Genomic DNA, 40,546 nt, shown 5'->3' with positions numbered 1-40,546 from the left:
AGCAATGCCGCCGGCTGCGCAGCAGACCCTGAGCGATCTCGGGCTCGGCGGCTTCATCGCGGCGATCGGGCTTGGCAACGGCGCCGCCGCCTGGGCTGCGATCCAGGCCCACGGGCTGCTTCTTGTCGGCATGGGCCTTGTCATCACCATCGTACCTCTGATCGTCGCGACGCTGTTTGCACGTCACGTGCTGCGCATGAACCCTGTCATCACCTGCGGCGCGCTGGCCGGCGCCATGACCGTCGATGCCGCCGTGACCGGTGCCTGCGACGTCGCTGAGAGCCAGACGCCGGTGCTCGGCGTCGCCGTCCCGTACGCGGTCGGAAACGTGGTGCTGACCGTACTCGGTCCGATCATCGTGGCCGCCACCTACACCGGATGAGGAGACCCGCAATGCGGCAACCAGTCAGCCCGGCGCTCGGGTGGTTCGCGGCCATGTTGCTGGTGCTGGCCGCTTTCACGACGACCGCACGCGCGGAGAAAGATGTCCCCATCCAGGAGGAGATCTGGGCGCTGCCACTACCGCTACCAATGTTCGCCTACCTGGTACGTCCGGTCGGCGACGGTCCATTCCCGCTCGTCATCATGAACCACGGAGTCTCACTCAATCCGACTGACCGCAGCTTCTTTCCGTTGGTGGAATTCCGCGACGCCGCCAAATGGTTCGCAAAACGAGGCCACCTGGTGGTGGCGCCCGTGGGGACGGGGTATGGCGCCTCGGCCATCGACATCCCCGAGCGCGGCATTTACGGCCCGTTCTTTTCCAAGGTCGGCAAGTGCACCAACCCTAATTTCCGCGACGCCGGCCTGGCGGTGGCGCAGGTCGATCTCTGGATTATCGACTATCTGGCGGCCGAGAAGCGCATTGTGCCCAAGGATGTCATTGTCGTTGGGCAATCCGCCGGCGGCTGGGCTTCCATTGCGTTGTCCAGCGTCAACCCGCCTCAGGTGAAGGCGATCATCACCTTCGCGGCCGGCCGCGGAGGCCGTGTCGACGGCAAGCCGAACAACAATTGCGCGCCGGACAAGCTCGTCGAGGCGACCGCGAATTTCGGCCGCACTTCGCGCGTGCCGATGCTGTGGATCTATATCGAGAACGACACGTTTTTCGGCCCCGATCTGTCCAAGCGCATGCACGACGCCTTCACTGCCGCGGGCGGCAGGGCCGAGTACCATCTGATGCCGCCGTTCGGCAATGAAGGACACTTCTTCATTGGCTCCCCGGACGCCATTCCGATCTGGTCGCCGCTGGTGACGAAATTTCTCGACGCGCCGCACTAGGCGCAAGGAGGTGTGGCCATGGCTTATGCACGTCACTGTTTGTCGGGCTTGCTGGTCGTCGTCACTGCCGGCGTAGCGTTCTCGGCGGTTGCCGCGACACGGCAAAATTCACAAGCAGCGAAGCCCGCCGAGGTGACGACCCGGGGCCAACGCGAGGCAAAGGACATCACTTATGGAGACTGGCGCAAACTCTGCTTTAGGGCGGGTGGCGCCAAGATGCTGTGCCGGACCTCAATCACGGGCACCTTCCCGACCGGTCAAACCGCCGTGCGCGTGGACCTGATCGAGCGCGAGGGCGAGCCCGCTGCCAGACTGCAATTGTTTGTTCCGGTCGGCATGTATCTGCAGCACCCCATCAAGCTGACGGTAGATCAAGGAAGCCCTTACCGCCTACCCTATAGCTGGTGCGTCACCAACGCCTGCATTGCAGCCGATGTCGCCGATCCCAAAATCGTCAAGGAGCTGGAATCAGGAAAAGTGCTGGTCCTGGAGGTCGTCGATTCCAACCTTCTGTCGCTGACGACGTCACTGCCGCTGGCGCAATTTTCTGTCGTGCACAAGGGAGCACCGGCGCAAACGTTCGAGCAGTATGTCGATGAATAAGCGTCTCGGCCGCGCTAGATGATCCCGCCGCAGGCCTGCTCAATTGGCGCGATAAGTGAGTGCGCCGCAAATGGCTTGGTCAGATAAGCGATGCACCCTGAGTCGATCGCCGCCGCGCGGTTCGCCGCGCTGTCATTGCCGGTAATGTAGACGACAGGGGCCATCACGCCTTCGTTCGTAAGCCGCTTGCGCACCGCAATCCCGGATTGATCGCTCAAATTGATGTCGATGATGATGCAGATGACGTTTCCGAAATCACCGTGGTCGAATAGCGCCTTCGCCGAGGCGAACAGCAGCACGCCAAAACCGTGTTCTCGCAGCAGTCGCTTGATGCTCATGCGCATCGATGGATCATCATCCAGGACGAAGACGGATTCTCGGATCGACACGATTGTCGGCCTCTTCGGTACAACAAATATGCTGGGCGATCGTCACACCAACGGCTTGTCCGCGAGCTAGGTTCTGCTTCGACAGCCGACGATCTCCAGCATCATTGCGCGCCTTCAGCGGCATCCTGTCAACAATCTATGTCATTGTACCAACGTGCAGGTTCACCTTACGCAGACTGACAAGCGACATGATTTTCTGCTACTTGCCCGCATCGCCGTTTGGATCGAGCATTCCCAGTCGCTCTGCGACCGAAACAAGTTCCGCGAACGAATGCACCTGCATTTTTTCCATCACCTGATGACGGTGAGCTTTCACGGTGCGCTCGGTCGTTCCGAGCTGGTAGGCAATCTGCTTGTTGATCTTGCCACGCACCATGAGGTCGAACACCTGACGTTCTCGCGGTGTCAGCGACGCGACCAGTGCACGAAGCGCAACGAGCTTGCCGTGCTGCGCGCGCGCCATCTCATGGCGCGACATGGCCCGCTCGACCACGTTGATCAACTCCTCTGACGACACCGGCTTGGTCAGAAAATCTTCCGCACCGGCCTTGATGGCCCGCACGGTTGTCTGCGTATCGGCGTGCCCGGTGAGGAAGACGATCGGCAGCGTCGAACCGAGTTCGAGCAGACGCGCTTGCAGCTCCGGCCCACTCAGCCCCGGTATCTGCACGTCAAGCAGGATGCATGCCGGCTTATCTTCGGCTGGCAAGAGATCGAGCAGATCCTGCGCAGACGCATAGGTGACGACGTCATAGCCGGCAAGCTTGAGACGGCGTTCCATCGCCGTTCGGAACGAAACGTCGTCGTCTACGACGTGAATGAGGCCGGGCAATTTTACCTCTTAGCCGCAATGACTCCCGGATTGGCCTCTGTGGAGCCAATTCAGCGGGAAAAGACGCAAGTGCAGTCAACTCTAGGAACGATATCAGGCATCGCGAAAATGTGCGAATTGGACAGAGGACCTTAAGAAGATCCTGCCCTCTCAGTGCGGACGAATTCTCATTGCGTGCACGCCTTCGCCCCCACTGTCCTTTGGTACAATGCCCTTAGAGACAATGGTTTGAAATGCCTCCTTCGTCTTAAACCAACCCCGGCGGGAGTGGAACGGCGCGCATTCCTTGCGATGAAATATTCGGTTGAGACCAATTCAGCGATCAACGTTGAGGAGTCAGCCTATGCTGGTGCGCACAAAGACCGCCCCCCTGCCCCGCCCCAATTCACTCTACGACTTCGGAATGACCAGTGATTCGAATCCGATCATCTGTTTAAACGAATTTACATACAAAAAAGGAACGGAGGTCTACGGGGAGAAGGAACCTGCCGACTATGTCTATCAGGTCAAGTCTGGTGCCGTACGAAGCTACAAGCTGCTGTCAGACGGTCGCCGCCAGATCGGCGCATTCCATCTTGCCGGCGACATTTTTGGCCTGGAGAACGGCAGCGAGCATCGGTTTACAGCCGAGGCGATCGTGGACACCACGGTGCAGCTCGTCAAAAGGCAAAGCCTTGAATTGGTGGCCGAAAGCGACGCGATGGTGGCCCGCAACCTGCTTAGCATGACGACAATCAATCTGCAGCACGCGGAAGACCACATGCTCCTGCTCGGTCGCAAGACGTCGCTGGAGCGGGTGGCGGCCTTCCTGCTCGAAATGGACAAGCGCCTGACCGCATCCGAAGTCATGGCACTGCCGATGTCCCGGCGCGACATCGCCGATTATCTCGGCCTGACACTGGAGACCGTCTCGCGTGCGATATCGCATCTGCATGATCTCGGCGTCCTCGGCTTTATCGGCAATACCCAGCGCCAAATCGTGCTGCTGGACCGGCAGGAGCTCGCCAGTCTCGATCTGCAGCATTGAGCGGCAGTCTTTTCCCGGGGTGAGTCCGCCCTTGCCGGTTCACATCGTCAACGTCAAATCACCGAGCACCCGGCAGCTTGGTCATTCCGAGATCGTCGAGCGTCTTGCGCAAGACCTCGAACAGAACGGCGGTTGACCAGCCGAACATCAGGATCCCGTTCATCGCGGTCATCGGTCCCGTCAGCCGCCATTCTTGCACGGGAGTGATATCGCCATATCCCAGCGTGGTGTAGTTGACGAAAGCGAAATAAAGCAGGTCGCTGCCGGCAGGGGCCGCGCCGATCATGGCGTAAGTCAACGCCCAGACCAGAACCTCGATTGTGTGCGCCACCATCAGCGCCGCCGCTGTTGCAACCATCACGGCCATCAGTGGCAGCCTTGGCCGCGCAAGATACCGAAGCCCGACGGCTCGGGCGATGCCGATGGCCGCAACGGTCACCAGAGCGTGGATCACGATGTTGATCACGCTGACGATTGAGCCGACCAAGAATTGAACCACCATTTAGCAGTCCCCGGCCTCAGTCGCATTTTCGCCGGTTCCGCAACACGGCCTGGAACAACTCTCGCACGCTTTGCATGTCGTGCTCCCCTTCCAAATGCGACGATCAAATTGGCCAGACATGGCGTTGGTCTCCATTGAGCACCGTCAAAATGGAGCGAATTCGATGCGCGGCTCGGACGGCGGCAATCTTCTAGCCGCGCGTCCGTGATTTATGATCGAGACGCGATCTCTGCGTTCTCATGCGCTTGATTTCCTCGTTAAGTTTCTCGGTCCTTTCATCGCGCCGCTGATCTTTTGATTTTGCCTGATCGCTGCTTCGCAATTTCTCAAGCGCCTTCTCTACCGAGAGCTTTGTCGTATCCGCCATTTGTGACCTCGTATCAATCGCGAGTGCCCGCGAGCCAATAGCCTTGTCCCTGCCCCACGGCAGTCTCAGTTCTTCTGTCCGAACATGCCGGTTGCCGCCTTCATGGCGGTCTCGCCGGCGCTCCTCGCCTGGTCGGTCAAGGCCTGCATCTGGCCCTGAAAGAACTCGGACTGAAGCTTGAGCGCGTCCTGAGCGTCCTTGGCTTGAACAAGCTTATCGCCAAGATCGAACGTCGCGTTGACATTGCGCTGCATGAAACTGCAAAACTGCTTGGCCTGGTCGGCTATCGGCAGCGGCGAGGAACTGAGCCCCCTTTCCAGCAGATCAAAATACTCCGTATGGGCCTTTCTCAACCGGCCAAGGGCTTCGGTGAGCATCCCGCGGATATTCTCGGCGGATGGATTGATCTCTGCCATGACGTTGCTCCTCGTGATTATGCCGCAAGCCCCCCGAACCAGGCGCCGAAGTAGCCGGCGTAGAGAGCCGGCCGCTCGAGGTTCATCGAATGCCCGACGCCGGGCACGATCACGAGCCGGCAGTCCGGCATCGCCTCCGCCATGGCGTGAAGATCCGCGGGCAAAATCCAGCCGTCCCACTCGCCCCATAGCACCAGGTGCGAATGCCCGATATCGGGCATACGCTGTTCGAGTTCGCGGCTCTCCCTCTCGCGGGTGAGGTTGACAGGCGTTCCGATCCAGATTCCCTCGGAGACGCTGAAGGTCTGCTCGATGATCCGGTCGAACAGAGCCTGAATTTCGCCGAGCCCTTCCCGGAAACGGGGAATCGCATTCGGGGTCATGCTATCCGGCAGGAACAACGAGGTCGCGGCCGTCGCCATCACGGTCCTTGTCAGTTCCTTGCTCGCCATCATTGCCCGGAAAAGGCCGATCTGGTCGGCATTGAAGGACATGCCCAGCGGCGTGACCGGATCGAGTGCGAACACACGACCAAAGCGCCGAGGCTGCATCAGCAGCATGCGGGCTGCGATGATGCCACCGGTCGAATGGGTGGCGAGGTGGCAGTATCCGATATCGAGCCTATCAAGGGCCGCCAGCATATCCTGCGCATGCTGCTGCATCGAATAGTTGGCATAGTCTGCAGCGGGCTTTGGTCGGTCGCTTTCGCCGCAGCCGCGCCAGTCGATCGCGACCACCCGCAGCCCGTTCGGAAACATCGGCGCGGCGAGCTCGATCCAGTCCTTGCTGGCGAGATTGCCGTGGATGAAGACGACGGTAACGTCGCCTCGTCCCCACTCCCGCCAGCCCAACTCGATTTCGCCCGCCTGCACCTTCGGCATGGACCGGCCTTATTTGTTGAGGCCAGCCGTCGGCGCCGCACCGGGCGGCGTCGGCGCGACTGGCAGGGCTGAGACCACCGCGCCCTTGATCATGCGGTCGGTGCCCAGCGGGGAGGAGGTGTCGACGGTCCCCTTGGTGACGAAATCAACCACGTCGGCGGAGAATTCCACCGGGTTGTCCGTGTGGATGAAGTGACCGGTTTCCGGATAGATCTTGAGCATCGGCCGGTTGCCGGCATTCGTCATCCGCGTCATGAAGGGCGTGATGACGTCGCGCCCGAGCTCGGTCAGACCGTTGAACGCGGGGGTCGGAATGAACGGTTCCTTGTCACCGAATGACAGGAAGATCGGCGCCTTGATCTGGGGCAGCCGCTCGTAGAGGCTCTTCGGGTCATCCTGCTGCAGCTCCGCTCCGATCGTGTAGATGTCGTAGATGAAGACGTTGCACCACTGCTCCAGCTCCTTTGGATTGCCCTTAGTCAGCCCGACGCGCTGCTCGGTGTGCAGGCGGGCATATTCGCTGTCGCTGAAGAAGTAACCGCTCTTGGCCGCCGAGACCGTGCCCGTGTCCGGATCGCGCTTCTTGAAGTAGAAGAAGTCCCGGATGTTCTGTTCATCACGGGCCTTCTCAGCGGCCAGGATGCCGGTTTGGTCCCATGTCTGCCTCCACTTGTCGAAATCACGCCCGAAAGCCTCGTCGAACAGGCGCGCCTTCTTGCCCTTGGCAATGGTGATCTCGCGCGGATATTCCTCGAGACCCGACGGCGCTTCGAGCGCAAGGCCTTGCACCGCGTCCGGCCAGGCCAGGGCGTAGCCCATCACAAACTGGCCACCCAGCGAGTGGCCGAGATAGGTAGCCTTCTTGACGCCGAGCTGGTTGACGACGAGGTCATAGATCACCTCGCGCATATCCTGCATCGTACGGGCCGGGCTCTTGTCGAGATTGCCGGGACCGGACATTCCATAGTGCGGTAGGTCTGGCACGATCACGCGCAGGCCGCTGCGCAACGCGTATTGCATGATATTGCCGTAGTGCCCGCCGAACGCCCCCTTGCCGTGGATGATGACGAGCACTTTCGGATCCCTGTCGGTCCCGGCGTACTCGTCCATGTATCCGATTTCCCAGGAGTTGCCGCTCTTGTCCTTGGCGCTGCCGAATTTGACCGGATAGGGATAGGTCACATTGGCCTTCCAGAACGACTTCTTCGGGTCGATTTCTTCTGCGACACCCGGTACCCGATAGTTCTTGTCGACGAATTTCTGCGCGCGATCGAGGGCCGCCACGTCATCCATGAAGGCGACGAACTTTGGATCGTTCTTGCGCTGGTTGATGATCGGAAACACGCCGTAATGAGCGACCGGGCTCTCCTGCGCGATCAGATCCGCGCCCGGCACGCGATCGACGGCCTTCTGAGCCAGCTTGAAATTCAGCCACAGGTCATTGGTGATGTGCATCACCAGCGTCCGTGCCTGGATGCGGCCGAGATAGGGATTTACGTTGTGAGTCTCGCCCACCCGGTTGCGCCAGACGAGATCGACGGCGTCATAGAGCTTGGCACGATTGATAACATTCAGCGCCGCCTTCTCGTTCGGTGGCGTCCAGTAGAAGATTTCAGGCTGGACTGCGCTCCAGTTCTGGGTCGTGCGGAAGCCGAAATCATAGCCCGTCATTCCCAGGATCGACCAGCCGAACGCAACGCCCGGCATGGGATGCTTCTCCTTGGGCTGCTTGTAGTAGTCGCCATTGGTCGCCTGCCAGACCGGATCGGACTCGATGGCGGCCGTCATCATCTGGAACGTCCAGTTGCCGACGGGATCCTCGCCGTCCGACTGCGTGGTCCCGCCGATGGGCATGAGCGCGCCAATGTACTCCGGATGCATCACGCCCCAGACATAGGTCTGCGTCCCGCCCATGGAGACGCCGGTCACCAGCGCGACGCGGGCAACTTTCAGCTCGTCCCGCAGCAGCCGGTAATTGGCCTGCACCATATCGTAGTAGCTGTACTGCGGAAATTTGATGCCGAGGCCATCGGACGGCTTGCTGGCGCCCCAGGTGCCGAGCGGATCGACCATGATGACGTAGTAGCGATCGGTGTCGATCGGCCGGCCCGGACCAATGATCGGCACGCCGCCCGACAGCGCCGCGCCCTTGACCCACTGTTCATACATGTCCGTGGAATCGCCGGAATAGTAGGAATTGATCACGATGGCGTTGGTGATCTCGCCGGCTGCATTGCGCCGCGCGTTGCCGATCGCGATGTAGCCGGTGCGGAGCTTGCCGCCGCCGAGGGATTCGAGCGTGACGCCGCCCTCCCCTCCGTTCTCCCATTTGGCGGGCGTGGACAAATCGTACTTGCCACCCAAGCGGAAATTGGTGATCTCATAGGTCTTCTTCAGGCCATCGTGCTGCACCTGCGACGAGCGACGCGTCAAAGGTTGCGCCAGTGCGAGATCAGTACCGATCAGCAACACGATCAGACTGACGAAGCAACGCTTCATGGCGTCTCTCCCGGTCATCATGGCACGTCCTCCTGGCGGTGTTTTGCCTAAACGCTAGGGAGGGCGACCTGAGGAGCTTTGATCTAACGCAAGGGAATCCTTCAACAGCGCCTCAAGATTGCAGCATCAGAACACCTGCCGGTTTTCCGCATGCCCTGCCTCAGTCTCGGCTCATACCGGATCCGCTATGAGCTCGATGGGCCGGCGAACGCGCCCGCCTATGTGCTGGTGAACGGACTCACGCAATACTCCGAGCTCTGGTCAGCCTATCGCGAGGCTCTGCTCGCGCGAGGATTCCGCGTCGCAACCTTCGATTTGCTCGGCCAGGGCGAGTCCGACAAACCGGCACTCTTCATCAGCCAGGACGACCAGGTGACCGCGCTCCACCTGTTGATCGGTGAACTCGGTGATGGCCCTATATTCCTGAGCGGCATCAGTTTCGGTGGGCTGATTGCGCTGCGATACGCCATCGAGCACGGCGAGCGCATCTCCGGCCTCGTGCCAATGAGCTGCTTCGCCGAGCTCTCACCGCAGCTGCTTTTGCTCGGCAACGCACTGCGGACCGGTCTGATCCTTGGGGGCACAAGCTATCTCCAGGACCTTCTGCTGCCGATGAACCTCTCCGACCAGTGGCTGAAGCCCCTGCTCGACAAGCTCGACAGCGTCAAGCGGCAGGGCTGGCTCGTCAACGATCTCTATGCGCTCCAGAACCTGATGGAATCGTTTCTCGATTTCGAGCCATTGACGCCGCGCCTATCCACGATCGCCGTTCCGACAATGATCCTGAACGGCGAGTTCGACTTCCTGACGCCGCGAGCCCTGCACGAGACCCTGCGCGTCGAGATCCCCGACAGCTCGCTCGTGATCATTCCGAAGGCCTATCACGCCTTCACGCTCGAGAAGAGCGCGCTCACGGCAGACCTGCTCGCCCGCTTTGCCGATGACGTGCTCGCCGGGCGCTGGCATGGCAACAGGGCAGTCTGGATCGCGCCGGAGGAGCCTGGTGGCGAGCTTGCGCCATTTCCGGCCGGCTATGATCATTTGCGTGCCGTTCCCATCCGGGCAGCGCCGCCATGAGCAGATTTCTTGGACCGCTGGATTCGGAAGGCCGGATACCATCACTCCAGCAGACACGCATCGCCGCGTTTCTGATCTCGGCTCACGGCGCCTTGGCGCGACAATACGCAATCGCCCTGCCGATGCGGATCGAGGCCGCTTGGCAGACCGAATTGAATGCCCAATTCTATCGCGAGTCCGAGATTGTCTCGCTGTTGCAGCGCTCGACCTCCTGGGTGCCCGACATGGCCTTGGCCTACATGGCGGCCTCGTGGGAGACCGCCTGGCTCCCGGAGCCGGTCGAGGGGATCATTAATCAGCCTCTCGCCCTTCCGATTGATCTCGCGACACGAGCACATGCCATTCATGCCGGCATCCGACCGGCGGCCCTGCTGCCGGTCGACGCGAACGTCAATGATCCCTTCGTATTGGCCCTGCGCCGCATCGAATTCGAAAGCGGCCGGCTGTTGCAGGCACAAATTCTCTTGCTGAAGAGTGACAGTCTCGTGCCGTTTCGGGACGCTGTCAGCACGGCGCTGGAACGGCGTCACGCCGAGGTTCGCAAACTATGGGCGGCCGCGCTTGAGAGCATCGGCATCACCGTCAGGCAGGAACGATGAGAATCCTTGACGCAGATCAATAGAGCCGGCCGACCGTCCGCCAATTTCGTCTCTCAATCGCCTTCCTTTGATCGCCTGTTGACTGGAGCTCCAATCATGAAGGCCGTTTCTGTCGAAGAAGCAGTCGCGATGATCCCGGCCGGCGCGAGCGTCATGGTCGGCGGCTTCATGGGTGTCGGAACACCGGAGCGCCTGATTGACGAAGTGACCCGGCAGCGCAAGTCCGATCTGTCGTTGATCTGCAACGATGCTGCCATTCCGGGGAAAGGCGTCGGAAAATTATTCGACGCTGCCCTGGTCTCGCGTCTGACCGCGACGCATATCGGGCTCAATCCGAAAGCGCAGCAGCAAATGCTGGCCAATCAAATCAACGTCGACCTCGTGCCTCAAGGGACCTTCGTCGAGCGCATTCGTGCGGGGGGATGTGGACTGGGCGGCGTTCTGACGCCGACCGGCGTCGGCACACTGGTTGCAGAAGGCAAGCGCCAGATCGAAGTCGACGGCAGGCCCTTCCTGCTCGAGACGGCATTGCGCGCGCAATTCGCGCTTGTTCACGCCTTCCTCGCCGACTACCTCGGCAATCTCAGCTATGCACTCACCTCGCGCAATTTCAATCCGATCATGGCGATGGCCGCCGATACCGTGATCGTCACCGCGGAGCACATCGTGCCCGTTGGCGTCATCGCGCCCGACCATGTTATCACGCCGGCGCCACTCGTCGATTACCTCATTACGAACGGGTGATCTCCATGGACGCACAGACCATCATTGCTCGACGCGTCGCCAAGGAGCTCAGGAGCGGCGACCTCGTCAACCTCGGTATCGGGATTCCGACGCTGGTCGCGAACTACGTTCCTCCCGATCTCAAGGTGTTCTTTCAGTCGGAAAACGGTTTGATCGGCACGGGGCCGATTCCGGAGCAAGGCATGGCTCATCCGACGCTAACGGACGCCGGCGGCCGCCCGATCAGCGCCCTGCCCGGCGCCAGCACTTTCGACAGCGCCATGTCGTTCGGACTGATCCGCGGCGGTCATGTCGATGTGACCGTCCTCGGCGGACTTCAGGTCGACGCGGAGGGACATCTCGCCAACTGGATGATCCCCGGCAAGATGGTGCCGGGAATGGGCGGCGCAATGGATCTCGTCAGCGGAGCCAAGCGGGTGATCGTCGCCATGCAGCACGCGGCGAAGGGGAAATCAAAGATCGTTCCCAGATGTTGGCTGCCGCTGACTTCTGTACGGCCTGTGAACCTGGTGGTGACCGAAATGGCGGTCATTGGCTTCCCGGACGGCAGGGCCACTCTGCTCGAAACCGCACCCGGCGTCGGCATCGGCGAGGTGATGGCGGTGACCGACGCTGAGCTGGCCGTTCCCGACAAAGTCCCTGAAATGAAGATCTGAGCAGGTCGGCACCATGCGCACATTCAGCGACTTCGATGAGATCAAATCCGCTGTCGGCACCGAGATCGGCGTCAGCGACTGGATCGAGGTGACGCAGGATCGCATCAATCGGTTTGCGGAAGCGACCTGCGACGAGCAATGGATCCATGTCGACCAGGAGCGGGCAAAGAAGGAGCTGCCGGGCGGAACCACGATCGCTCACGGCCTGCTGTCGCTCGCGCTGGCGCCGATGTTTATCCGTTCGGTCATCGGGCTGAAGGGACTGCGCAACACTCTGAACTACGGCGCCGACAGGATACGCTATCTGGCGCCGGTGCCCGCGGGTTCGAGGTTGCGCGGCCGCATCACGGTTGCCGAGGCGGAGGACGTGCCACCGGACGGCCTCCGCGTCAACTACCATCTCGTGATCGAGGTCGAAGGCGGCAAGAAGCCCGCATGCGTCGCCGAGCTGATCGCCCTGCACTATCGCTGAACGCGCTCAGTCGATGATATGATAGCCGCCATCGATGTAGAGGACGCCGCCGGTGATCAGCTTGGCGCCGTCGAGGGCCAGGAACGCTGTCGCATTGCCGACATCGTCGATGCTGACCAGGCTGCGCGCCGGCGCCTTCGACTGCGCCTTGTCCATGAGTTCGTCGAACTCGGGGATCCCTGATGCTGCGCGCGTCGCCAGAGGTCCGGGTGAGATCGCGTGTACACGGATGCCTTTCGGCCCTAGTTCGGCGGCAGCGTAGCGAACGGCGGCTTCAAGCGCCGCTTTCGCCACGCCCATGATGTTGTAATTCTCCACCACCATCTGGCTGCCGTAATAGGTCATCGTAAACAGCGTGCCGCCATTCTTCATCAGCGGCTCGGCGAGATGCGCCATCCGTAGGAACGACCAGCAGGAGACATCCATCGTCTTGAGGAAGCCGTCGCGGCCGACGTCCACAACGCGACCATGCAGCGCCTCCTTCGGCGAGAAGGCGATCGAATGCAGCACGAAATCGAGCTGCCCCCATTCCTTCGCGATCCGCTCGAAAACCTGTTCGGTCTGCCCCTCTACCATCACGTCCAGTGGCATGAAGATCGGCGCATCCAGCGCCAGGGCCAGCGGCTCGACATGCTTTTTAGCGCGCTCATTGAGATAGGTGACGGCAAGATCGGCTCCAAGCGCGCGAAACGCCCTGGCGCAACCCCAGGCGATCGACTGATCGTTGGCGATACCCACGACAAGGCCCTTCTTTCCCTTCAGGGCAACCTTGGTATCCGGGAACACGGGAATCATGACACCCTCTCTTGTCTCGGGTTGGTCGACGGCTTGGTCATCAGCAGCGACAGCGTGTGCTTTGCGATCATCAGTTCCTCGTCGGTCGGCACGACGTAGACGGGAATGCGGCTATCGGAGCGCGATATCAGCTTCGAATTTCGGGCGTTCTCAGCCGGATCAAGCGTAACCCCGAGCCATCCGAGCTGCTCCACCACGCGCGCGCGAAGGGTTGCGGAGTTCTCGCCGATGCCGGCCGTGAAGACGAAGGCGTCGAGGCCTTGCAGGGCGGCGGCGAGCATCCCGGCATTGAGACCGATCCGGTAGGCAAAATACTCGATCGCCAGCTTCGCATTGGCGTCCGAGCTGCCTTCCAACTCGCGCATGTCGTTGCTGACGCCCGAAAGCCCCTTCAATCCGCAGTCGCGATACAGGAAGTCCTGCACATTCGAGGCAGACATCCCCTTCTCGGAGATCAGATATAGCACGACTCCGGGGTCGAGCTGACCGGGCCGCGTTCCCATCGGAAGGCCATCAAGCGCGGTAAAGCCCATCGTGCTCTCGACGCTCTGCCCCTGGCTCATCGCACACATCGAAGCGCCACTGCCGAGATGGGCAACGATCACACGACCCTTGGCGATATCCGGCGCGATTTGCGGCAAGGCATTTGCGATATACTCGTAGGACAAGCCGTGAAAACCGTATCGCCGCACGCCTTCGGCATGGAGCCGATGCGGGATTGCGTAATGGTCGGCGAGCGGGCCATGCGTACGATGAAACGCGGTGTCGAAGCAGGCCACCTGCGGAAGCGCTGGGAAACCGGCAAGAATCGAACGAATGGGTGCCAAATTGTGCGGCTGATGCAGTGGGGCCAGCATCACGAAGCGTTCGAGACGAGCAACCACGCCGTGGTCGATCAACACGGGCCGATCGTATTCCGGACCGCCATGCACGACGCGATGCCCGACAGCGATCGGATGGATGCGAAGTTCGTCCCGCAACCATTCGCCGGCCGTGCCCATCGCGGCGGGAACGTCAGGCACCGCCTCGATCGGGTAAGCGCGATCGGCGATCGGATTGCCATTCGCGCCACTCGCCCGCAACCGTGGACGACTGCCGATGCCGTCGACCTGGCCCTTGATCTGGCGCCGGAGCTTGCCTTCTCCTTCAACAGAATAGACCTGGAACTTGACGCTGGAGGAGCCGGCATTGACGACGAGGATCGTATCCATGGCGGTCACGCGGCGACTGTTGGCGAACGTTGGCGCCTGGCGTTGGCATAGAGCGAGGCCACTGCGCACGATGCCATCCGCGCACGCGGCGAGTCCGCGCGCGAGGTCAGGACGACCGGAACGCGGGCGCCGAGCACGAGGCCCGCACCATCGGCCTTGGCGAAATAGGCCAGATTCTTCGCCAGCATGTTCCCGGCCTCGAGGTCCGGCACGACAAGGATCTGCGCCCGGCCAGCCACTTCCGATTTGATCCCCTTGATGCGCGCGGCCTCGATATCGATCGCGTTGTCGAAGGCCAGCGGTCCGTCGAGCACGCCGCCGGTAATCTGGCCGCGATCAGCCATCTTGCAGAGCGCCGCGGCTTCAAGAGTCGATGGAATTTTGGACGTCACGGTCTCGACCGCCGAAAGGATCGCCACCCGCGGCGATACGCCGAAGCCGGCCTGAACGTAGAGATCGATCGCGTTCTGGATGATGTCTCGCTTGGCATCGAGATCGGGAAAGATGTTGATGGCCGCATCCGTCACAAACAGGGTTTCGGCATAGGCCGGCACGTCCATCACGAATACATGGCTGATGCGGCGGTCGGTGCGCAGGCCGCCCACTTTCGCGGTCACGGCCCGCATCAGCTCGTCGGTATGCAGGCTGCCCTTCATCAGCATTTCGCCCTTGGCCGCGTGAATGAGCTCGACGCTTCTGGCGGCCGCTTCGTCGCTGTGAGCGGCGTTGACCATCTCGAAGCCGGCGATATCGAGGCCGTGCTTTCCCGCGATATCCCTGATCCTGTTTTCAGGCCCGACCAGGATCGGGCGGATGATGCCTGCCTGCGCGCTGTCGACAGCGCCGCGCAGCGAGGTTTCGTCGCAGGGATGCACCACGATTGTCGGAAGCGGCGGAACGGCCTTTGCTGCGACGATTAGTCGATCGTACTTGCTGGGAGACTGTGTTTGCCTCGTTTCGGCTGACATGATCTGGCTCCCGGTCCTTTCAGACAGCCTTACGACGCCTTCGCCTTTGGATCGAAAGGGGCGACGTTCGACACGCCCTCCCCGGCATCGACGCCAAACAAGGCGGCGACACGCTGCAACCTTCTTGCGCGCTCGCCCGTGATGTCGCCGCTAGCGGAGAGCACCTCGCTGATCGCCGTGAAGGCGGCACGCCGCTGGGTCATATCCTCGGGCAACAGCTTCCGGATGGCATCAACGGCGCCTTCCCGGTCGATCAGCAGCATGAAGAATTGCTCTCGAACCAGCATCTTGAACTCAGGCAACGTCATTCGCGGTCCACTGTAGTCCCGGCGGATCTGGCGCAAGGCCTCAATGCTGCGCTCATCGACCATTCCGCGCGCTGAGCCGATATAGAGCAGGCTGCGGATGGCTGCCTCGCGCAGGCCGCCTTCGCCGATCGTCGATTTCAGCTGCGCAATCCGCGTCTCCAGCATCGCGCGATGCTCGGGCGTCATCTCGCGCCGCCGGGATGGTTCGGACGTCGGATCGATTCCGACGGCCGCCTGCAAGGCTGGCGAGCCATAGACGTTGAGGAAGATCGTTTCGCTCAGCGCTTCCTGTGCATCGCGCCAGCTATCCAGCGCGTGCACAATCTGCTTGGACATCTGCTCCTGGAAGGCGACGAAAGGATTATCCGCGGAAGCCGGCTTGCGATTGTCCTCGATCTCCTCGGCGGCCGATTTCACCGCCGTCATCCATGGATTTTGACTGCTCGCGGCCTCATATTGCAGCCGAAGTGGATGCAAGTTGCGCATCATGTCCGCCATCTGCGGCGTCACCATGTTCTTGATCCAGGGCCGCGCGAACTTCTGGTAGGCGGCAAGGTTGAGCTCGGAGACGCGCTTGGCGGCGGCGAAGCGCCGCTCGTCCTCAGGGGAGTTGCCACCCATGGCGCGGATATCGTCGAGCGTCCGCGCCTCGCAGCGCATCACCCACTGACCAACGACGAGATCGGAGTTCGTGGTTTCCTCGCCCTTGGCCTCGAACGTCGCTTCGTAGAGCCCCGGCGGCAGCACGTCGATCAGGTCGATATTGCTGGAGAACTCGGCGTGCTCCTTCTTGGCAACCCCGCCAGAGACGAAGATGCCGAGATGGCCGATGCTCTTGTGAACGGTGTAGACGATGGTCTGCCCATAGGCCCGGATCTCGTCGACATCGGCATAGCAATCGAGGATCCAGTCCAGCGCCTGCTGCGGCGGGGTGACATTGTCGCCTTCGGAGCAGAACACGAGAATGGGCGATCGGATATTGCGCAAGTCGACCTTCTGGCCGTCGGACATCTCGATCTTGCCCGCGGCGAGATTATTACCGATGAAAAGCTCATCGACGATGAACTGTATTTCCTCGGCGTTGAGGTTGACGTGCCCACCCCACCAGCGTTCGAATTCGAGATAGCGGTCAGCCTCGGTGTCGACCTTGGAATAGACGTTGTATTGCTTGGTCCAGAGCGTATTCGACGGATTTTGGCTCTCGAAATTCTGCACCAGCCAGGCGCCGTCGAACTTCCCGGCGCCAAGATCGGAGGTCATCGCCGTCAGCCAGCTTCCGCCCAGCAGACCACCGGAATAGCGCATCGGATACTTGCCGTGCACGCCCGCCCAATAGGCGAGCGGCGCCCCGGCAATAATGAGCGGTCCGAACAATTCCGGCCGCAGCGACGCCAGGATCATGACCGCCCAGCCAGCCTGGCAGTTTCCGATCACGCATGGCTTGCCGTCAGCCTTGGGATGGAGGCTGATGACCTTCTCGACGAACAACGCTTCGGCCCGTGCGATGCGCTCGATGGTTTGTCCCGGCATCGGTTCCGGCAGGAAGCCGACGAAGTAGCAGGGATGCCCGGCCTTCATCGCAACGCCGATCTCGCTGTCGGCCTTGAAACCGCCGATGCCCGGCCCGTGGCCGGCGCGCGGATCGACAACGACGAACGGCCGCCGCTCGGGATCAATTTCGACGCCTTTCGGCGGAATGATACGAACCAGCGCATAGTTGACGGGCTCGTCCAGCTTGCGGCCGTCGATGATCAATTCGGCGGCATATTGCAGGACGTGCGGCGCGGTCTGCGCGACGTGCTCCCTGTACTGGTCGCCGCGCCGGCGCATGATGTCGAGGAACAGGACGCTCCGCTGGCTGGCATCGACCATGTATTCGACGGCCGAGGCGACAAGCCCCGACAACGGGCCGCTTGGCACTGTAGGTTTCTCCATCGACATGTTCCGTACCTCATCGTCGCGCGGTTTCATCCAAGGCACTCAGAGTTGGCCGATGTTGATTTAGGTCAACGGTCGACGATGCTTGCGGCTGCGGAACGGCGCGGTCGGTCCTGATCCAGGCCACCATGAGCTCCCACGCCACCGACAGGATGATCGGCCCGATGAAGAGACCGACGATTCCGTGCCCCAGCGTGCCCCCGATCACGCCGATGAGGATCACGAGCGTCGGCGTCGTCAGGCCGCGCCCCATCACGAGAGGTTTCAATATGTTGTCGAGAATGCTGACGATTCCGAGAAAAAGCGTCAGCAGCAACGCCGTGCCGAGGTCTTTGTCGGTCCAGATCCAGATGATCACCGGCAGCATGATGATGGCTGCGCCGATCTGCACGACGGAGAGCATCAGCACGACGAAGGCAAGCAGCCCAGCAATCGGGATGCCGGCCAGCTTGAATCCGATGCCGGCCAGCAGCGCCTGGACGACTGCGATGCCGATCACGCCCTGGGATACCGCGCGAATAGTTGCGCCCGCCAGGTCCAGGAAGTGCTCGCTTTGTTCGGGCACGATCCGTGACAGGAACTCCCTGCCCGCCGTCACGAGCTGCGGTCCATAGGGAAAGAGGACGCCGGCGACCGCCACCGATAGCAGGAACTTGATCGTGCCCACGCCGGCATCGCCCGCGACGCCAAGCAGCGTGCCCGCAAAGGGCTTCAGATAAGGCACAATCCGCTGCAGGACCGAACGGAGATTGGTCGAGGCCTGATCCCAGAAATCGTAGAGCTGCGTTCCGATCAGCGGCCAGGTCTTGATCGTCGCGGGCGGCGACGGAATGGCCAGATCGCCCGCCGCCAGCTCGCCGGCGAAAGCTCTGATCCCGTCGACCGCGCCGAGTCCGAGCCAGGCCGCGGGCCCGATGACGATCGCGAGATTGATGGCCGTAAGAATGACCGCGGCGAGCTTCGCCCGGCCGCCCAGGATCTTTGCGAGCAAAACAAAGACGGGATTGAACGCGACCGCGAGCACGAGAGCCCAGACCAGGATCGTGACGAAGGGACGGACCAGATAGAACGTCCAAACGATCAGCAGAGCGAGCAATCCGAGCCGGATCACGAGCTGGATCACGTCCTCTCCGGTGAGAAGCTGGCGAAGTGTCTTCAAGGCGGCGTCCAGGTCAGACTATCAGCAAGCGTAGCTCGCAGCTTGGCGATACAATCTTGATCTGGATCAAACACTCCACGGGCCGCGGGGACCTGATCAGCCGACGCCGGGCCCTATCGGAGCCGGTTTGCCTTACCGGGAGCCGCGATGTCGGACGCCGCCAGCTACAGTGCACGCGAGCACTTACCAGATGGAAGTCAGGTCGAAATCCGGGCGCTTCGCCCTGAGGATGAGTCCGGCATGCTCGCCGCAGTGGAACAGACCGGCGCCCGATCATTGCAGCGCCGGTTCTTCGCGACGAAGCACCACTTCTCCGATCGCGAACGCGCCTTCTTCATGAACGTCGATTTCAGGAACCACGTCGCGCTGGTGGTCCTTGCGACGGAAGCCGGCCAAAATGCCATCGTCGGAGGCGGCCGCTACATCGTCTTCGAACCCGGACGTGCCGAGATGGCCTTCATGGTGGTGGACGCCTGGCAGGGACGCGGAATCGGTTCGATGCTGGCCCGTACCCTCGTTGCACTCGCTCGCAGCGCCGACCTGGCCGAGCTGACGGCGGAGGTTCTTCCGGAAAACGCCCGGATGCGCAGCGTGTTCGACAAGTTGGGCTTCGCTTCAGCAAAGCTTGATCCGCACACGATTCACCTGGTGTTGAAGCTCAGCTGATGTGGAGCCGTAGAGCTATCCTTTCGCTCACTATACAAATCGTCCCTCTGCGGTCTAGCGGCGTTGGCGAGCCCAATCCGCGCAATGAGCCTGGCGACGTCGATCGAAATCCTCACGCCGGATTTCCTGCGCAAGCGCGGTGCACTCGAAACGAGTCGTTGCGGAGAAACCAGACGCATTCAATCACAATCTGGAAACAGTGCCGTCAAAATATCTGGCGGTGCGCATGGATTTCGTTGCGCCCTCCTGACATTTTTCTTGATCTCCGGTGCACACGTCGCGCACACGCAACTCGCAAACCATCTTCTAAGACTGAACTCTCGCTCCAATCCATCATGGGCGCCACGGAAAACAAATACCCCCAAGATTCGCTGGCTTCGCCCCACGTATCCGATGGAGTGAGCATGAAAAGCCGCCTCTCTCTGCTGTCCGGCTAAAGACAGACATCCATCGCCTAAGCGAACGGTCCGTTCAACCAGAATAAGTCTGATCGCTGGTCAGGAAGCGCAAGGCGGCCCTCACGAGCGGTAAAGAGAAGCAGAATAGGCTCGTCTTCGGAGGATTGATCCGAGCCTCAACAGACTGTGAAACGCCGGCTCAAATTGGACACGCTCGACCCATGGACGCGGGCGGCAGCCTGCTCAACATCGGGCCCTCGCGGTCGCGCTCCTGCTCGTCTTTAGTCAACGATGGAACACTTCAAATCAGCACGTCATGAGGCGCGGGTAAAATGGCGTGATGCGGAAGGTTATGAACGGGGGCAACCGCGTGTTCGTCCAGTGCATTAGGGATCAATTTGCCGATGATGTGGAGATCCTTTTCCTGACCGAGCGAAACGTGCGGATCGAGTGGGTTATTAACCTCAACTACCGCGACGAATGTGGGAGGAGTTGCATAGCTATCGAAGCGAAACGCCAGTTCTGCGCCGCCAATTTCGGAGGCAACTTTAGCCGGCTGTACGGGTCCCAAGGCAGTTGCAGCAGATTGCGCAGCCTGCGGCCAGTTTCCGGCGTTACTGCCATTTGCGACGCTTGGTTCGACCATCTCGGCTGCTTCCGGTGCGTCTTCAGAGCGGCGTGAATCGTGCCCGGAGTTGCCGTGCTCCACGACGGTCGGCTCTTCCCCGGCTGACGCTCCCGCAACATCCAAAACCGGAGCGTGATGCTCGGCGCCATTTCCCGGTGCGAAGCCAGCTTCAGTCAACTCTGTGGCCGCGTGTGGAGGACCTGGCTCTGAAGCGTGCTGTGAGCCACCGCCGCCCGTGATGCCAGCCGTTGCAATGCTCGGCTCACCGAGCTCAGCTGCTTCCGGTGCGTTTGCAGACGCTGAGTGCCCCGAATTGCCGTGTTTCTCGCTGTCTGGTTCCGCCGTCTTCGCTGACCCTCGCGAAGCGTCCGAAGCAGGGGGATGATGCTCGTTGTCATGGCCGACGCCATTCCCACGTATGATGCCAGCTTCAGTCAACTCCGCTGCTGCCTTCGCAGACCCTGGCTCCGAAGCGTGCTGTGAGTTATCGCTGCCCGCGCCACCGGCCTTTGCGACGCTTGGCTCACCGAGATCAGCTGCGTCCGGCGCGTCTGCAGAGGTTGAGTGCCCTGAATTGCCGTGCTCCACGCCATCTGCTTCTGCTGTCTTCGCTGACCCTCGCGAAGCGTCCGAAGCGGGGGGATGATGCTCGTTGTCATGACCGACGCCATTCCCCCGTATGAAGCCCGCTTCAGTCGACTCCGCTGCCGCCTTCGCAGACGCTGGCTCCGAAGCGTGCTGTGAGTTATCGCCGCCCGCGCCACCGGCCTTTGCGACGCCTAGCCCACCAGGCTTGGCTGCTTCCGGTGCGTCTGCAGAGGTTGAGTGCCCCGAATTGCCGTGCTCCACGCCATCTGCTTCTGCTGTCTTCACTGACCCTCGCGAAGCGTCCGAAGCGGGGGGGTGATGCTCGTTGTCATGGCCGACGCCATTCCCCCGTATGATGCCCGCTTCAGTCAACTCCGCTGCCGCCTTTGCAGACCCTGGCTCCGAAGCGTGCTGTGAGTTACCGCGGCCCGGGTTACTGAGGCCTGGCTCACCAGGGTCGGCTGCTTCCGGTGCGCTTGCAGACGTTGAGTGTCCCGAATTGCCATGCTCCACGCCATCTGCTTCTGCTGTCTTCACTGACCCTCGCGAAGCGTCCGAAGCGGGGGAATGATGCTCGTTGTCATGACCGACGCCATTCCCCCGTATGAAGCCCGCTTCAGTCAACTCCGCTGCCGCCTTTGCAGACCCTGGCTCCGAAGCGTGCTGTGAGTTACCGCGGCCCGGGTTACCGAGGCCTGGCTCACCAGGGTCGGCTGCTTCCGGCGCGCTTGCAGACGTTGAGTGTCCCGAATTGCCGTGCTCCACGCCATCTGCTTCTGCTGTCTTCGCTGACCCTCGCGAAGCGTCCGAAGCGGGGGAATGATGCTCGTTGTCATGGCCGACGCCATTCCCACGGATGATGCTCGCTTCAGTCAACTCCGCTGCCGCCTTTGCAGACCCTGGCTCCGAAGCGTGCTGTGAGTTGCCGCGGCCCGGGCTACCGAGGCCTGGCTCACCAGGGTCGACTGCTTCCGGTGGTTTTGGCGAGGCTGGGTGTCCCGAATTGCCGCGTTCCACGCCATCTGCTTCTGCCGTCTTCGCTGACCCTCGCGAAGCGTCCGAAGCGGGGGAATGATGCTCGTTGTCATTGCCGACGCCATTCCCCCGTATGACGACAGCTTCAGTCAATTCCGCTGCAGACCCTGGCTCCGGAGCGTGCTGTGAGTTACCGCCCGCTGAGAGGCCAGAGCCAGCCCCCTCATTAATGGGCTCATTCTTCGATGTGAGATTTTCAACTGCCGCGCTATGAACAAGCACGATCGGTGAAACATGAGGCGACCCGCCGGACCCGTCAGCGCTCTCATCCCTTGTACCCGCCGAATCGCTGCTGAAGGTTCTGAACCTGGCCGCGCCCCCTAAGCCGGTCCGAGCCTGCCCGAATTCGAACCCCAAGCCGTCGTCGGCCAGAATGCTCCAAACTCCAGCGGTCCCGAGCGTGCTCCCGCTCGTCTCGATTACTGTATGGGCACTGTCCGTACTCAGAACAGTCTCATCGCTTGCGGTCGCCGAAATCAGCGCTTCTTCGAACTGCTCCAAGGTGATCGCGACAGCCGCGCCTTCCGGCTGGCCGACGAAATCCGACTCCGCAATGGAGACAATCCCTTGCAGATGGATTTCGAGCAGGGCCCTGTCCCCGACATCAAGACTTCGATCGGTCGGGTTCACGTAGACGATCGTTTCGTTGGTTGCGGGATCGTAGATCCAAGCGAGGGTATGCGGCGGTATAGACTTGCTTGCTGCCGTCAAATGGAGCCAGGCAAGCGCTCCGAAAGCAGCAAGATTGATTCGGCTCGATCCAGATGCGAAATCGAAGCCAGAGTGGGAAGAGCTCGAATTAGAATCGATCGCGGAGCGATAAACAACATTTTCGCCAACGTTGCCGCCCATCAGTTGATCGTGGCCATCTCCGCCAATACCGGCCTCGTGACCAGTGTCCAGTGAGCCAAAAGGTCCTTGCAGGTTGTCATCCGCAGCGCCATGACTCATTTGGCTCGAAACGCCTTCTCCAGCAACGCGTTCGTTGCCGGTGGTCACAAGCGCGGCAGGCAGGCGCAAATCGTGCAAAGGGAAAGCCGGGGGCGAGCCGTCTACCTCATTGGTATCAGCATCGGTGATCGCGGCCAGTTTTGTGGTCGCATTTTCGGCGGTGACCACCACGAAGCTGTCGATCGGCGCTTTGCCCGGGTCATGCGATTGCACCGCAAGATGGGGATCATTCAATGCGTAAATCAACGCACCGGTCAAAGTGGCGAAGGTGCCATACCCTCCGTGAATCAACGTCGAAGTGGAATTAAGCCGCGGGAATTGATGTTCCGCGGTCGGGTCACCACCGATCTGTGGGTCGCTGGCTCCCCGCAGTAATGGCGTAGGAAGATTGAGCGTGCTCGATCCAACTGGCCCGTAGTCTTTCCACGCTTTCGAGCCTACGGATTGCTCAGCCGGCCGCAGCGCTTCTACTGGCGCCGCCGGGTTCGTGACTAGGCTCGCCTTGGCAAGGAAGTCCCTCTGGGTGAGCGCGGGCGTCTCGCCGGATTCCTCGACCATGAGGGTTCGGAGAATAGCTCTTTTCCAGGGCTCATATTCGGCATGCTCTCCCGCGCGACCGACGCTGTCGTCATCCGGATCCACGTCGTGCGCTTCCGACGCCTTGAGTTCGTCCGCAATTGCGAACGCCAGGAACACCAGCGCAAGATGGCCGAAGCCGGACGGGCGCTGCAACAACGCGAGGGTAGCGAGCACGGTTCTGTTGGTAATTTCGAGCTTCTGAAATATGTTGTAGAGGTGTACTTTGACTGTCCCTGGGGAAACGTTTAGCTGGCGCGCGATCTCCTTGTTCGACATTCCTTCTGAGACTAGTCGTACAATTTGACGCTCCCGGTGCGTCAACAGCTCCAGCATCGTTTCAACTTTGCCGCCGCCGTCAGCTCCCTCGTCGGCTGGCAAGAGATCGGATTGCTCGGGCGACACGCTGCGCTTTGTCATCAGGCGCAGCAATCGCAGCATAGTGTCGGAGGAAGCATGCTTCGAGATTACGCTGGAGGCGCCAGCAGCAATAGCTGCGGTTAGATCGTGATCTGCTTCGGACTCGGTAAACAACACCAAGCGCGTGGAGAGATTCTCAGCTTTCGCAATCGCGAGGATCTCGGGTACCGTCAGATCTGGCAGGTTGTCAGCAACAAGCGTGACGTCGGGTGCCAAATTCCGAATTGCTTCGAGGCAGCTTGTTCCATCGCTGCATGATGCGACAACGTCGAAGTCCTGCTCTGCCCCGAGCACCGACTTCAGCCCCTGTAGAACGATCGGTTGTCGATCTACGATCAGAAGCCGGATCCGTCTCTGCTTCACAGACACGTCTAACATGGACTCTGCCTCGGCCCGACCATCTATGTACTTCGGCATATGGCCGAGGCCAAGCCGAATTATTAAAATACAATTAATCGCGCAGGAAAAACAATTAATCGCGCAGGAAAAAGAGGCTTAGCGGGCCAAAAACGACCTAAAATCACAAGCTTACACGGCATGTAGGCGAGAAATATGCCATTTGACCCAATGGCCATTGCCATTGACTGGCTGGATGCTTACCGCGCGGGCGACATCGAGGCGATCTTAGAAATGTATGCCGAAGATGCCGTGGTGCACTGCGGCTGCGGGGGCGTCAAAACCATTACCGGCCACGAGGCACTTCGTGCCTATTGGATTGATCGCCTCCGAGAATATCCGGCGGGCACGTTGAGCGATCTCAATCCGTCGCACGAGGGGACCATTATCTCGTACGTCACCAATAGTGGTGCCATGAGTGCGCTTTTCTCGTTTGACGTTACCGGGAGGATCAAGAAGTTAGACTGCAGTCCCTCACACTAGACCTGCGGCGCGATCGTTAGCGAAAGCATGTCGAAGGGCGATACGCCTCCAGCAGAGCGCGAATGCCAACTTGAGGCCTCCCAGCGACTGCACGGCCCATGCGGCGCGAGCGTGTGAAGGCGCCCAAGCCTCGGCTTCAACTTGAAGCGATGCCGCTCGAACTCGTCTTCAACGAGGATATCAGCGGGCCAGATGACGAGAGCACCTATCGCCATTGCGTGTCGACGGCACGGGCGGTCGCCACGTTCGGCTTCCTTGCACACACCAAATTGTCGTTCGTCATGCGATCAATTGTGATGTCCGCGGTAGTCCTGCCTGGCACCAGCTGGAGCCAGAGGCACAGTATCTCCGCCGCGGCATGCGATCGTCGGGCCACGCAGGCTCGCCATTGGCTATGGGAACCATATCTTTGGTGGTCGGTTGGCTTGCTGTTGAGCTGGCACTCTGCAGAGCAGCACGACATATCGGCATGAGTTCTAGTGCCGAACATCCGTCGGGAGCCAATCCCATGATGGACCACGCGACCAGAGTTGGTAATCGTTTGTTAGCAGGGTTGCCACCAGCGGATTTTGCTTTGCTTGCGCCCCATCTGCGGAAAGTCGTGATCGAACGCGATTCCGTGCTCGTCCGATCGGGCGAACAGATTGAACATCTTCTCTTCCCCCTCAGCGGTGCGATCGCGGCGATCACGGGGCTGCCGAACGGGCAGACAGTTGCTACGGCGATAATCGGGCACGAGGGCGCTGTGGGTTTGACGTCAGCGTTTGGCGCATCCGCCGCGCCCGCGACGGCGGTCGTCCGCATATCCGGGGCCGCGCTGCAGATCTCGCCTGCGCAATTCCTGACAGCACAACATCGCAGCCCCGCAATCGCATCCATGGTGCAGGTCTTCACGATGTCGTTGTTGACGCAACTCCAGTACACGGCGGCCTGCAATGCACTGCATTCCGTCGAAGCCCGCCTGGCGCGCTGGCTTCTTCACATCCACGATCGTGCGAATGGAGTTGATCTGCTCCCGCTGACGCAAGAAACATTGTCGGAGTTGCTGGGCGTCCGCCGCACCACTGTCACGCATGTCGTGTGCACAATGCGCGCGTCAAGGGCGTTGAAATCCAATCGGCGCGGCCAGCTCGAGATTGATCGGCCGCGGCTCGAAGCCGTGGCATGCGAGTGCTACAAGGTCATGAGCCGCAGAATCGATCGGATAGTCTCGCGCGGCGCGGTCGGGCTCGGCCATGGGAATCTAGCGCGGCCCTCTTCCCGCTCGCCCGGTAGCCGAATAGCCGGGACAGGCTCGTAGAACCGAAGCGCTTCGCGAACCACTCGCACATGCACCCTCGCGGTTCAGCAAAGGTGCACGAGACTCGGTCGTTACAAATTGCCGCATCCTGAGCGAGCTCAAGAACGTTGCAGCGATGGCTGGCTCCCGGCCGAAGCTAACCAGACATCAAGGTTCGGGTCATCCATTCGCCTTGGGACGCTCGTCACAACGACGCGACCGTTACGGCGGTGAATCAAGGCGGCTCGGCTGGCCAGATGTGCTTTCGGCCTCGCGTTTGGCCTGTCGGAGCGCAAGGCCCAACCTGGCTTTGGCCGCACAGCAGCCCATAGGGCTCCCTCATGGGCCGAAAAGATCTTACCGGCTGGATTCGGTTGCGCTGGAAATCCGCGTATTAGCTCCGGGGCAATCGGCCTTGCGCCTTTCCTCGTTCTCATCGTCTGCGCAATCGACCCCACCATTTGCACTTGGAATTCCAGAGCTGCCGCCGGTTGCGAAGGGCCCTTTGGCACTGCCTCCGCCAGCACCGGACTCGCCGCTACCGCCGGATCCACCGCCGGATGTCCCGCCGGCACGAGAAGATCCAGCAGGGCGACCGCCAGGTGCTCCCCCGCCCCCTGATGATCCGCCACCGGAACTCCCCGGCCCTGCCGCGGATGACCGATTATTGTCGAAGAACGACTGGCCGCTGTCGCTTTGCCTCGCCCCGTGCAAGCCGCCCGAACGTGCAATGGCTTTTGAACTCAAGGAGGTGGACAGAAGCAGCGTCATGACAGGGGGCGTCACGGCTGCAAATCTTCCGCAGGTTTTCAAAAATGCCCGCCGGTCGTCGTCTTCGTTGCCGTCTCGGGTCACGACGCGCCTCCTCGATTTAAAATATTATTTACAGTATTATATATTAAATGAATTCTCAACCACTAATTTTCTTGGCCTTGTGAGAGTTTGCTGAACGTGCGTGCCCCGGACAGAACGCCGGCAATTTCCGGCGTCTTCCCCCGGTTTTCCGGGGCACCCTGCCAACGCGCAAATTTGAGTTGCGTTACGGCATTTAATTTGGTTAATTTTAATTTAACCGACCGGGCGCGGGCTCGGCTACAATGGACCCTTGCGATGCCACTGCAATTCTATCGGTCCGTCCGGGACATGGAGATCTGGAGTGCGAACAGTCACGGCTTCTCGTTCGTGATCAGTTTCGGAAGCCCGGGAGGTCCGGGCTTCCACGGACGCTCGGGCTACCTGGCGAGTTGGCGTCCGCTCCACAACAACCAAGCCGCAATCAAGATTGGCGGCTCGCCCTTTCGAACGTTGGCCGAGGCCGAAGGGGCCTGCCGCAACATGATTGAGCATCTCGCAGCGCCATAGACCGCCTTTCGGCAGACTCCTGAAAACGCCAGACACGGTCAATCAGCGCTGGCCGGATCCTGACGCAAAAGATCAGGGGAATCCAACTCACCTGGTGCTGAATGCAGCTCGTTTCGCGAAATCGCCAATGCCGCAAGAACCGTACGATTGCTGATATCCAGCTTCTGAAAGATATGATGAAGATGGACCTTGATCGTACCGTCGGCAAGATTCAACCGACGCCCGATCTCCTTGTTCGATAGCCCCTCCGATACCAGCCGCATGATCTGCCGCTCCCGGTCAGTGAGCTGTGTCAGGGACTTCTCACCGGCGTGGGGCTCCTCGCTGACGTGATCGGTGCTTGGGGCCGCTGCTTGGCGCCGGGCAGCTTTCCGCAAAGTTGCGACCAGCATCTCCACACCCGAATCCTTCGAGAGGACGATGCAGGCGCCGTCCGAGGCCAGCCTTTGTAACTCATGGTCGCCCGCCATACCGGTGAAAAAGATTATCGGAGCACGGCGGCCGACGGCCTTTGTAGGAGCGAGGATCCGCTGTCGACTGAAGTCGGGCAGTGCAGCATCGACAAGCGCGACGTCCGGCGCAAGAAATCGAATTGCCTCGATACAGCTAGCGCCATCGCTGCAAGAAGCAACGACCGCAAAATCACGCTGCGCCGCAAGAACGCTCCTAATCCCTTGCAAGACGATCGGATGTCGATCAGCGATGACAATTCTGGTACGGCGCATGCTTCCCCTGCCTATTGCTAACAACCCCCCTTGCGGCCGTTTAATCCCCCCTTTTGAGACGCGCGAGTCTATAACCAGTCAGCCCCGTCAATAGCGTCGCGTCTTAGGTCTGAGACAGCACCTAGCGGCAACGCTCGATGGCCACGCTACCGTAGCTCGCCCAGAGAATGCTTGCAGCACCGTAAGAATGCGGTGCTCAACGGCAAATAAGAAACCGCAAATTCCACGGGGATATTGAACGTTTCATCTACAATTTTTGATAGCATCGATCTGAAAATTCACTCCAAGAATGTCGTCGGCGTACCGATCGGGAGGGTTATTATTATGATCGACATCCAACTACCTTAGTTAGAGCCGGATATTACGAACGATATATAGGGACATTCACGATTCAAATCTAACATTCGACGAAGTTTCACTGAGGCGAGGCTGTTCGTGAAGCCCTCGCATCGGGAAGAGAGGTGTGAAAAAGTATTACTATTCATCAAAGCAACGGCAGGTAATCAAGGACAGACAAAGGCTGCGGTTTATCGTAGCCCCTGGAGTAACCGATGAAGTCTCGGTACCGCGCTTGAAGCTGATTCGCCAATTCAGCAACTTCAATGATCGGCACGGGTCGTCGTTGGCAATGAGTAGGTGATCACATGTATTCTTCGGCGATTTTGCATCAAACACATAAGGCCCTCATCGTTCAATTCACCGAATTGCAGAACTTACGTAGTCGCGTGTTGAAAGCAGAGAAGCGATTGCTCGAGCCCAAGCGACGTCCCCCCGGACGGAGGGCGCTTGGGAAACGACCGCGCGGTCGGGGACACGGTCTCAACCGCTAGCACCAAGTACTGCGCTGCACACAAGCGCCGCCGCGCGCTCGGATCACGCTTGCCCAACCCTGGTATGACCTGATAATGCCCCTCCTGTTTCGGTTCGGAAGTAGCTGGGGACGGCTTCCATGGAGAAGGGTGACTGGGCCAACTTGACCACAGCCGAGCTGTGGCGGCTTTACGATGAGGTCACGACCGTTCTCAGTCGCAGGATGACCGCGGAAAAGGCCAAGCTGGAAGAGCGGCTGCGCAAGATTGAGGGGACCGCCGTTTCGTCCCCGACCGGGGAACGTCAGCGCCGTCCGTACCCCCCGGTGCTGCCGAAATACCAGAACCCGAAGAACCCGTCCGAAACCTGGTCCGGCCGCGGCAAGCAGCCGCGCTGGCTGAAAGCGCAGCTGCGCGCCGGCAAGAAGCTGAACGATCTCCTGATCAACCGCTCGTCCGCACAAAGACGCCGCCGGACCGGCTGAGCGCTGGCGCGCCGCGGCGGCCCATCGGACCGCAGAATTTACCGATCGCTGTCCGATCTTCCGTTAGGACTGCCGTCACGGCCGCCATTGCCGAAGCCATTGTTGCCACGCACAATATGGCCCCCCGAACTGGCTATCGCGGCCGAGGTCAAGGAGGTGGAGAGCAACAGCGTCACCGTCGGAGGGGTAACAGCGGCGAATTTTCCGCAGGCCTTCAAGAATTCACGACGATCATCGCCTTCCGTATCGAGTTGGGTCATCGGCTCGTCCTGCTACTATCCAGCCCAATAGCAAGGTACAGCAGAATCATCGCCCCCTCAAATTAAATAAGTTAACCACGTGATTTGAATTTCGCGTCTGACGATCCCGACTTGCATCGGCTGGCGGCCCGTGGAGATGAAACTTGAAATATTTGTGCAGAGCTCAAGCGCAAGCTCGTAATTTTATTTTGACATTTAATTCCAGGACAATTTATAGTATTATTTAATTTGGCCGCGGTCTTGGAGGCCCAGCTCCAGGCACGGCAGCCGGAGTCTGCGGATTTGCATGTTGATTTCCAGCTTCACTCGTTGAGCGGCCTCTTTGCCCGAGCCAACTCCCTGCGCGCCGAATACGCAGCCGCAAAACCTTGGCCGCACATTGTCGTCAATGACGCCTTTCCCGAGAAGCTGTTGGACATGGTCGCTGCCGAATGCACCGCCCTCCAAGAGGCTCGTCTGATTACCACGAACACCGATCGCCTGGTGAAGCAGGAGGTATCAGACGGATTGGGGCCGGCCACCCAGCATCTGCTGAGCCTGGTGGATAGCGCCCACTTCCGAGAATTCATTTCGGCAGTCACTGGTGTTCGCGATCTTCAATCCGATCCGACGCACAAATTTGCGGGAGTGCATCGAACGCCGCCAGGAGGCTTCACGAAGATCCATCGCGATTTCGAGATTCACCCGACGACCGGACTGTTCCACCGGGTCAATCTGCTCATCTATCTCAATCGGGATTGGCCCGAATCCTACGGCGGCAGCCTCGAACTGTGGCCTGCGGACATGTCAGCGCTCGGATGCCGCATCTTCCCGCGGTTCAACACCATGATCCTCTGGGAGACGCACGGTGCCACTCTCCACGGCCTTCCGGACCCGGTCTCCTGTCCCCCTGGTCGAATGCGCCTTTCCGTCGCATCCTATTACTACACGACGACGCGCCGCGTCGCCGCATCGGGCGAACGCCGAGTGCAGTATTGGGCGGCGCGACCCGGCGAGGATCAATGGATCGAGCGAATGAGCTGGCAGGATCACTTGCGCGCGGTCATACCCGATCCGCTCTACAACGTGCTCCGGGCGGCGCGCGATTGGATATCCAGAGCGCGCCGGTCGAGAACACGATGAAGCCGGCGCCTTCCAGCAGCAACAGCGGGACCCATCAATGACTGCGATCGGCACCTCAGTCAAACAATTGCGATCTGGCGATGTGGACACGAGCGCACTTTGCAGGCCAGGCTTCTCGCCTGCTCGACTGCGAATGCTGATGAAGCGCGCCCTCGCTGAAACCGGACTAGACATGTCGGGAATGACTGTACTGACCGAAGCTGCAACTGGCGCGTATGCCGTGACCCCCGTCCTGGCTGCAATGGCCGGAGCCAAGCACGTCTACGCGTTCACGAAACCTGGCCGCCATGGGACTGTGACCGACGTCAAACGGGAGACTTTCGAGATCGCGGCCCCCCTAGACGTCGCTGACCGCATCGAGATTCTGGAAAAGATCAGCCACGAGGTGCTCCACAGCGTCGATATCGTGACCAACAGTGGCCACCTCCGTCCCCTTACAGCTGCGCTGATCGACCAGCTGCGCGGCGACGCCGTGATTGCCTTGATGTTCGAGGCCTGGGAGTTTCGTCGCGAGGACCTGGATATCGAAGCGTGCGCACGGCGCAAAATCCCGGTGGTCGGCGTCAACGAGCGACACCCCGCCATCGACGTCTTCTCATTCCTTGGCCCGCTCGCCGTGAAGCAGTTGCACGATTGCGGGCTGGCGGTCCTGGGCAGCAGAATCGGCTTGCTCTGCGACAATGACTTCCTTGCCCCGCTGCACACCGGGCTGGCAAGCCTGGGGGCGAACGTCAAGACCTTCGACAGCGTTGCGGCAGTTCATCCTGGCGCATGGGACGCCTTCGTCGTCGCCTTGCAACCAACGGACGCGCCGCGCGTCGGCCAAGCGGAGGCTGCGCATCTCGCCGCATGCGCGCCCGACGGCGCCGTTGTGGTGCAGTTCTGGGGCGACATCGATCGAGCCGTGCTGGCCGCCAATGGTCTTGCGATCTGGCCTGCACACTCGGTCGGCCAGGGCCATATGGGCATTCTGCTGTCGGAGATTGGCCCCGAGCCGATCATACGATTGCAGACCGGCGGTTTGCGCGCGGCCGAGTGGGTCCGCCGAGGCGGTGCCGTCACAGAGGATGGTTTCGCCCAGCTCGTACCATGGCCGGAGGTGATATGACGGAGCGCCCGCAGCCCGATGTCGTACTCCTCGCGGACGGGCCGACGGGCTTCGCGGCGCTTCGCTCGTTGGCTGCGCACTGCCGCGTGACCCAGATCTTCCGGAGACCGGACCAGCCCGACGCGAGCGCGTTAGCGTCGTTTGCCAACAATCGCGGCATCCCGGTCACGGCGATGCAGGACTTGAACCAGCTTCAGAAAGTGATCGCAGAGGTGCGCCCGGCGGCCGTTGTGATCTCTTCGTTCGATCGGATCATCCCGCCGCAGATTCTCGCATTGTGTCGCTTCGTCAACGTGCACTATTCGCTTCTGCCCTATTACCGCGGCCGCGCCAACGTCAATTGGGCAATCATCAACGGCGAGACGACTGCCGGGATCAGCATTCATCTTGTCATCCCGGAGCTTGATGGCGGCAATCTGTTGTTTCAGCAGGCCATTCCGATCGGCGCGAATGACACGGTCACCTCGCTCTACGAGCGCCTCAACGCGATTCTGGAACGTGAGCTCGGCGGGGTCGTCGTACGAGCGATCACCGGCTACCAAGGGACCTCTCAAGATACCGACAATGCCTCCTATGGCTGCGCCCGTGTTCCGGAAGATGGAGAGATCGACTGGCGCCAGCCTACCGACACCATCGATCGGCTGATCCGCGGCTTAACACCGCCATTTCCCGGTGCCTTCACCCATCTGGACGGGCAGCGGCTCATCATCACCAACGCGTTGCCGCGGCTTGATGCTCCCTGCTATATCGGCCGCGTACCTGGCCGGATCGTAGGACGGTCAACTTCCGAAGGCTGGGTGGATGTGCTGACCGGCGACGGCGTCCTGCGGATGCTCAGTGCCCTTCCTCCCAACTCCGAGCAACCATGTGCTGCCGCTTCTGTCATCGGATCGACGCGCGCTACCCTGGGGCTGTCGCGGCTTGATCTTCTTCGCCGGATCGTCGCGCTTGAAGACAGGCTCGCTTCGCTCGAGCAGATCAAGTGCGCTCATGAGTAAGCGCAACCGTTCTGGCCAGGGAAGGATCGAGGCATTAACGCCAGTCCTTCACACCCCTTCTCGTCCAATCGTGACCCAGAGCCCGTCGCGGCCCGGACTTTGCACGCGAACCCAGCGATAGGTCGTCCGCGACCACGGCTTGACCTGCGGCGTGAGATTGTCGAGCACGAAATCGCCGCTCCCGGTACGTACGAGCAGCACCAGATGATGTTCACCGGATCTGACGACGACTTCGCTCAATAGCAGGACGCGCGCCGGCCAGCCGCGCCGAAGCAGCTCGTGACGCTTGCTCACCGCGTAATCGTTGCAATCGCCACGAGCGGGATTGATGATCCACGCCTCGCCCGCAAGACCGAGCTCGTTGCGGGCCGGCTCGATCGCGAGATTGACCCTGCGATTGATCTCCCACAGCTCCGCCCATCGCTCCTCAGTCAACCGGATCGACCCGCCCCGAAAGAACCGCCGCGGGCGGCATTCGGCCTCATAGCGCAGGCAAAACAGGGTGTAAGTGAGGGGCGGAAGAGCCGGCCGCCCCAGCTCGATCTGCGCAGGGTCCGCTTGGGGGACCCTTGGCACGGCCAGCAATGCCGCACCGGCCCATTGAACGCCCCCGAAGATAATCACGACGGCTGCCGCGATGACCAAGCCTGAGGTCCGTTGCATTTGCCGATCCTCCTGCGAATGCCCGATCGACGCGGACCTCGGCACAACGCTGCCGATCGCGCAGATCACCACCTCGCTATTTAATCCATATAATTATATTTAATTTACACGATTAAAACAAGATTATTTATTTCGTTTAAACACGGTGGCCAATTCGCGTCAGCGACAATTGCAAACAAGGAGCGAGAATGGAGCGAGAAACCGGGCAAGGCTGGCCCTTTTCCTGCAAGCCGTGCGAGGCGCGATCCCCGACAACCGGCGTCGCCACCGCAAAGCGAGACAGACCTTTTCCGATCGCAGATTATTTTATTGATTTAATTACCCACCATGCTCAAATCGCAAAACACAGCCCTCGCAGCAGGACTGACTTCATATGCCAATTGAGCTGCTCGTCATTGTGGGAGCTGAAGCTTCAATACTCGGCTTCGTCGTCGCGATGACCCTGCGCGCCAAGCGGATGGACGTGCTGAGCGGACGGTCGCTTGAGCAATCCGTGATCTCGGCACGGCGCGACAGACACTCACCGCGGCCGATCGGTCGATGGGCGCGCGATCTACTGCGGGGCTGGGCGCAGCAACGCTGACGCCCCATTGTAGGGGCGCCAGCCCGCTTGCGTTTCGTCAAGCGCTGCTCACGGCTTGCACCGAGACTCACCGCTCCTTGAATGCACGCTCCGCCTGATCGTGCAGTGGCTTGAGCAGATACGACAGCGCAGTCCGACCAGCCGTCTTGATGAAGACCTCGACCGGCATTCCTGGCAGCAGCTTGGCCGAGCCGAGCTTCGCCAGCTCCTCCGGCCTCAGCAGGATGCGACCCGTGTAGTAACTTGTGCCGGCGCGCTGATCCTGCGTGATATCTGCCGAGACCATGCTGACCTCTCCATCGATCTCCGGAGTGGTCTTCTGGTTAAACGCAGCGAAACGCATTGTCGCGGTCTGCCCCACATAGACCTGGTCGATGTCGCGCGGGGCGATCTTGACCTCGACGGCAAGCGAGTCCGCGTCAGGCACGATCAGCATGATTTGCTCGCCGGGTGAGATGACCCCGCCGACCGTGTGCACGCTAAGCTCGTGGACGCGGCCGGTCTGTGGCGCCCTGATATCGATCCGATGCAATTGATCGACCGCCGCAGTCTTGCGCTCGCCCAGCTCGGAGAGCTTTGAGCGCGCTTCGATCAGGTCCTTGCCGACTTCCGTCCGCAGGTCCTGGTCGATCTGAATGATCTGGAGACCGATTTCGGAGATCTTGCCTTTCGATTGCGCAATCATGCCGGCCAACTGGCTGCGCTCGCCTTCGATGCGCGCGGAGTCGCGCTCGAGGGAATTGAGCCGCGTGATCGGCACCAGATTCTTCTGCCAGAGGCTGCGCACGCCCTCCAGCTCCTGGCGGATGAATTCGACTTCCTTCTGCTTGGCCTCGGTCTGCCCCGTATAGCCCTTGATTTCGTTCTCCAGCTGCGCGCTTTTCTCCTGCAACTGCGCTTTCTGCCCGCTCCTTGCCTGACGGCGAAGGTCGAACAGCTTCCGCTCCGCAGTGATTGCGCGGCTAGCCTCGGAGTTACTCTCCTTGGCTCGGTCGAGCAGCACCTTGGGAAACACGAGCTGCTCGGCACCATCGCGCTCGGCCTCGAGACGAGCCTGGCGCGCGAGCAGCTCATCGATGCTGTTCGTGACGATCGTCGCATTGGCGAGCGTCTGAGTCTCGTCGAGACGGATCAAAACGTCGCCTGCATTGACCCGATCGCCCTGGCGCACACGCAACTCACCCACGATCCCACCCGTGGCGTGCTGAACCTTCTTGACGCTCGAATCCACCACGACCACGCCCTGGGCGATCACGGCGCCCGACAACTGGCTCGTTGTCGCCCAGCCGCCGACCCCAAATGTCACCAGACCGAACATGATCATACCGACGATCATGTAACGCTGGATAGACTGCATCGCCGGCGCCACCTGTCCGTTCATCGGCTGCCTCCTTGAGCTTCCGCAACCACCTTGAGCGGCACGGGATTTCGCAAGACCTTCTTGAGGACCTCCTCTCTCTTGCCGAAGGACTGAACTCTGCCTTCCCCGAGGCACAAGACATGATCGACGCCTTCAAGCGCCTTCGGACGATGGGCGACCACGACGACGATCCCGCCGCGTCGGCGCACGTTCAGGATTGCCTCGGTCAGCGCCTCCTCGCCCTCGGCGTCGAGATTCGAGGATGGCTCGTCGAGCACGACCAGGAACGGTTTGCCGTAGAAGGCGCGTGCGAGCCCGATGCGCTGCCGCTGCCCCGCCGACAGCGCCAATCCTCCCTCGCCGATCTTCGTGCCGTAGCCGTCCGGAAACGAGAGGATGAGATCGTGCGCGCCCGCGGCATGCGCGGCCTCCAGAACAGCGGCGGCGGTCGCCTGCGGATCGAACCGCGCAATGTTCATTGCAACGCTGCCGTCGAACAATTCCACGTCCTGAGGCAGGTACCCGATGTGCTTGCCGAGGGCGTCAGAAGACCAATGATCGAGTGCGGCGTTGTCCAGCCGTATGCGGCCTCGAATGCTCGGCCATACCCCCACCAGCGCGCGAGCCAGCGTCGATTTGCCGGATCCGCTCGGCCCAATGATTCCAACCGCCTGCCCGCGCCGCAGTTGGAACGACACTTCATTGACGGTGGGCCGCTCCGAGTTCGGGGCGCCGATACAGAGATGCTCGACGGTGAGAGCTTCAACAGGAGGAGGCAATGCCAGCCGTTCTTCCTCGCTGGGGAGAAGCTTCAGCAAAGCATCGAGCCGTTGTCCCGACTGCCGCGCAGCGACGAACCCTTTCCAGTTCGCAATGGCCAGTTCGACGGGCGCCAAGGCCCGCGCGCTGAGGATCGATCCGGCGATGATGATGCCGGCCGTCGATTCCTGGTTGATGACAAGGACTGCGCCAACGGCAAGAACCAGCGACTGCAGGATTGCCCGGAAGATCTTGGAGGCGCCGCCGAGGCTGTTTGCTACATCGCTGGCCCGCTCATGAGCCGCGAGGTACTTCGCGTTGACATCGCGCCACCGCAACGCCGCCTGTTGCCGCATGCCCATGGCCTGCAGAACCTCCGCATTTCGTCGGCCCTCGAGCGCGAGTGCCGTTCGCGAGACTGCGAGGCGGGAGGACGCCTTCGCCGGCCCCCGCGTCCGGGTTTCTGTGAGCATGGTAATGCCGATCAACACCAACGCGCCGACCAGCGCAGTGACGCCAATCCAGAAGTGAAAGAGGAAGCAAACGCCGAGATAGATCGGCATCCACGGCAGATCGAACAGCGCCGTCGGCCCGCCGCTCGACAGGAAGCTGCGGACCTGATCAAGATCCCGCACCGGCTGCAGGCCGTCGCCATCGGCCCTGGTCTTCAAAGGCAGGCGCACAAGCGCGTCGAATATGCGAACGCCGAGCCTTTCATCGAAATACCGGCCGACCCGCGCGCTGATCCTGCTCCTGACGAAGTCGAGCCCACCCTGAAACAGGTAGAGGACCGCGGCCAGGACCATCAAGGCGATCAGCGTCGGTATGCTGCGCCCAGGCAGCACCCGATCATAGACTTGCAGCATGAAGAAGGAGCCGGTGAGCATGAGGAGATTGCTCATCCCGCTGAAGGCCGCGAGAGCCCAGAAAATCCGGCGGCAAGACCGCAGGAAAGCCGACATCTCTGACTGCGGCTCGTCATAGTTCTCCGCCGGTCGGAGGCGAGCGACGAAGACCCGCTGCCGCAGGGCGTCAACCCAGCGCCTTGCCCAGCCGACCAGCCGCGACGTCGGCCGTTCGGCATCGTTCGCCAATTGGTGCCTGGACGACCATAGTCCCGACAAATGCATAAGTGGGATCCGGTAAAGATTCGCAGGCGGGGGGATCACCCCCCGCCGTCCAACGTCAGTCATGACACCTGCCCTTTAATGATGCCTTTGTCGGGGGATCCCCAAGCGATCCCCCGAGGCAGTTGTTGAGTATCAGCTTGTGCGGCTGACCCGTCTCTTACGCGAAGTGGAAGTCGTGGCTGTTCAGCTTGTCGAGTTGCGTGTTCTTCAGCGTGAGGGTGTCGCTCCCCGTCGCGATGACGACGTCGTGGCCTGATTGGGCCGCGTGGGAGAGAACGCTCGCAAAGCTGTCGAACACGCTCTTGCTGAACTCGATCGTGTCGTGAGCAGGTCCACGGGCAGCGAAGTCCTTGATGACGTCCTGGCCGAAGTTCGACGCAAACGAGAACGTATCCGCACCCGCTTTGCCCACCATGACATCGTTGCCGGTGGTGCCGGTCAGCGTGTTGCTGCGGCCCGACCCGATGATCGCCTCGCCCGAGCTGGTTCCGACCACGTGGCCTGTGGTGTCGACCTGCTCCGCGGTAAAGGCGTGGGACTTGCCCGACAGGTCGGAGGTCTGAAAGCTCCACTTGCCGTCGGCACCTGTCGTGGCCGAACCGACCGAGGTCGTGCCGTCATACAGCTTGATCTCGCTGTTGGGATCGGCCGTGCCCTTGATCGTCGCGGTGTGATCCAAGTGCGAGCGCACATTGGTAACTTCGACGGTTGAGGCATCCTTGGTGCCGCCATGCGAGCCAATCGGCGGATCGATCGGCTGCGACAAGGCGCTGGTGTTGCCGGCCGCGTCGGTGGCGGTCGCGGTGAAGGTGTGGAACCCGTGCTTGAGATTCGGGGTCGTCACACTCCAGTCGCCGTCACTTGCAACGGTCGTCGAGCCGAGCAGGGTCGTGCCCTCATAGAGCTTGATCGAGCTCCCAGCCTCCGCCGTACCGGATACCGTTGCCCGGTTATGCGTGGTCGGATCGCTCAACAGGACGGGAGCATCGGGGGCAGCGCTATCCACCGTGACATCCAACGCAGTCGATGCCTTGCTGGTGACGCCAGAGACCGTGTCGGTCGCGGTGAAGCTGTGCTTGCCGTCAGGCAGTGCGACGGTCGTGTAGTGCCACGCTCCGTTCGCATCCGCCGTGGCGGTGCCGAGCTGGGTCGTGCCGTCGAGCACTTTGACCGTGCTGTTGGCAGCTGCAGTCCCGCCCAGGGTCACCGTTTTGTCGCTCGTGATGTGATCACCGGCGGTGCCGGTATCGCTGGAGAACGAGGCGATCTTCGGCGCAGCGGGCGGTGTCGGGGTCGATGTGCCCGTACCCGACGTCCCTGTACCGGATGTGCCCGTGCCGGAGGTGCCCGTGCCGGAGGTGCCCGTACCGGACGAACTCGAACCGGACGTGCCCGAACCGGCGGAGCCCGTCGTCGTTCCAGAGCCAATGACCGGATCTACAGCCGTCGACGCAGCGCTGACGTTGCCGGCAGCGTCGGTCGCCTTTGCCGTCAGGACGTGCGAACCGCCCGACAGCGCAGACGTCGTGACGCTCCACGCACCGCTCGAGTTGGTTGTCGCAGTCCCGACCTGATTCGTTCCGTCGAACACCTTGATCGCGCTGTTCGCTTCAGCGGCCCCCGACAGAACGACCTGATTAGCCGAGTTGACGGTGTCGCTCGCGATCGTCGGCGCAGCTGGCGCCTTGGTGTCGACGGTGACAGCCACCGCAGCCGACGCCACGCTGGTCTGGCCCGACGAGTTGGTCGCGGTCGCCGTCAACGTGTGCTTCGCGTCGGTCAAGACCTTGGTGATGTAGTCCCAGGTTCCGGTCGAAGTCGCAGTCGCCGCACCGATCTGTGTCGAGCCGTCATAGACCTTCACGGTGCTGCCAGCCGCGGCGGTACCGTGCAAGGTGATCTGGCTTGCGTTGGTGTTTCCATCTCCCGCCACACCGGTGTCGGGCGACCACGACGCGATGACGGGTGCGCCCGGGGCCGGGGCCGGAGCCGGGGTCGGCGAGGTCGTGGTACCGCTATTTGCCGACGTATTGAGCGCCGATGCCAGCGCCGCGCCGTCGGTGTAGTTGCCCGAGAACACCGAGTTATTCCCCCGGATCAACGCGTCACCGTATTGCGCGCCACCCATGTGATTGTTGGTGAACGACACCCCGGTAATCGACGCAGTGCCCAGGTTGGAGTCAGCGTATACGGTGTAGGCGCCACCGGTGAGCAGGTTATTGGTGACAGTGACATTCGAGACCGGCCCGAAGTCGTTGTCGATCATGACCGCCGAGGTCCACCCCCACTGATTAATGATCGAGTTGCCGCTGATCTGAATGTTGGAAAGGCCTCCGTCGATCTGGATGCCGTCATAGTGAGGCGATCCGCCTGCATGGAGATCGTGGATGTAGTTGCCCTGGATAACGGAGTTGCTCCCCGGAACGATGCCATTCTCCACGTTGAAGATGTTGTTCCCGATGAACGTGCCGCTTCCCATGATGCCCTGATTGCCAGTGCCATCCGGTGCACGGCCGGTGCCATCGATGGTGCAATTCTGGACGACTGCGCCCTTAACTCCGGAATCAATGGTCACTCCAGCCCAACCGCCGGATGTGATCTTGCAATTCTCAAGAGTCACATTGTCCGCCCGGATGTAGACGCTGCCGGTGATGTTGAGTCCGGAAACCACCGCTCCCGCCTGCGTGATGATCACATCTCCCGAAGGAGTGAGGGTTACCCCCGCCGGCACCCCGGTGTTCGTCGCGTCAGGCCATGCGTTCGTTGTCGTTGCCAAAACAGTCTCTCCGTCTTCTCTGCATTATCCCCGTTAATTGACACCAGCGCTTATTGCGAGTTTGCAGCCTCGATTTAATCGAGATCGAGATACGTCAGGTGCCGTGCTTGCGCGGCGTTAATGGTCGTCTGCAGACGGCCTTTTTTTGACAACACCACGGCTCCGCTAAGGTTATTTCGCCGCAAGCGCCGCCAGATTCCTTATTTCGGAAATACAGCGCGGAAATCTACGTTACGGAAATTAAAAGCGATTTCGTTCTAGC

The 40,546-nt window shown here is 61.0% G+C and carries 35 protein-coding genes and 3 pseudogenes; 18 read left to right on the top strand and 20 right to left on the bottom strand.

What is annotated here, in order from left to right; genetic code table 11:
- The 3 genes and pseudogenes from MOV75_RS00970 to MOV75_RS00960 form a co-directional block, all read left to right on the top strand.
- Nucleotides 1-382 (top strand): annotated as a pseudogene (locus tag MOV75_RS00970) (transporter); the annotation flags it as partial.
- A 53-nt stretch (nt 383-435) separates the two neighbouring features.
- Nucleotides 436-1,281 (top strand): S9 family peptidase, encoded by an 846-nt coding sequence (locus tag MOV75_RS00965; RefSeq protein WP_246916494.1) that lies wholly within the window; start codon nt 436-438, stop codon nt 1,279-1,281.
- Between the two features lie 18 nt (nt 1,282-1,299).
- Nucleotides 1,300-1,884, top strand: coding sequence for an invasion associated locus B family protein (locus tag MOV75_RS00960; protein WP_246916310.1), 585 nt, complete (start codon nt 1,300-1,302; stop codon nt 1,882-1,884).
- Nucleotides 1,885-1,898: 14 nt separating this feature from the next.
- Here MOV75_RS00960 and MOV75_RS00955 read toward each other — a convergent pair whose 3' ends face one another.
- Entirely contained in the window at nt 1,899-2,273 is a 375-nt protein-coding gene (locus MOV75_RS00955; protein ID WP_246916312.1) for a response regulator transcription factor, read from the bottom strand.
- Nucleotides 2,274-2,472: 199 nt separating this feature from the next.
- A complete protein-coding gene (locus tag MOV75_RS00950; protein WP_246916314.1) occupies nt 2,473-3,105 on the bottom strand; it encodes a response regulator transcription factor in 633 nt (210 codons plus the stop codon).
- Nucleotides 3,106-3,448: 343 nt separating this feature from the next.
- On the opposite strand from MOV75_RS00950, the gene MOV75_RS00945 reads away from it, so the two are divergent.
- Nucleotides 3,449-4,132, top strand: coding sequence for a helix-turn-helix domain-containing protein (locus MOV75_RS00945; RefSeq protein ID WP_246916316.1), 684 nt, complete (start codon nt 3,449-3,451; stop codon nt 4,130-4,132).
- A gap of 58 nt (nt 4,133-4,190) precedes the next feature.
- Here MOV75_RS00945 and MOV75_RS00940 read toward each other — a convergent pair whose 3' ends face one another.
- The 5 genes from MOV75_RS00940 to MOV75_RS00920 form a co-directional block, all read right to left on the bottom strand.
- The gene (locus MOV75_RS00940) at nt 4,191-4,634 is read right to left on the bottom strand and encodes a potassium channel family protein (protein WP_246916318.1); all 444 of its coding nucleotides are present in this window, start codon (nt 4,632-4,634) and stop codon (nt 4,191-4,193) included.
- A gap of 190 nt (nt 4,635-4,824) precedes the next feature.
- Complete coding sequence (locus tag MOV75_RS00935) at nt 4,825-5,001, bottom strand: hypothetical protein (RefSeq protein ID WP_246916320.1); 177 nt, start codon at nt 4,999-5,001, stop codon at nt 4,825-4,827.
- Between the two features lie 65 nt (nt 5,002-5,066).
- On the bottom strand, nt 5,067-5,417 hold the full coding sequence (locus tag MOV75_RS00930) for a phasin (protein ID WP_246916322.1): 351 nt from the start codon (nt 5,415-5,417) through the stop codon (nt 5,067-5,069).
- 17 nt (nt 5,418-5,434) lie between these two features.
- Nucleotides 5,435-6,298, bottom strand: a complete 864-nt coding sequence (locus MOV75_RS00925) for an alpha/beta fold hydrolase (RefSeq protein ID WP_246916324.1) — start codon at nt 6,296-6,298, stop codon at nt 5,435-5,437.
- A gap of 9 nt (nt 6,299-6,307) precedes the next feature.
- The gene (locus tag MOV75_RS00920) at nt 6,308-8,815 is read right to left on the bottom strand and encodes an alpha/beta hydrolase (protein ID WP_246916496.1); all 2,508 of its coding nucleotides are present in this window, start codon (nt 8,813-8,815) and stop codon (nt 6,308-6,310) included.
- A 132-nt stretch (nt 8,816-8,947) separates the two neighbouring features.
- Here MOV75_RS00920 and MOV75_RS00915 point away from each other — a divergent pair, with 132 nt between their 5' ends.
- The 5 genes from MOV75_RS00915 (at nt 8,948) to MOV75_RS00895 (ending at nt 12,345) form a co-directional block, all read left to right on the top strand.
- Entirely contained in the window at nt 8,948-9,874 is a 927-nt protein-coding gene (locus MOV75_RS00915) for an alpha/beta fold hydrolase (protein WP_246916326.1), read from the top strand.
- A gap of 122 nt (nt 9,875-9,996) precedes the next feature.
- Complete coding sequence (locus MOV75_RS00910) at nt 9,997-10,473, top strand: hypothetical protein (RefSeq protein ID WP_246916328.1); 477 nt, start codon at nt 9,997-9,999, stop codon at nt 10,471-10,473.
- Nucleotides 10,474-10,569: 96 nt separating this feature from the next.
- Nucleotides 10,570-11,217 (top strand): CoA transferase subunit A, encoded by a 648-nt coding sequence (locus MOV75_RS00905; protein WP_246916329.1) that lies wholly within the window; start codon nt 10,570-10,572, stop codon nt 11,215-11,217.
- Nucleotides 11,218-11,222: 5 nt separating this feature from the next.
- Nucleotides 11,223-11,873 carry a 3-oxoacid CoA-transferase subunit B gene (locus tag MOV75_RS00900; RefSeq protein WP_246916331.1) on the top strand — a complete coding sequence of 217 codons (651 nt, stop codon included), beginning with the start codon at nt 11,223-11,225 and terminating at the stop codon, nt 11,871-11,873.
- A 13-nt stretch (nt 11,874-11,886) separates the two neighbouring features.
- Complete coding sequence (locus tag MOV75_RS00895; RefSeq protein WP_246916333.1) at nt 11,887-12,345, top strand: MaoC family dehydratase; 459 nt, start codon at nt 11,887-11,889, stop codon at nt 12,343-12,345.
- 6 nt (nt 12,346-12,351) lie between these two features.
- Here MOV75_RS00895 and fabI read toward each other — a convergent pair whose 3' ends face one another.
- Genes fabI through MOV75_RS00870 form a run of 5 tightly spaced genes read right to left on the bottom strand, consistent with a single transcriptional unit; the run spans nt 12,352 to nt 18,724 of the window.
- Nucleotides 12,352-13,140: an enoyl-ACP reductase FabI gene (fabI, locus tag MOV75_RS00890; protein ID WP_246916335.1), complete on the bottom strand. Its 789-nt coding sequence runs from the start codon at nt 13,138-13,140 to the stop codon at nt 12,352-12,354.
- Nucleotides 13,137-14,351 (bottom strand): acetate/propionate family kinase, encoded by a 1,215-nt coding sequence (locus MOV75_RS00885; RefSeq protein ID WP_246916337.1) that lies wholly within the window; start codon nt 14,349-14,351, stop codon nt 13,137-13,139. The genes fabI and MOV75_RS00885 overlap by 4 nt, the downstream gene beginning before the upstream one ends.
- A 5-nt stretch (nt 14,352-14,356) precedes the next feature.
- Nucleotides 14,357-15,319 carry a phosphate acetyltransferase gene (locus tag MOV75_RS00880; RefSeq protein WP_246916340.1) on the bottom strand — a complete coding sequence of 321 codons (963 nt, stop codon included), beginning with the start codon at nt 15,317-15,319 and terminating at the stop codon, nt 14,357-14,359.
- A gap of 29 nt (nt 15,320-15,348) precedes the next feature.
- Complete coding sequence (locus MOV75_RS00875; RefSeq protein ID WP_246916498.1) at nt 15,349-17,568, bottom strand: DUF3141 domain-containing protein; 2,220 nt, start codon at nt 17,566-17,568, stop codon at nt 15,349-15,351.
- A 10-nt stretch (nt 17,569-17,578) separates the two neighbouring features.
- Nucleotides 17,579-18,724, bottom strand: a complete 1,146-nt coding sequence (locus tag MOV75_RS00870) for an AI-2E family transporter (protein WP_246916342.1) — start codon at nt 18,722-18,724, stop codon at nt 17,579-17,581.
- Nucleotides 18,725-18,871: 147 nt separating this feature from the next.
- On the opposite strand from MOV75_RS00870, the gene MOV75_RS00865 reads away from it, so the two are divergent.
- Nucleotides 18,872-19,390, top strand: coding sequence for a GNAT family N-acetyltransferase (locus tag MOV75_RS00865; RefSeq protein WP_246916343.1), 519 nt, complete (start codon nt 18,872-18,874; stop codon nt 19,388-19,390).
- 96 nt (nt 19,391-19,486) lie between these two features.
- A pseudogene (locus MOV75_RS00860) lies at nt 19,487-19,616 on the top strand (lipoyl synthase); the annotation flags it as partial.
- Between the two features lie 473 nt (nt 19,617-20,089).
- On the opposite strand, the gene MOV75_RS00855 reads toward MOV75_RS00860, so the two are convergent.
- Nucleotides 20,090-24,364 carry a LuxR C-terminal-related transcriptional regulator gene (locus tag MOV75_RS00855; protein WP_247004525.1) on the bottom strand — a complete coding sequence of 1,425 codons (4,275 nt, stop codon included), beginning with the start codon at nt 24,362-24,364 and terminating at the stop codon, nt 20,090-20,092.
- Nucleotides 24,365-24,538: 174 nt separating this feature from the next.
- Between MOV75_RS00855 and MOV75_RS00850 the strand changes: the two genes are divergently transcribed.
- Together MOV75_RS00850 and MOV75_RS00845 are read left to right on the top strand one after the other, a co-directional pair.
- A complete protein-coding gene (locus MOV75_RS00850) occupies nt 24,539-24,865 on the top strand; it encodes a nuclear transport factor 2 family protein (protein WP_247004523.1) in 327 nt (108 codons plus the stop codon).
- Between the two features lie 508 nt (nt 24,866-25,373).
- Nucleotides 25,374-26,165 carry a Crp/Fnr family transcriptional regulator gene (locus MOV75_RS00845; protein ID WP_246916346.1) on the top strand — a complete coding sequence of 264 codons (792 nt, stop codon included), beginning with the start codon at nt 25,374-25,376 and terminating at the stop codon, nt 26,163-26,165.
- Between the two features lie 543 nt (nt 26,166-26,708).
- Here the strand turns inward: MOV75_RS00845 and MOV75_RS00840 are convergent.
- Both MOV75_RS00840 and MOV75_RS00830 read right to left on the bottom strand, forming a co-directional pair.
- Nucleotides 26,709-26,999 (bottom strand): annotated as a pseudogene (locus MOV75_RS00840) (hypothetical protein); the annotation flags it as partial.
- 545 nt (nt 27,000-27,544) lie between these two features.
- The gene (locus MOV75_RS00830; RefSeq protein ID WP_246916348.1) at nt 27,545-28,231 is read right to left on the bottom strand and encodes a response regulator transcription factor; all 687 of its coding nucleotides are present in this window, start codon (nt 28,229-28,231) and stop codon (nt 27,545-27,547) included.
- A gap of 949 nt (nt 28,232-29,180) precedes the next feature.
- Here MOV75_RS00830 and MOV75_RS00825 point away from each other — a divergent pair.
- Nucleotides 29,181-29,525: an H-NS family nucleoid-associated regulatory protein gene (locus tag MOV75_RS00825; protein WP_246916349.1), complete on the top strand. Its 345-nt coding sequence runs from the start codon at nt 29,181-29,183 to the stop codon at nt 29,523-29,525.
- 38 nt (nt 29,526-29,563) lie between these two features.
- On the opposite strand, the gene MOV75_RS00820 is transcribed toward MOV75_RS00825, so the two are convergent.
- Nucleotides 29,564-29,785 carry a hypothetical protein gene (locus tag MOV75_RS00820; protein ID WP_246916351.1) on the bottom strand — a complete coding sequence of 74 codons (222 nt, stop codon included), beginning with the start codon at nt 29,783-29,785 and terminating at the stop codon, nt 29,564-29,566.
- A 240-nt stretch (nt 29,786-30,025) separates the two neighbouring features.
- On the opposite strand from MOV75_RS00820, the gene MOV75_RS00815 reads away from it, so the two are divergent.
- The 3 genes from MOV75_RS00815 to MOV75_RS00805 are packed head-to-tail and all read left to right on the top strand — an operon-like array spanning nt 30,026 to nt 33,013.
- Nucleotides 30,026-30,907, top strand: coding sequence for a 2OG-Fe(II) oxygenase (locus MOV75_RS00815; protein WP_247004521.1), 882 nt, complete (start codon nt 30,026-30,028; stop codon nt 30,905-30,907).
- A gap of 37 nt (nt 30,908-30,944) precedes the next feature.
- Entirely contained in the window at nt 30,945-32,015 is a 1,071-nt protein-coding gene (locus tag MOV75_RS00810) for a hypothetical protein (protein ID WP_247004519.1), read from the top strand.
- Nucleotides 32,012-33,013, top strand: coding sequence for a methionyl-tRNA formyltransferase (locus tag MOV75_RS00805; RefSeq protein WP_247004517.1), 1,002 nt, complete (start codon nt 32,012-32,014; stop codon nt 33,011-33,013). Before MOV75_RS00810 ends, MOV75_RS00805 begins: the two co-directional genes overlap by 4 nt.
- Nucleotides 33,014-33,061: 48 nt before the next feature.
- Here MOV75_RS00805 and MOV75_RS00800 read toward each other — a convergent pair whose 3' ends face one another.
- On the bottom strand, nt 33,062-33,658 hold the full coding sequence (locus MOV75_RS00800) for a transglutaminase-like cysteine peptidase (RefSeq protein WP_309486919.1): 597 nt from the start codon (nt 33,656-33,658) through the stop codon (nt 33,062-33,064).
- 391 nt (nt 33,659-34,049) lie between these two features.
- Here MOV75_RS00800 and MOV75_RS00795 point away from each other — a divergent pair, with 391 nt between their 5' ends.
- Nucleotides 34,050-34,259, top strand: coding sequence for a hypothetical protein (locus MOV75_RS00795; RefSeq protein ID WP_247004515.1), 210 nt, complete (start codon nt 34,050-34,052; stop codon nt 34,257-34,259).
- A gap of 67 nt (nt 34,260-34,326) precedes the next feature.
- On the opposite strand, the gene MOV75_RS00790 is transcribed toward MOV75_RS00795, so the two are convergent.
- The 3 genes from MOV75_RS00790 to MOV75_RS00780 all read right to left on the bottom strand — a co-directional run bounded on the left by MOV75_RS00790 (nt 34,327) and on the right by MOV75_RS00780 (nt 40,179).
- Complete coding sequence (locus tag MOV75_RS00790) at nt 34,327-35,640, bottom strand: HlyD family type I secretion periplasmic adaptor subunit (RefSeq protein ID WP_246916359.1); 1,314 nt, start codon at nt 35,638-35,640, stop codon at nt 34,327-34,329.
- Nucleotides 35,637-37,571 carry a type I secretion system permease/ATPase gene (locus MOV75_RS00785; protein ID WP_246916361.1) on the bottom strand — a complete coding sequence of 645 codons (1,935 nt, stop codon included), beginning with the start codon at nt 37,569-37,571 and terminating at the stop codon, nt 35,637-35,639. The genes MOV75_RS00790 and MOV75_RS00785 overlap by 4 nt, the downstream gene beginning before the upstream one ends.
- 94 nt (nt 37,572-37,665) lie before the next feature.
- The gene (locus MOV75_RS00780) at nt 37,666-40,179 is read right to left on the bottom strand and encodes an Ig-like domain-containing protein (RefSeq protein ID WP_247004513.1); all 2,514 of its coding nucleotides are present in this window, start codon (nt 40,177-40,179) and stop codon (nt 37,666-37,668) included.
- Nucleotides 40,180-40,546 lie beyond the last annotated feature (367 nt).

Source organism: Bradyrhizobium sp. PRIMUS42 (assembly GCF_023006515.1).
In the GTDB taxonomy this organism is placed as follows: Bacteria; Pseudomonadota; Alphaproteobacteria; order Rhizobiales; family Xanthobacteraceae; genus Bradyrhizobium.
This window is presented reverse-complemented; position numbering and strand designations above follow the sequence as displayed.

Coding starts and splice junctions, on each gene's coding strand:
- MOV75_RS00865 (WP_246916343.1), top strand. CDS start 18,872: ATGTCGGACGCCGCCAGCTACAGTGCACGCGAGCACTTACCAGATGGA.
- MOV75_RS00805 (WP_247004517.1), top strand. CDS start 32,012: ATGACGGAGCGCCCGCAGCCCGATGTCGTACTCCTCGCGGACGGGCCG.
- MOV75_RS00945 (WP_246916316.1), top strand. CDS start 3,449: ATGCTGGTGCGCACAAAGACCGCCCCCCTGCCCCGCCCCAATTCACTC.
- MOV75_RS00850 (WP_247004523.1), top strand. CDS start 24,539: ATGCCATTTGACCCAATGGCCATTGCCATTGACTGGCTGGATGCTTAC.
- MOV75_RS00880 (WP_246916340.1), bottom strand. CDS start 15,319: ATGTCAGCCGAAACGAGGCAAACACAGTCTCCCAGCAAGTACGATCGA.
- MOV75_RS00930 (WP_246916322.1), bottom strand. CDS start 5,417: ATGGCAGAGATCAATCCATCCGCCGAGAATATCCGCGGGATGCTCACC.
- MOV75_RS00915 (WP_246916326.1), top strand. CDS start 8,948: ATGCCCTGCCTCAGTCTCGGCTCATACCGGATCCGCTATGAGCTCGAT.
- MOV75_RS00795 (WP_247004515.1), top strand. CDS start 34,050: ATGCCAATTGAGCTGCTCGTCATTGTGGGAGCTGAAGCTTCAATACTC.
- MOV75_RS00895 (WP_246916333.1), top strand. CDS start 11,887: ATGCGCACATTCAGCGACTTCGATGAGATCAAATCCGCTGTCGGCACC.
- fabI (WP_246916335.1), bottom strand. CDS start 13,140: ATGATTCCCGTGTTCCCGGATACCAAGGTTGCCCTGAAGGGAAAGAAG.
- MOV75_RS00965 (WP_246916494.1), top strand. CDS start 436: ATGTTGCTGGTGCTGGCCGCTTTCACGACGACCGCACGCGCGGAGAAA.
- MOV75_RS00790 (WP_246916359.1), bottom strand. CDS start 35,640: ATGAACGGACAGGTGGCGCCGGCGATGCAGTCTATCCAGCGTTACATG.
- MOV75_RS00845 (WP_246916346.1), top strand. CDS start 25,374: ATGATGGACCACGCGACCAGAGTTGGTAATCGTTTGTTAGCAGGGTTG.
- MOV75_RS00785 (WP_246916361.1), bottom strand. CDS start 37,571: ATGACTGACGTTGGACGGCGGGGGGTGATCCCCCCGCCTGCGAATCTT.
- MOV75_RS00820 (WP_246916351.1), bottom strand. CDS start 29,785: ATGACCCAACTCGATACGGAAGGCGATGATCGTCGTGAATTCTTGAAG.
- MOV75_RS00855 (WP_247004525.1), bottom strand. CDS start 24,364: ATGTTAGACGTGTCTGTGAAGCAGAGACGGATCCGGCTTCTGATCGTA.
- MOV75_RS00810 (WP_247004519.1), top strand. CDS start 30,945: ATGACTGCGATCGGCACCTCAGTCAAACAATTGCGATCTGGCGATGTG.
- MOV75_RS00910 (WP_246916328.1), top strand. CDS start 9,997: ATGCGGATCGAGGCCGCTTGGCAGACCGAATTGAATGCCCAATTCTAT.
- MOV75_RS00920 (WP_246916496.1), bottom strand. CDS start 8,815: ATGACCGGGAGAGACGCCATGAAGCGTTGCTTCGTCAGTCTGATCGTG.
- MOV75_RS00905 (WP_246916329.1), top strand. CDS start 10,570: ATGAAGGCCGTTTCTGTCGAAGAAGCAGTCGCGATGATCCCGGCCGGC.
- MOV75_RS00825 (WP_246916349.1), top strand. CDS start 29,181: ATGGAGAAGGGTGACTGGGCCAACTTGACCACAGCCGAGCTGTGGCGG.
- MOV75_RS00875 (WP_246916498.1), bottom strand. CDS start 17,568: ATGTCGATGGAGAAACCTACAGTGCCAAGCGGCCCGTTGTCGGGGCTT.
- MOV75_RS00940 (WP_246916318.1), bottom strand. CDS start 4,634: ATGGTGGTTCAATTCTTGGTCGGCTCAATCGTCAGCGTGATCAACATC.
- MOV75_RS00925 (WP_246916324.1), bottom strand. CDS start 6,298: ATGCCGAAGGTGCAGGCGGGCGAAATCGAGTTGGGCTGGCGGGAGTGG.
- MOV75_RS00935 (WP_246916320.1), bottom strand. CDS start 5,001: ATGGCGGATACGACAAAGCTCTCGGTAGAGAAGGCGCTTGAGAAATTG.
- MOV75_RS00885 (WP_246916337.1), bottom strand. CDS start 14,351: ATGGATACGATCCTCGTCGTCAATGCCGGCTCCTCCAGCGTCAAGTTC.
- MOV75_RS00960 (WP_246916310.1), top strand. CDS start 1,300: ATGGCTTATGCACGTCACTGTTTGTCGGGCTTGCTGGTCGTCGTCACT.
- MOV75_RS00900 (WP_246916331.1), top strand. CDS start 11,223: ATGGACGCACAGACCATCATTGCTCGACGCGTCGCCAAGGAGCTCAGG.
- MOV75_RS00830 (WP_246916348.1), bottom strand. CDS start 28,231: ATGCGCCGTACCAGAATTGTCATCGCTGATCGACATCCGATCGTCTTG.